Below are 57,671 nucleotides of genomic sequence, written 5' to 3'. Positions count from 1 at the left end.
AACTGGAACCGATTTATAACACTTCGGCACAAAAGATTGTGCACTACGAAGCCCTCTCCCGGTTTAAGGTAAAAAATACGCAACGGTTTATTGAAACACTGATCCGCAATGGATTGCTGCTAACTCATACCTTACTGGTGATTGATTCCATCTACACCAAACAAAAAGCGTTGCCCATCCCTATCAGCATTAACGTTTGTCCTTCTTTGCTGCGAGGGCGTAACTTTTCAATCCTATATAGAGAGCTATCTAATCGGGATTGCCGTTTGCTGACAATCGAAATCACAGAAAATGCATCGATGTATTATACCTCTGAGATTTATGGCAATGTCGCGAAACTAAAAGCACTGGATTGTAAAATCAGTATTGATGACTTTGGCACCGGCAATAATAATGTGGCGCTTATCAGCAAGCTGAATCCGGACTACCTAAAAATCGACCGAGAATTTGTTATTGGCCTAAAATCTGATGATAAAAAGATAGAAACCTTGCGTCAGTTAATTGCTATGGGCAATACGTATCGCTGCACGGTCATTGTTGAAGGCGTAGAAACGGCAGACAGTGCTCACTTACTCACAACATTGGGCGCCTATATTCACCAAGGTTATTATTACCCTCTTCATTGCTAGCTTTTCTTCACTCGGTTAGTTACTTAAAATAGATTTAATACTCTATAAAAACTCGTGGTGGCATAACGGTATGCCGCCAATTTGTGATTGAGCGATGATTGCGATTAAACCCACCAAACTGAAAGATTTTTCAAGTTTGATGCAATTGGATGTGCAAGAAGAGCAAAAAGGATTTTTTACACCGTTTGAAATGGCTTACCAAAAACGTAGTAAGTCAGAGGCGTTGTTTACGATTTATTCTGATGACCTATTAGTAGGCTATCTTGTTATCGATAAAGGTTTCTCCCAACATGCGCCGTTTGCTAAACGATACGAACTGGAGCTTAAATACTTGATGATTGATCAACGTTTCCAGCGTCAAGGGGTTGGGAGTGAGGCATTGCGTAAACTGTTCCTTTATGCGTATACCATTAACCCTAAAAGCACCTCTCTTTGCGCCACTGTTCCACAAAGTCAGCAATACGCTATCAGTTTTTTTGATGCGTGCGGATTCATTAATACAGAGGAAACAACATTGGGTGATAATGAAAAAGAATGGATTCTACGACACCCATTGAGCTAGCTGGTGAAGCATAATCAAAATTGGGCCATTCAGATACAACAAAGGCAAGCTTCTCGCTTGCCTTGTTTAATGCTCAATAGAAAGTGACTTATTCGCCTTTGTAAATACAACCCGCTGTGCACGTTTCTTTGATTTCTACTTTGCTTAGCAGTGGTAAGCTTGGCTTAAGCTGCTGCCAAATCCATTTTGCTAACACTTCGCTAGTCGGGTTCTCTAACCCTTCAATGTCGTTTAGGTAGTAATGGTCTAAGCGATTGTAAATTGGTTTAAATGCAGCTTTGATCTCTGCAAAATCCACTACCCAACCTGTATGTGGATCAACTTCACCTTCTACATAAAGACGAACAAGGAAAGAGTGTCCGTGCAAACGACCACACTTGTGACCTTCTGGTACGTGTGGCAAATGGTGTGCTGCTTCGAACATAAACTCTTTGTATAATTCTGTTTTCATCTTGATTCTCAGGCTTTAAAAAGACAGGCAATACTAAGGAATTCGCTGCCAAGAGACAAGCGTTACCCCATACAAGCGTAGCAAAAACTTCCGCTGGTTCCCGGCCTCTTTGCTATCACTCACACCAAAGCGCCGTATTTCTGTCACGCGCCAAACATTTGATTACACAGCACTCACATCACAATTACATATCCCCAACATGTGTGGGGTCACAATCATTCATTTCGTTGTTCGCAGTACGCATTTGTGCACATTAATATTGTGCAGTTCGTTCCAATTACACTTATAAATTTATGCGCTCAACTATCACTTTTAAGCTCTTACTGGCGTTAATTGCTGTCTTCAGCTGCGTTCTAGCTGCCTCTACGGCTTACCAATACCATCAACAAAAAACCTTAATCAATGATGTTCTTAGTGAACAACTCCATGACAAGGCTAGTAATTATTTCGATAGCCTAAATATGATGATGCTTACGGGCACCATGTCGCAAAAAGAAACCTTACGTCAAAAGGCCCTGGCCCAAGAAGGCATTGAAGCAGTTCGCGTGTTGCGAGCTGACGCTGTGACCAAACTTTACGGACCTGGGCAACAAAACCAGCAGCCTGTCGATGATATTGATCAACGAGCGTTGAATGGTGAACTGGTGATCGAACCAATCTCAGCCGATTGGGGTAAAGGGTTAGTAGTCGCGCTACCAATGAAATCGAGCGAAAATTACCGTGGCACCAACTGCGTTTCTTGCCACGTTGCACCAGCAGGAGAAGTGTTGGGCGCGATTCGCTTGGAATACAACATGAATCATGTCAATTCAATGATCAGTAAACAGGCAATGTTTGCGATGGGAATAATGGCCGTAATCGCATTTGTGGGCTTCATCATAACGATGAGTTTGATTCAGAAAATCATTGTACGACCAATTCAAAGAACGTCGAAATTCATGTCGAATGTGAGCCAAAGCAAAGATCTATCTCAACGACTTATGCATCACCAACAGGATGAAGTGGGCCAACTTTCTACTGCAATCAATTCATTCATGGATACGGTCTCCGAAAGCTTAGAACGTGTGCAAGACACCTCTCACTCACTTGCCGACTCCGCGAGTAAACTAACTGCTGTCGCGCAGTCCACAGATAAAGCGGCCAATAACCAACAGCTAGAGACCAACGAAGTACAAAGTAATATCACCGATATGTTGCAGCAACAAACTGCGGTTGAGGACTCGACTAACAACGCTACTGTTTTGGTCAATCACACCGTTGATGTCGCCACTCATAGTGCAAGCCAAGCACACAACGTCAGTGAAGACATCAAACAACTAGTAAGTAACATTGATACCGTACGGGAAAAAATCAGCTCTCTAAATCAAAGAACCGAAGAAGTGTCGTCCATTCTTGTGGTTATTAAGGGTATTGCAGAACAAACCAATCTGCTCGCGTTGAATGCTGCTATCGAAGCCGCCCGTGCCGGAGAGCAAGGACGCGGTTTTGCGGTCGTCGCGGAAGAAGTGCGTAACCTGGCTTCTAGGACGGCTGAAGCCACTGGTAATATTGAACATATCATTTCTCAATTCCAGCAAGGAAGTGAAGAGTCATTAACTTCTGTTGATACCGTCTGCCAGTTTGCTCATCAACGCTCTGTCGATGTCGAGGCACTATCAGCCACAATGCATAACGTTGTTGACGAAATGCGCCAAGTGCTCAGACATGCAGAAGATATCCAAAACCAGACGCAAACCACATCTGATGTAAGTCAGCATATTCAATCTAAAATAGATGTGATCACACTGCATGCTAACGACACATCGCAATCAGCATCGCACACGCGTGATATTAGTGTTGATTTAGAGCATCTATCCGAACGTTTAGAGCAATTACTAAACCAATTCACACTTTCAGAGCACAAAAGAGTGAATAAATAGAGAGATTCTCCCCATCAAAACGAATATAAAGGTTGATGCGAGCGAATTGACAGGTAATATGTCTCGTTGAATCTGTAAAATGCTACCCAACTCAGCGCTTAGCTTGTTTTTTGAACAAAAATGTTATTAGACAAGTACTTTAAGTAAGCGTTGAGTTGAATTTTTACCTCAATGGAGAATATTGAAAACATGACTTACGCGCCTGTATCAGACGTATTGAAAGGTCAGCTAGCAGTAGACAGCGAAGTGACTGTTCGTGGCTGGATCCGTTCACGTCGTGATTCCAAAGCTGGAATCTCTTTCCTTGCCATATATGACGGCTCTTGTTTCGACCCGATTCAGGCCGTGGTCCCAAATAATCTTAATAATTACGAAGACGAAGTGTTAAAGCTAACGACTGGCTGCTCTGTTGAAGTAACTGGTAAGATTGTTGAATCTCCTGCAAAGGGTCAAGACTTCGAACTTGCTGCCACTGACGTTAAAGTGGTTGGTTGGGTTGAAGATGCTGAAACTTACCCAATGGCAAAAACTCGTCACTCAATCGAGTACCTACGTGAAGTTGCGCACCTACGTCCGCGCACAAACGTAATCGGTGCAGTAGCACGTGTACGTAACTGCCTATCTCAAGCAATCCACCGCTTCTACCACGAGCAAGGTTACTTCTGGGTATCTGCGCCGTTGATCACGGCTTCAGATGCTGAAGGCGCTGGTGAAATGTTCCGCGTATCTACGCTAGACATGGAAAACCTTCCTCGCACTGACGCTGGTAAAGTGGACTACAACGAAGACTTCTTCGGTAAAGAGACGTTCCTAACCGTATCTGGTCAGCTAAACGCAGAAGCTTACGCTTGTGCGCTAAGCAAAGTTTACACTTTCGGCCCTACTTTCCGTGCTGAAAACTCAAACACAAGCCGCCACCTAGCAGAATTCTGGATGGTTGAGCCTGAAGTTGCGTTCGCAGAACTGGATGATGTAGCGAAACTGGCTGAAGACATGCTCAAGTACGTGTTTAAAGCAGTGCTTGCAGAGTGTCGCGATGACCTTGAGTTCTTCGCTCAACGCATCGACAAAGAAGCAATCACTCGTCTAGAGCAGTTCGTTTCTTCTGACTTCGCGCAAGTTGACTACACTGACGCAATCCAGATCCTTCTTGATTCAGGTCGTGAGTTCGAATTCCCAGTTGAATGGGGTATCGATATGTCTTCTGAGCACGAGCGTTTCCTTGCTGAAGAACACTTCAAAGCACCTGTAATCGTTAAGAACTACCCGAAAGACATCAAAGCATTCTACATGCGTGCTAACGATGACGGTAAAACAGTTGCAGCGATGGACGTTCTAGCACCGGGCATCGGCGAAATCATCGGTGGTTCTCAGCGTGAAGAGCGCCTAGACATTCTAGATGCACGTATGCGTGAAGTGGGTATCGATCCTGAACACATGAGCTGGTACCGCGACCTACGTAAATACGGTACAGTGCCACACGCAGGCTTCGGTCTAGGCTTTGAGCGCCTAGTATCTTACGTCACTGGTATGGGCAACGTTCGTGACGTGATCCCATTCCCACGTACTCCTCGCTCTGCGAACTTCTAATCACTTTTTAGTGATATCGAATTAAAAAGACCTCCCATGTGGAGGTCTTTTATTTGTACGAATGATTTTCTAGCAACAGGTGACGCACTCTAGTTGTTATTTTCGTCGTCACCCTCATCTGCTCGCGCTGCGTATTTTACTCCAACCACACACAAGCCAAACATCACAAATGGGATAACGGCAGCAGTGTATTCCGTCCAAACCATATGAGAAAAAGATTTCGCCAATATCAAGTGTGCAAAAACCAACAAAAATGCGCTAAAAATAGCAACACCCATCAACCTAAGTTCATGCTTTACCAACTGCTTTTTCATTACGGCTCCTAACCTAAATGGTTGTCTGCCCATGATTGAAACACAGCTTCGGTATCGTCCACTGATACAGTTTGAGCAAAAAACAGGTAAACAGTTGGCTAATGAAGTAATTCTCCGACCGTCTTCACGGCTTGTTCTAATTCATCATTTACAGGTAACGATGTATTAAGCCTCAGGTAGTTCTCATAATTTGGAGCGACAGAAAACAACTGACCAAATGCTACAGTGATGTTCGCTTCCAATAACTTTTGATAAATCGCTTTTCCGCACTTTGTTTTCGGCAGTTCTATCCAAAGAAAATAGCCGCCTTCCGGTTGCGTGTAACGAATCGATTGGGGAAAGTACTTATCAACCAGTTCAATAAACGCCAATTGCCGCTGCTCAAGATTCTTTCGCAGTTTTCTAAGATGGCTATCATAACTATCGTTTTGCAAGTAATGCGCGATACCCTGCTGGATTGGTGCACTGCCTGACAACGTCGAGATAAGTTGCAGCTTTTGAAGTTGCTCATTGAAGCGTTTGTTTACCACCCAGCCCAGCCTATAGCCAGGGCAAAGGCTTTTTGAAAATGATCCACAATGCAACACGCGCTCTTGTGTATCAAAAGCTTTAAGTGAGCTTGGCTTTTTTTCAGAAAAATAAAGCTCTGAATACACATCATCTTCGATCAAGTACACATCGTATTTATCAGCCAGTTCGACGATACGTTGCTTCTGCCCGTCACTTAATAAAGTTCCTGTTGGATTGTGAAAGTTAGTCATTAACCAACATGCGCGAACATCATTGTCGGCAAAAGTCGCTTCAATTTGATCCACTGAATGTCCAGTTAACGGATCCACCGTTATTTCTATCGCCTTTAGACCTAAACGTTCAATCGCTTGAAGTGCGCCATAAAACGTCGGTGATTCAACTACAACAGTATCTCCAGGCTGGGTCACGGCCTGAAGGCTCAAATTCAACGCTTCTAATGCGCCAGAAGTAACGACAATATCATCATGGGTAAACACCATACCTTGTTGGATGTACCGTTGAGCAATCAAACGGCGTAGAGACTCACAGCCCGGCGGCAAGTTATCCAATAACGTCTCTGCCCCCATCTTCCTGCCTGAGCTGGCTAGGTTGCGGTTTAGCGCTTCTAATGGGAACAATGCAGGGTCTGGAAACGCGGAGCCAAACTTCACCGCATTCGGTGAGACCTGATTTTTGAGGTAGTCGTAAAGTTCATCGTTGATGCTGGAGCGATAAACGGAAGTGGCTGGAGAACTCGGTTCGAAGCGGTCCAACTCCGCAGTCACAAAGTATCCAGACTGAGGTTTCGCTGCGACCCAACCTTGTGCTTCGAGCAGCTGATAAGCTTGTAATACCGTACCTGCGCTGACAGAATGGTTTCGGCTTGTTACACGCACTGATGGCAGCTTTTCCCCTGCTCTCCATGTATTTTGCTGAATCTGCGTTTTGAACAGCTCAGCCAGTTGACGGTATCGGTTCATGTTTCCCTCATTTCACTTACAGCCGCACCATAGCATACTTCGCGCCAGCATTCTGATACGGGAGTATTCAATTTAGCAACGTAATTTATCAAGCTTATCAATAGATATTTCAGCCACGAAGTGAGCGTTTATATCCCATACTTTGACTGTTACACACATATTGCCTCACATCTTTGCAATACCTAAAAGCCAAGGTTTTACGTTGGACTGAGTGCGTTAAACTCACTTCGAGCTACGGTCTTTAAATCAGGAGGAAGCGATGAAAGTTTTTACAATGGACGATCTCTCGTATCGCGGAAAACATAAAGGTGTACATAGTTGGGACCATCCTGGCAGTACCACCCCTTATTATTGGCATCCTGATTGGCTGCATATCGCTGAAGATGCTTTGGGTGAACACAAAAAGGCTGACCTTGAAGTCCCTGATGGAGAAACAGCGACAGAAGAGCATGCAAAAGCGGCGATTCTCAAACACTTGAATGACGAGTAGTTTAGGCTCTATCACCGTTCAAGAATAGCATTAGGTAGGCGAATCCATCGTTGTATGCTTTAAACACAAATAAAGCTAAAACCTGCCAAATAGTAAATTCTTCTGAATGAGAAGTACGCATCTTCTATAGCGTTCAAAGGGCAAAATAAGTCGATTGTTATCACATTAATTTTCATTACATCTGTTACATTTAAATAGTAATGGTGATGCACACCTCAACTCATGGATTATGAGAGAAAACAATAATGGCGAAATACAACGAAGAAGATATTAAATACAAAGGTGAATCCAACGGCGTACATTCTTGGAGCTCTCCTTCCGGCCAACCTTATTACTGGCACCCAGATTGGCTACACGTTGCGGAAGATGCGACGGGTACGCATCCGAAGCAAAAACTTGAAGTTGAAAAGACAGAAGTACCAACCGAAAAGCACGCATTAAAAGCGATCTTAAAGCATATGAACGACTGGGCGACTGAAAAACTTTCTTCTAACCCTGACATCGAAACCAATGCGGTTGAGTCGGAAATCAATCTGAAGAAATAACCCCAACCGATATCCATACTTCTAACAGTAAACGCTCCACCTTTGGTGGGGCGTTTTTGTCTCAACAAATCCTCACTAGACAACTATAAACGCGTTAACGCAAAGCACTGAATTGAAACGATTGGGATGTGTGCAAAACTTCTCCAACCATGGCATAAATGCCCTTCAAACTCTGTGCCTACCAAACGTTTTCATGGCAAAAGCTTTAGTTATGTTAGAATTCTGTTTCAAATCGCAACTTTTTTAGGTTTTCTTTTCAGTAACGGTTGTAACCAATATTGCTGAAAGGTATAAATGTTAGCACACCCCTTCGATTAACATGGATGAAGATTATGTTTGAAAAAGTAGTTGCCGCTCCGGCTGACCCTATTCTTGGCCTTACTGAAGAGTTTAAAAAAGATGCTCGCGCAGAAAAAATTAACCTTGGCGTAGGTATTTACAAAAACGAGCAAGGCGAAACTCCCGTTCTTGCGACAGTAAAGAAAGCTGAAGCAGCACTTGTTGAAACTGAAAAAACCAAATCTTACCTAACCATCGAAGGCACAGCAGAGTACGGTATTGCAGTGCAAAAACTGCTTTTCGGCTCTGATGCAGAAATTGTAAACGAAAAACGCGCTAAAACAGCTCAAGCTCCGGGTGGTACTGGTGCACTACGTGTTGCCGGCGAGTTCATTAAACGTCAACTAGGCGATGTAAAGATCTGGATCAGCAACCCAACATGGGCGAACCACAACGGCGTATTTACTGCTGCTGGTATCGAAACGGCACAATACAGCTACTACAATGCTGAAACAAAAGACAAAGACTTCGATGCGATGCTAAATGATCTGCAATCTGCATCTGAAGGCGACATCGTGCTTCTACACGGCTGCTGTCACAACCCTACAGGGATCGATCCTACAGCTGAAGAATGGGAAACATTGGCGAAACTTATCGCAGAGAAGAAATTGCTTCCTCTGTTCGACTTCGCCTACCAAGGCTTTGCTAAAGGTGTGGAAGAAGATGCTGCAGGTCTTCGTACTTTTGCTAAGTACAACAAAGAAATCCTAGTCGCGAGCTCTTTCTCGAAAAACTTTGGCCTATACAATGAACGCGTAGGTGCCTTCACGTTAGTAGCTGAGTCAGAAGAAGTCGCAACAACCGCATTCTCTCAAGTTAAAGCCATTATTCGCTCTATCTACTCTAACCCACCTGCACACGGCAGCGCTGTCGTGACTCACATTCTTGGCAACACCGAAATGCGTGCGGAATGGGAAGCTGAAGTAGCAGAAATGCGTGACCGTATTCAAGAAATGCGTGAACTGTTTGTAGCGACACTAAAAGCAGAGGGTGTGGACGCAGACTTTAGTTTCATCGAGCGTCAAAATGGTATGTTCTCTTTCTCTGGTCTTTCTAAAGAGCAAGTTAACCGCCTTAAAGAAGAGTTCGGTATTTACATTGTCGGTTCTGGCCGAATCAGTGTTGCTGGTATGACGAAGTCAAATATGGGCCCTCTATGTAAAGGCATTGCAGCGGTTTTATAATCGACTGTCGCATACTTTATTAAAAGGAAAGGTCAGCATAAGCTGACCTTTTTTGTTTTAACTTAACGCCAAAAACGAACCCGTCCGATCTAGTAGACAAACTTCAAACTCAGCCCTACTTCATTGACGTAATCTGAGCTTTCACCGCTGTAATCAGTATCTCTAAACTGATAAAAAAGACCAGTGCCGATGACTTTATGCCATTGGTAGTTAAGACCGATCTTAAAATTGTTCTCATCAACGATATCACTACAGTTCAACTCCACTTCAGCTGTCGCAATAAGCTTTTCACTGAGCAAGTAATTCACCCCAACAGTTACAGCTTGAATCAATTCGCTATCGGAAGACAACGTATTATCCGTTTTGTCGTCCGTCGCTTTCGCTTTGATTGCGCCTATTCCATATAGCCCGTAGATATCGAATTGCTCTGTAACTCCATAACGGTAACCACCACCAAACAAAAGGCGGTCAATGCGAAGAGTAAAATCATCCGGATGGAAAAACTGCGCTGAGTAATCAACATTAAACAACCAGTTCTCAGTAAACAAATAGTTACCACCGAGTCCAACTGTGGTCGCATTAGAGTTATCTAACCATTCTTCGTTTGTCGTTCCGGCACCAACATCCAAATGAATGTGTTCGTACCCAAATTTTTCTGCTTGGTCCATGACCGCTGCGCTTGATATCGCCGGCAAAGCAGCTAAAGAAACAAGCAATAAATTTCTCACCATTCGACTTCCTTTCATGAGAATTATCTAAACACTGTATTCCATCGCCTGAGCTACTTGGCTCAAGAAGAATAGCTTAATCTAAAGACGTGATAACGATCTGAAACAGCCAAAGATCTAATCAGTCATCACGAAGAAAACATATCGACGACGTCTTTTTCAATTGAGGTGACCATATAGTAGTAAAAATGAAGCTCCCTTATCGTGCGATATGTCAGAATCTTATGACTGAGCACGAAAATCGCGGTTCAGATAAGACTCTGTTTTAAAACTAAGTTAAGATTACTTTATTATTTGCGAACTAAAAGGCGCCTTCAATGGATGCAGAACTGCTCGAGATTTACAACTTTCTCGCCAAGTATCCCCCGTTCAATGAACTCCCTGAAGAAACACTAAACAAGGTGACAGAGAGTGTCGAAATCTCGTACTACCGAGAAGATACCCCCATCATCCATTTTGGAGACTATATCCAAGATTTATACGTGGTGCGAAGCGGTGTTGTTGAAGTTTATCGACGCAAAGGTGAGCTGTATAACCGCCTTGACGAAGGTGACCTATTTGGCCAGATGGGCATGCTCACCAATAACAAAGTCCGCTTTCCGGTAAAAGCCATTGAGGATACCCTGCTCTACTGTATTCCTGGTGACATTTTCCAAGAAATTTACGATAACTTTGATTCCTTTGCGGATTTTGTTGAAGTTGAAAATAGCGCTCGTTTACGCCAAGCCATTTCAGAAAACAAAGACGCCAATGACCTGACGACGTCAAAAGTGAAAACCTTGCTGACTGGCGATGCTCATACGATTGATCGTGGTCAGACAATCCAGCAAGCCGCGCAGCAAATGGCGAATGACAACGTATCGGCTTTACTTATCGTCGACCCAGATTTCGTTCGTGACGAAGACGATCCACAGTCCCCAGTACTTGGTATCATTACTGACCGTGACTTGTGTACCCGTGTGTTAGCTGAAGGTTTGTCCCCACAGGACGATGTGTCCAGTGTGATGACCACGGAGGTCATGTCTCTTGACCACAACGCTTACATCTATGAAGCAATGTTAACGATGCTGCGTTACAACGTACATCACCTACCAGTGGTAAAAAACCAATTACCAATCGGTATTATCGAAACAACCGACATTGTTCGTTATGAATCTCAGAATTCGTTGTTGTTGGTGAGTAGTATTTTCCAACAACAGACTATCGAAGATTTAGCAGTTGTTGCCGAAGAAGTGAAAAGCAGCTTCGTGCGTCTGGTCAATGAAGATGCCAACTCTCACATGGTGGGTAGCGCGATGTCGGTCATTGGCCGAAGCTTCAAACAGCGTCTGCTAGAAATGGCAGAAGAAGAGCTTGGTCCACCGCCAATTCCTTATTGTTTCCTTGCACTTGGCTCAATGGGGCGAGATGAGCAACTGTTGGTGACTGACCAAGATAACGCCATCATTCTAGATGAGACTTATCAAGAAGAGAAACATGGTAAATACTTCGAAGCCCTAGCAAAATACGTCAGCGATGGGTTAGATGCCTGTGGCTACAAATATTGCACAGGTGATATTATGGCAACCAACCCACTATGGCGCATGACTCGTTCAGAGTGGGAAGAGTGTTTTGCTGACTGGATTGATAACCCGAACCCGAAAGCACTACTCAACGCCTCCATCTTTTTCGACTTGGATGGCGTCTATGGCCGCTTAAAATGGGCAGAACAGTTAACTAGCTTTATTGTTCGTCGCGCTCGAAAGAACAACCGCTTCTTAGCGTGTTTGGCTCGTAACGCACTAAACAGAACACCACCTCTGGGCTTCTTTAAAGACTTCGTGATGGAAAAAGATGGCAGACACAACAACTCCATCAACCTCAAACGTCGCGGTACTGCTCCTCTGGTCGACTTAATTCGCGTTCACTCTCTGGCGGTTGGTTCACGAGCACAGAACTCGTTTGAGCGTCTTGACGACATTATTGATGCTGGCATTTTGCCAAAAGGTCGAGCACAAGACTTAAAAGACGCGTTAGAATTTATTTCCATGGTACGTATTCGTCACCAAGCGACGGATGTGGAACTAGGCATTGAGCCTGATAACAATATCGAACCGGAAAACCTCTCTGAGTTTGAACGTCGCAACCTAAAGGATGCATTCCAGATCCTAAGCAATGGTCAAAATTTCCTTAAGTTCCGCTACCAAGCGAACAAGAGCTTTAAGTGAGGTTTAGCATGATTAAAAAGCTCTTTCAGAAGCCAACCATTCAGTGGCCAACGAAGTTTGAACAAAAGCTGGAGATGGCGAAGGATGAGAATTTAATTGCGTTTTATAGCAACAAGCCGCCTGCTCCAGAAACACCGTTATCTGAGGTGGAGTTCGTGGCGTTAGATTTCGAAACGACGGGTTTGAATCCTGAAAAACATGACATCATTACTATTGGTTTGGTGCCGTTTAACCTGAAGCGAATTTTCCTACGTAACTCGCGTCATTGGAAGGTACGTCCACAGCGTGCACTCGATGAAGATTCAGTCATTATACACGGTATTACTCACAGCGAATTGATCGATGCACCTGACTTAGGCGATATCTTAAGCGAGCTGCTACCATGCTTAAGCGGGAAAATCATTGTTGTTCATTACCGTCGTATCGAGAGAGAGTTTCTGGATAAAGCGCTCAAAAGCCGTTTAGGGGAAGGTATTGAGTTTCCTGTTTTAGATACGCTGCACCTTGAAGAAACGATTCAACAGAAACGTTCAGGCTCTCTCTGGGAGCGTTTAAAAGGGAAAAAACCAGAATCGGTTCGGCTAGCGCAATCTCGACGCCGTTATGGGCTGCCAGACTATACGCCTCACCATGCATTAACCGATGCAATTGCTACCGCAGAGCTACTGCAAGCGCAAATCGCCCATCATTACAGTGAAGAGCAACCCATCAGTGAGTTCTGGCTGTAATATACTTCACGCTTAATAGCGATCAAAAAAGGAGCCAGATGGCTCCTTTTTTTTGCTTAGCTTGAGACAAGATTACAGCTTAAAGCGTTGAATCTCTTGTTCAAGTTCGTGTGATAGCTCAGACAGGTGAGCAGCTTGTTCTGCTGCTTGATGAGCTTCGACTGACAACTCGTTAGACACGTCACGAATACCTTCAGTGTTACGAGTGATCTCAGTGGTTACCGATGCTTGCTCTTCTGCTGCTGAAGCAATCTGCGTTGCCATATCACTGATACGCTCAACAGCAGTGTGGATTTGCGTCAAGCTCGCTGCAGCCGCATTGGCATCATCAACACTGGTATCAGCTAGACGACGACTGTCACCCATAATACCGACCGCTTTGGCCGTTGTGCCTTGTAGCATCTCGATAGTTTCTTGAATCTCTTGCGTTGAAGCATGAGTACGCTGGCTCAATACGCGGACTTCATCGGCAACCACAGCAAAACCACGGCCTTGCTCACCTGCACGTGCCGCTTCGATCGCCGCGTTCAGTGCAAGTAAGTTCGTTTGCTCTGCAATGCCTTGAATCGTTGATAGAATCGTATTGATGCTATTTCCGTGTGCTTCTAGCTCTTGAATCACATCAGTAGCAACTTGAACTTCTTGCGCTAAGTTCTGAATAGAGCCTTGCGTTTGAGTTACTTGGCTAGAACCATGTGAACAAGCTTGAACCGCTTCTTCTGAGTTACTTGCCGTGCTATCAGCATTACCTGCAATTTCTTGTGTCGCTGCTGCCATTTCGTTCACAGCCGTCGCCACCATGTTGATTTCATCTTGCTGGTAAGAGATACGCTGACTACGCTCCTCAGCTTGCTGTGCTGTCGTGCGTGCTTGCTCTGAAAGCGCAGAAGATACGTGGCTAAGCTTAGTAACCATTGTGTGCATGTTGCCAACAAAACGGTTGAAGTTTTCCGCCAGTTTACCTACTTCATCATCACTGCGTGGTTCTAGGCGTTGCGTTAAGTCACCTTCACCAGATGCAATTTCTTCCAGTGCATTTGATACGCGGTTCAAGTCACGGAACAAGAAACCAACTAGCCAAGAAACTGCAAGAATAACCACAATCGTGATCGCCACAGCAGTAAACAATAGATCTCGTAGCAATACCGCATGACCTGCTTCTTCTGTTGCGCGATCCATTTCAATCGCAAATATCCAATGCGTACCAGGAACTTTATTGAAGTAGTAAAGCTTATCTTTTCCTTTGATTACCGTATCTTCGATACGACCTTCATCGGCGGCGCGCTCAATTGCCTCTTCTGAAAAATCTTTTAGAACACTGGTGATAGGCTTAAGCGTCAAGCTTTTATCTGGATGCGCTAAGAAGGTGCCTTCATTCATGTCGATTAGCATCGCATGCGCGTTTTCACCTGCATCTAAGTTAATCACATCGCTGATAAGCTGATCGATCAGTACGTCCGCACCAACAACACCAACAAACTGACCATTTTTCATTACTGGCTCAGCAATGGTCACAAGTAGTGCATTCGTGATTGCGTCTTGATATGCGGCTGTGATGATTTGCTTACCCGCTGCATCAGCATCCTTGTACCAAGGACGTGTGCGTGGGTCATAATCAGCACGGTTACGCTCCGGATGAGAGCGGTACATGTCACCGTTTGGTGTACCAAGGAAGATGTCATCGAAGCCACCAGCCTTGCGAGCTTGTTGTAGGAAAGGAACAACGTCTTGCTCGGTCGAGTAGTCGTTGAACGCAGTGGCAATATCTTTACGGATATTGACCCAATCAGAAATTCCCTCTGACGCAGTAGTACTAAGACTTTGCGCACGTGAATAGACACCTGAACGAGTCTGATCAAATAATTGACCAGCCGACAACCAAGTAAGTGCTGTTGCCATCACAACAACAGCAGAAAGGCTTGCGCCTATAAGCTTTTGTTTTAATGATAATTTCATATTTATAGTTTTTTGAGTTGGGAGAACAGTTAAGGTGCATGAATATTACACACTTTTTTACGACTATTCACTAATTTTTAAAAAACAAAATAGCACATTAACTCTTTGTAAAATATGAACTTTCATGTGTCATTTTTTTGTCTCAAGCGTCATAAAAACCGCACAAAAAAAGCCAGCAAATTGCTGGCCTTTTGATTAATTGTTAGTCAAACGGTTTTATAAAATGCCGAATTACTGACGCTCAGTTCGCATACCCATCAATAAGCTCACACACATTGCAAGCAGAATGAAGGTAAATGGCAGTGCTGTAGAAATGGCACCGGCCTGAAGAGCTTGAACCGCCTCGGAGCCACCAATCCATAGCAGAGCGACCGCAATTGCACCTTCCATGAATGCCCAGAAAACACGTTGAAGTACAGGAGCGTCGACTTTACCGCCCGCTGTGATGCTGTCGATAACAAGTGAACCAGAGTCAGAAGACGTGATAAAGAACACAAGTACCAACACAACAGCGATGATAGAAAGCATGCTACCAAATGGAAGAACATCAAACATTTGGAACATAGCAAGTGATACGTCAGTCAAGCCATTTGTGCCCAGCTCACCTACTTTATCAACAACTTGCTCGATCGCCAGGCCACCAAATACAGACATCCAAACAACGGTAACCGCCGTTGGAACCAGTAGAACTGCTGTGATGAACTCGCGAACGGTACGACCACGAGAAACACGCGCGATGAACATGCCTACGAATGGTGACCATGAAATCCACCAAGCCCAGTAGAATACTGTCCAGCCTTGGAACCAAGCTTCGTCCGTACGACCAAACGGGTTACTTAGCGGAATAATATTCTCTACATATGCCATAAGTGTGGTTGGAATCGAGCCTAAACTCGCCGCCCAACCGATAAGACCAACAAGAATCAGTAGCAAGAACGCCACAACCATGTTGATGTTACTAATGACTTTAACGCCACCATCAATACCACGTACCACTGAAACAACAGCAAGCAAAGTTACAACGGTAATGACGACGATTTGTAGGCCAAGGCCTGGCTCAACACCAAATACGTGATGAATACCACTTGCTGCTTGCTGCGCACCTAGACCTAGGGATGTAGCAAGACCAAATAAAGTCGCAAGCACAGCCAGAATGTCCACAATGTGGCCAGCCCAACCCCATGCACGATCACCCAGAAGTGGGTAGAAGATCGAACGCATAGATAGCGGTAAACCTTTGTTGTAGGCAAAGAATGCTAAAGAAAGTGCTACAACACCGTAAATTGCCCATGGGTGAAGGCCCCAGTGGAACATCGTTGCACCCAGTGCCAATCTCGCGGCTTCTGGTGTATTTGCCTCAACACCAAGTGGCGTTTCATACCAACCGGTGAAGTAAGCGACAGGTTCTGCAACACTCCAGAACATTAAACCGATACCCATACCAGCTGCAAATAGCATTGCAAGCCATGACATAAACGAGTAATCGGCAACAGCGTCTTTACCACCTAGTCGAATCTTACCCATTGGTGAGACGATAAGCGCCAAACAGAAAATAACGAAAATGTTACCTGCAATAATGAACAACCAATCGAATGAACCAATAATTTTCCATTTCAGCCCATCAAGTGCCGTCTTTGCGGTATGTGCATCTAGAACTAATGCAGCGACAAGAAACAGCGCAATTAAACCTGCACTAATACCAAAAACTGGGTTATGAACATCAAAACCCCATTTTTGAACGTTGTCCTGACCTACCGTATAGTCGGTACTATCGATACTGTACTTATCTATACCCTTTGTCATCGTTCCTCTCTATTTTTGTAGTGTTTTTACGTACCAAACAAAAAAATCTTTCGAACACGATACGTTTTGCATTCCGTGAAGGCGCAAGATCCTATCATTTGACACGTTTTTGTCTATCTTTTTGCTATTAAAAAATCCAATAACTTACTTTTCACTGTGTGGTTACGGACTTTGATAGAACAAATCACTACCACAATAGTTAGACCACAAACATTTATTGCTATAATAATTTTAGCTCTTCTTATTTTGTCGAAAAGGCGCGACAAAATGGTATTGAGGACACGGCGTAAGATTGTAGAGGTAATTTTTGATTTCCCCCCTTTAAATAAGGGCGCATTTAAGTTAGTGTCGCCTCGATAAATGTTCCCTACAGACTGGATGAATAAATTGGAAAAGTACGAAGAAGTATTGGTCTCGATTCGTCAGATCATCCGCGCTATTGATTTACATTCTAAAAAGCTGAGCAAAGAGTCTGGATTGACTGCTCCACAGTTGATTTTGATGCGCGCTATCAATGACTTAGATAACGTGACGATTAAACAGTTGTCTAGCCACACTAACATGAGCCAAGCGACCGCAACGACCATTCTAGATAGACTAGAACGAGGCCAGTTTGTTGAGCGTCAGCGCAGTGTTCAAGACAAGCGTAAAGTGCATGCTGTACTTACGAGCAAGGGCCAAGAAGCCTTAAAACAAGCACCAACGCCGCTGCAAGAGCACTTCATTAATCGATTCCAAAAATTGGAAGAATGGGAGCAATCCCTTCTACTATCTTCCGTTCAACGCATCTCGACGATGATGAATGCAGAGGACATCGATGTTGCTCCAATGCTAGAGCTTGGTAGCATTACCAAAGCCGATTAGTTTCGCTCCCACGTGCTCGCTTTTTGCGGGCACTACTCTCCTACTCAGTCAACCCAGTTTCAAACGCATATTTTGCTAACTCTGCCGTCGAATGTAAGTCTAACTTGTGCTTAATGTTATGGCGATGCGTCTCTACCGTTCGATAACTAATATTGAGTAAAGTGGCGATTTTCTTGCTGCTGTTTCCTTGAGCAACTAATTTAAGTACCGCTTCTTCCCTGCGGCTGAGAGGATTCGTTTTTTGCGTGGCAGGCACCACTTCTTGGGTAAAGAGTGTTTGTGTGACGGATTCACAGAAATACGTCGAGCCTTGGTTCACCGTTTTTATTGCTTGCACCATTTTCTCGGCCGAGATTTCCTTGAGCATATATCCTACAGCACCAGCTTGCATGACCTTCATGATGTACTCGCGATTATCGTGCATGGTCAACATAAGTATTTTGCTCTCTGGGCGCGCTTCTTTAATTACACCAGTCGCTTCAATACCGTTCATTATTGGCATGCTGATATCCATCAATATGACGTCCGGTTGCAAGTGCTTTGCGACCTCTATCGCTTCCAAGCCATTACTTGCTGTACCCACCACTTCGATGTCAGGCTCTAACTCCAAACGAGCCATGAAGCCATCCAATACTACTTGATGATCATCGACAATCACTACACTAATCGGTTTATCCATAAACTATTTCATCCAAATTAAGCAGCACAGTAATCTCTGTTCCCAAGCCAAGCTCACTCATTAGCTCAAATTCACCACCGATGAACTCTACACGCTCTTGCATGTTCCTTAACCCAATCCCTTGTTGGTGCACTGCATGGTTAACCACAAATCCAAGCCCATCGTCACGTATGAGTAATTGCAGCATATTGCCCATTTTTTGCAAAGTAACCGTTACTTTTTTCGCTCGCGCATGTTTTTCAATGTTATTCAAAGACTCCTGAGCGACGCGATATAGCGTCGTTGCGACTTCCGAAGTCAGTTTATGCTGCTGAGTATCGAAATTGCTCTCGATATCAATCCCAGAATGGGAATGAAAATCCTGTAGCAAGGTCGTCAGTGCTGCTTCTAAACCGATATCATCGAGGGCGCTTGGACGGAGCTGATGAGAAATATGCCGCACCTCATTTATCGCGGTGACGAGCGATCGTTGTGATTTATCTAAGTGGGATTTGAGTTTTTCGTCTTCCAGTCTATGACTCATTAAGTCTAAATGACATTTACTGGAGACTAACAACTGATTGATTCCATCATGCAGTTCTCGCGCTAAATGCTTTTTCTCATCTTCTTGGAACATCACGGTTTTATGTGCCAATTCTTTCAGGTTCTTATCAGCGAGGCGATGCTCGTGCAGATTGATCGCCAAAGTGAGAACAATGATTACAGCAACGGTCACCGCTAAGATCACGACGACTGAGAAAAATGTCGTTTCGATATTTTTGTTCACTGCCGCGCGCATATTGGCGACTTCTCGGCTGACATCCTCAATATACAGCCCAGTCCCTATCATCCACTCCCACTTATCGAGCCATGCAGCGTAACTAAGCTTAGGGACGACTTCACCCGTAGATGGCTTTTGCCACAGGTACTGATGAAATCCACCACCTGATTGCGCTTGATACAATAAAGCTTCGATTAAGCGATCGCCATTTTCGTCTTCAAGATAGAGTAAGTTTTCCCCGACAAGCTCCGGAAGAACTGGGTGTACAAGGTTGGTACCATATTTATCATAAGCAAAAAAATAGCCGTCCGACCCATAACTCAAACGATTTAAAATCGCTTTCACACGCGTTTTGGCAACACTCTCTTCTAAAGTCGGATCGTTGTAGATGTAAGAAATGGAGTCAAAAGCGACGTCGACCGTATCTTTCAGCGCCGCTTCTTTTGATTGGATCAGGTTTTGATGAAAGATCTCAACCTCCCTTTTGCCAAGGGTCTTGGTTTGATAGATAGAGATCCAGCTGATACTCGCTGACACCAATACCACGGGTATCAGTGTCAGCAGAATTAACTTTGCTTTGAGAGGCATCCCTTCCCTCCATGAAACGCTGCCTTTACAGCTTACTATCTTAGCAGTACAAACGAATCGATTGTGTCTGCATAGACATAATTAACAGCTTAACAACTTGTCTCAAAAGGTAAAAACTCTCAGTTCACAAAATCTCTTTATTATCGAGTGATTAACTCATACCGTAAAAACCAGGGAAAAACAGCAAAGACGCCAACACAACAATCTGAATCGCGATGAATGGCATCACACCTTTGTAGATATCACGCGTAGTAACCCCTGCTGGAGCGACACCTTTTAGATAAAACAAACTAAAGCCAAATGGCGGTGTGAGGAACGACGTCTGCAAGTTCATCGCAATAAGAATCGCAAACCACGTCATATTAATGCCCATCAATTCAGCGACTGGCGCAATAATTGGCACGATGATAAAACAGATTTCAACGAAGTCGATAAAGAAACCTAAAATCAGAATCACCACCATGGTAATAATAAGGAATCCCCACTTTTCACCCGGCAGTTCTAACATCCACTCTTCAACTAAATAATCACCACCAGTGTAGGTAAATGCCATTGAGAAGGCGGTCGCACCAAGTAAGATCGCAAAGACCATTGCGGTTACTTTAACTGTCTCTTTTGATGCATCATAAATCATCGACCAACTAAACTGCTTATACAATAGCGATAAAATAATCGCACCTGCACCACCCAGTGCCGCTGACTCTGTTGGTGTTGCAATCCCTGCAAATATGGAGCCCAATACCACGATGATCAATGCTAAAGGTGGCAATACAGCTTTCAGTGCGGTGAGCACTTCTTGTTTACGACTGATCGACTCATCGCGCTCTATCGCCTGTGCGGCTTGAGGGTTCAACTTCGCGTAGATGAGAATGTAGATCACATAGGCGCCAACAAGTGTAATACCGGGCCAGATCGCAGCTTGAAATAGGTCCCCTACCGGTACGCCAAGTACATCACCCAACAAGATCAACACGATAGAAGGTGGGATAATTTGGCCCAACGTGCCAGACGCACAAATAGTCCCACACGCTAAACCTTTGTCGTAATTGTACTTGAGCATCACAGGAAGAGATATTAAGCCCATCGCAACAACTGATGCGCCTACCACACCCGTTGAAGCTGCAAGCAATGCGCCAACTAACACGGTAGAAATAGCGATACCACCGCGAACGCCACCGAACAAACGCCCCATTGATTCTAGTAGCTGTTCAGCAAGCTTCGTTTTCTGTAGCACTAGCCCCATAAAAACGAACAGCGGTACGGCCATTAGCACCGTATTTTCCATAATGGACTGAATTCGATATGGCATAAAAGCAAACATCTCGATACCTTCAGCCCAAACACCAAAAATCAGGGCGATACCACCAAAAGTAAAGGCAACGGGAAATCCCAATAGAAGCGCAAAGAGCGCAACAAAAAACATCACTATACCGATCATAATGACTTCCTTTTACGACTTACCGTTATTACCGGCATAGATGAGATGAGGGTTGACAATTTTGTTGATTGAATGAAGTAACAATCCAATACCACTCACCGCCATAAAAAAAAATGACAGCGGAATCATCGCTTTGATAATCCAACGATATGGTAAGCCACCTGGGTCACCAGACGTCTCGCCTAACGCGTAACTTTCCTTGGCGAAATCAATACCAAACCAAGCTACCAGTAGGCAAAAAGGGAATAAGAAAAATAGTGTGCCTATGATGTCGATGATGGATTGTGCTTTGTAAGATAAACGTTCATAAAAAATGTCGACGCGAACATGGCCACCGGACTTAATTGCGTAAGGCACACCAAGCAAGAACACGGCAGAGAATAGATGCCATTCCATTTCTTGGAATGCGATAGACACATCATTAAACACGTAACGCATGACAACGTCGTACACAACGTTTGCTAACAACAAAATAAACAGGATGCTGGATAACCATCCGAGAAAATCGCTAAAGCGGTTAAATAATCGCTCAATATAAATAAGACTTCTCATTCCGAACTCCGTGGAACGTTTAGATGCGCTCCGCTATGGTGCGGAGCATTCATTATGAAGTTTTCTTGGGCTTCGATAGCAGGCTAAACCTCTTGGCATCGCCTGCTTCATAACGTTATTGTTGAGCTTGACTGTTTAAGTACGCTCGGTGCGAAATATCTGACCATGGTCGAACTTGATTCATATAGTTCGCTTGCGACTCTTGAATCTCTTTCGCCAAAGCATCTTTTTCTGCATGTTCTTTCAACAAACGATCGTTTGCTTCTCGCAACGCAGTTACTACTTCAGGTGGGAAATCTTTTACTTCAACATTTGGGTATTCAGACTTAATAGATGCCCAGTTTTTGCCGCTTTCGTGTTTCGATTGCGTGTACATATCGTAAGCGGCCGTTTTCATGGCTACTTGCAAAATCGCTTTTAGATCATCAGGTAGACGATTCCAGGTACGCTTGTTAACGAGGAACTGAAGCTCAGTCGCTGGCTCATGCCAACCTGTGTAGTAGTAAGGCGCGATTTTGTGGAAGCCCATACGTAGATCCAGCGATGGACCAACCCATTCCAAGGCATCAATTGTGCGACGCTCTAGAGAGGTATATAGCTCACCAGGGGCGATATTCGTTGGCTTGGCACCTAACTCAGCCAAAATCTCACCAGCAAACCCTGGGATACGCATTTTCAAACCCTGTAAGTCCTCGACGGACTTGATCTCTTTTTGGAACCACCCCCCCATCTGAGTATCGGTATTACCCCCAGGGAAAGACATCAAGTTATGTGGAGAGTACACTTTTTCCATCAGCTCCATACCACCGCCGTAGTAAAACCATGCATACTGCTCAGTTGGCAACATACCGAAGGGCATAGAAGTGAAGTAAAGTGTGTTTGGAACCTTACCCTTCCAGTAATAAGACGCTGAGTGACCCATGTCATACTGACCCGACTTAACCATATCAAACACCCCAAAAGGCGCTTTATGCTTGTTTGCGGAATCAATGCGGATTTGCAAACGTCCGTTGGACATCTCTTCCGCCATTTTGGCCATGTTTTTTGTGGTATCACCAAAAATTGGGAAATTAGGCCCCCAAGTTTCAGCAAGCTTTAAACGATAGACTTTTTCAGCAGCGTTTACAGAAGTCGCCGCGAGTGCCATCGCGGCAGCGACAGCGGTTGTTTTGAGCACTCGTTTTAAAGATTTTTGGATTAGACTCATCGTTCACGTCCTTTATCACCAAGGTTATTGTTGTCATCCATTTCATTAGGATTGGCTGTATTCGGTATAAAAGATGTAACAATGTTTTCTAATGCGAAATGGGCATGAACACGGAAGCGAGTGATTCATCAATAAGGCATTAGCCTAAGGTATTACGTACAAGTACGTAGGACAACCGTCATGACAAAAGACTGTTAATAGCAAAATCAATAAATTATATTTTTATCTATGAATAAAAATAAAAGACAATACGTACGTATTTTTCTGCCAAAAAATTTACATAGTATTTAAGAAAATGTGACAAACCACTTATTGGCAGTGTTAAAGTGAGTACTTAATGCATTATTTCCAATACCAAGATAAAAAAATACCTCGGCATCGGCCGAGGTATTCAATCTAGAACGGTAGCGGTAATTAAACTGCTTTGTAGATAACTTTGTTACCTGCTAACTGCTCTTTTTGAACTAGGTTTTCTTCAAGAAGCTTCTTTAGTGCGCCAGTAGCCCATGATGCCGCTTTAGTATCTTCTTGACCTGCAGCTAGACCGATGCCTTTAGGGTTAATACCTTCAGCATTCGCAATAACGATGTCTAATACTTGTTGTTGCTTAGGAGTAAGGGCAACATCAACTGTTTTCACTGCAGCTACTTTTTTATCAGCTACTACTTTCTCAGCAACAGAAGGTGCTACTGCTTTTTCCGCAACAGGCTTCACTGCTTTAGGTGCTGCAGCTAAGTTTGCTACTGTCGCTTTAATGCGTTTTTGCAGTTTCATCTGCACTTTACGCTTATGAGCAAGTCTCATTGAATATTTCTCCAGTTCACTGCATCTCAGCAGGGATGAAAATTTGAAGCGCGTTTTATACCAAAATTCACAAGCAATTTGTAGGTTTTAGCGGCGAAACGCGATGAAAAATGCGCTCAAAGCATAGAACGTCTACTATTTAATCAGATATTTTATGAACGGATTTATTGAATACTGGGTATAAAAACAGAGGTTTGTTTTATTTTAAATGCAAGTCAATGCACATAAAGCTGCCCACTCATTTTTGAACAAGTATTCGATGAGGTTATAAGCATGGAAACGCTGCACCTAACAAATTCACATTTCAAACCCGACTCCCCTATCAACAGAATACTTTTGTTACTCGTTGCACTCATCACTTTGTTTTTGGTTGCCATTTCTCCGGGATGGAAGCAAGCCATGTTGTCGGTCATTTTGATGTCTGCAATCGTTGGTTTCGCCATCTTGATGATTAAGAAAAGCCAAGTCACTTTTACGCTGACAGCTTCTCACTTTCAGCAACACCTTTTTAAAGGGGGTTGGGTCGTCAGATGGCGAAATATTGAGTCAATCGGTATTTGTAGCTACCAACAGGAAGGGTGGCACCAACCGCTACCTTGGATCGGTATTCGTCTAAAACACTACTCACCCTACTTAAATTCAATCTGCCCTCGTATAGCGACAGAAATTCTCCTCAGCCAGCGAGCACTGCTTTACTTAGGCGCAAAACAAAATCAGTGTGAAGATAAGTTTGAGGATATGGTGCTTGACCCTAAACCGTATATAAACAGAGATGGGATTGAGTACAAAGGTTTGTTAGCGATGCTCGCCAACCGGATGAAGTATCAGAGAGGCTTTTATGGCTATGATCTATTTATATCAGCAAGTGATCTAGATCGTGAGGCTGAGGATTTTGTGGGACTGACTCGGCGATACTTAGCTGCCGCCGAGCCAGAATAATGCTTAGTACACGCACTTTTAGTAAAGCGGCATCTCGTCAGCAACGAACGGGTTAGTTTTACGCTCATGACCGAAAGTCGATTGAGGGCCGTGACCAGGGACAAACGTGACATCATTGCCTAAAGGCCACAATTTCTCTTTGATAGAACTAATCAACGTATTGAAATCACCTTGTGGGAAGTCAGTTCGACCAATGCTACCGTTAAACAAAACGTCACCCACAAACGCTAAACGCGCTTCTTCACTGTAAAGCACAACGTGACCAGGTGTATGACCAGGTGTGTGGAATACATTCAGCACTTGATTACCGAAAGTGACAGTGTCACCCTCATTTAGCCATTGGTGCGGTTCAAACGCTTCTGTCAGCGGGAAACCAAACATTTGGCTCTGACCTTCCAAACCTTGCAACCAGAAGTTATCTGCCTTGTGAGGACCAACAATCTCTGTACCGCCAAGCAGTGCAGACAGCGGCTCCGTGCCACCTACGTGGTCCAAGTGACCGTGTGTTAGCACTAGGTTTACCACGTCAACACCCAGTTCTTTGATAAGCATAGCGAGCTGCTTTTCATCGCCGCCTGGGTCAACCACAATGCCTTTCATGGTTTCGTCACACCAGACAATAGAACAGTTTTGAGAGAAAGATGTTACTGGAACAACTTGGTATTTCAGAGCCATAGATAACCTATACCGAATAAATTTGCGTGAAAACTGCCGCAACTATGACACTAAGGCCTAGCGACTTCAAGCTTTGAACTGTGGGTAATCGACGACGTTCTGAGACTAGAAACCTTGTCTCAACTGGCACTACCAAGAACGAACAGCACCCGTATCGATATGAACAAAGTTACTGCCTGGATAATAACCCACGCCACCGGCTTTTAGGCTTAATGCAGCATCACGAACTGTTGAAAGCTTCACACCGTCTAAACGGAAATCAATGGCCTTTCCTTCCATGTGCATGCTCTTTTTCGCTACACGAGAAGACCCGTTGCGCAGCGAGGCATTAGTGGCAGGAGAACGGTAACCTGAAATGACGATCACCTCTGCTTCTGTACCAATTAACTTTTGAATTTGGCTTATTTGATCGAACAAGCGTCGATCCATGGGATGAACCTCATTTCGTCGATGGTCTCGACAAAACTCATTCAGCCTTTGAAGTTCATCATTAATGTATCGTTTTCCATCGAAATAGCATGTTTCGAGGATCTCTCCAGTATTAAGGTTGTTCATCGCCAGCGCACGTGGCTCGTCAGGGAGTGAAGCCCAAGAAAATGATGGCAGGGCAGACGCCAACACCACACCACCAGCGGTCATTTTAAGGAAATCTCGGCGGGAAAAGTTACGACTTACCATTTCAAAATACAGTGCTCAACAACTAGACAAGTCGTGGACATTAACCAAACACATTTGTCACGTCAAATGCATAAAACGCTCCATCTTGATTTTCAGATGCAGTAATTATTGCTTAATTATTGAACGAAAAGAGAATTCTTCGTTTTGTAAATTTTCCTTAAAGATTTCAACTGCGGTGATCGTACTTATAGATATCATCACGGTAGTAAAGCGTTCCCTCTTCCAACCATGCTGTTTGATAAATGATGTGTACTTGAATGCGCTCTCCCAAAGGAACTGACGTGTTAGACCGACGAGAACTTTCTCGCTTTTTCGCTAAACGTTCTTCCAACCCCTGAGTTTTGAACAGAAGTTCTGCTAACTGGTCTGCATGTTCTACACGAACACATCCTGAGCTGAATGCGCGTCTGTCCTGTTCAAACAAGTTCTTACTTGGCGTGTCATGCAAATAAATAGCTTGTGGGTTAGGCATATTGAACTTGTACAATCCCAGTGCATTTTGTAAGCCCGACGCCTGTCGCATACGATAAGGAAATGTTCTCGGATTCACCGTTGCCCAATTGATGGTTGTAGGGTCAATAATTTCGTTCGAAGTCCAAGACCGAATGATTTGAATGTTATGGTTAATCAAATACATCGGATTACGTTTTACTTTAGGAATAATGTCTTTAACCATGATAGTCCAAGGCACGTTCCAAGTTGGGTTGAGAATAACTGAATCCAGTGCTACCGACATGATGGGCGTTTTTCTTGATGCTCTCCCTACCACGACTTTAGACTCAAACAAGGGTTGACCGTCATGCCAATACGTGACTTCGTATCCAGGCACGTTAACAAAGACAACATTATCCCTTTCTTTCGACCAAATTCTTGAACGCTCAGAATTCAACGCCAACAGATGCAATCGCTCTTGAGGAGAAAAGTTGATCCATCGAATGGTATTCGGGCCGATAACGCCATCTTCTTTCAAACCATGAATACGCTGGAACTCTTTTATCGCAAGCTCTAATTGTTCGTCATATTCTTCAGTGACTAAATCCAAGTAAGAAACATCTACGCCTACGATCTCCATTCGCTCAATCAATAGGGGTCTGTTTTCTAATATATCGCCAACACGTGCTAGCCCAGTTTGTTGATAGGCAGGATATTGGTACTGAGAATGTTCCGATAGCGAAGAATAGGCGGAGTAGAAAGCATCATCTGTTTGTAATGGAGACCGGAGACTTGCCAAAAACTGACCAAGTTTGCCAACCGTAATCTCATTACTCAAAATCGATAAAGTATCGATGCTAGGAGCGGGTAACGTAACATGGGCTTTGTCTGTAAATAGCCAATTAATCCCTTCTTCGGGGAGTTGCTCAAGATAACTAAGGTACATCAAGAGTGAGTCTGTCATCACTAAATCGAAGTCGAGATTATCTCCCTGCCACCTTACTTGGTTTATCCGGTGAAGTTGATTTTCGAATTCATCGGTGACATCCGCAAGAGCAACCAAGTTTACTTGAAAAAGAAACTGCTCAATATCACTTTCATTTTCCCAGTTCAAACGGTAATTGGTGCTTTGATACAGTTGATCAATCACCTCTGGATAATGGATCATTTTTTCTACAGACAGCTTTTGTACCGCTCCCTCTTGCTCGACTTGCGCTGAAGCTTCGAGAGAAACGACGGTGGAAAAGCTGCAAAACGGCACCAGAAGTGCCGTCATGATTAAAACCCTAGCAAACACTGAAATGATCCTTGCGCTACTTGCCATAATAAAAAGTATGGCAAATATCTCACAGCTTGCAGGTTTAAAATTAAGAATCTGATGCCGAAAACAACAACAAAACTCTCTATAAGTAATTACTCAATGATCTTTCTAGATAATTCTCGACCAATGGTTGTCCCATTGCACTCCGCTTGCGAAGGTACTTTTTGACTCCTCTGGTCTTTGCTCTACCACTTTTCCCGCCCCAGAGCTGACTCGGAACTCATCGCCATAGACCACAACACCAGAGGCGTCTGGTAACGCACTTAGCTCTACCAATTTGCCCGTAGATTTAGACCATATACCATAACAACTGCCCGGAGGCGAAGTGGCTAAGATCCATTCATCGGTTGCTGCAATACTCGCAACGTAGTGATTGAAACGCGCCCACTCTTCAGGCTCAGCTTGAAGATCTTGCATTTCACCACCACGCGTGTGCATGGCGATCAAGGCTGGATACTCGTCCGGCTCACCACGATATTGCTGACCACAAAGCACGGTTTCCGCACCATCATGAGCTAAATGGCGAATACTCAACTTATGATCCGGTAAAGACACTTGATCCAATAGCTCCCCTTCCTGTGAAAGGTAACTCAGACTCGGTCTCATGCTATCAAGATTGAGAGGTTCACGGCCGTTGGTGTGTACGCCACCGACGCCAATCGCTAATGCGCCATCAGGCATCATGATCACTTCATGAGGACCAAGACCAAAACCCGTTAACTCATCGATCTTTTGATATTGCTTCTGCACATCATAAATACCAATGATCCCACGGCTTGTCCCCCTTTCCCCTTCTGTGGCAAATAGCAATGCGCCGTCATGGGAGTAAACGCCATGCCCATAGAAATGACGATTTGACTTTGCTAGTTGCAGTTTGATCATCTGCTCTGAGCGATAATCAAACACCATGAAGAAAGTACCTGGTCGACGACCAAAAACTACGGCGTGGCCTTGTCGGTTTGTTGCCACACCGTGACCACGTTCAGGAATCGGCAATGAAGATAGCGGCATACCATGCTCATCCGCAACCACCGCTGCATATTTATCTCGGCCAATGATAGAGCAGCCGATCAACGCAGGCTCACGTGAGCTTGTTGAAGAACAACCAAATGGCATCATAGGTGTAGCCGCCCCGAATAGAGCGGCTTTCAGCAAGGTTCGGCGGGTTTGATCAGTCACCATCGGTTGCATTAAATCCTATAACTACGCCAAGCTCGAGCGCCACTTCTTCGTGAATCAGGTACTTCAATTGCTCTAGCTTATTGTATTGAGAGAGCACCATGCGATAGCCTTCTTTTGTTTGTAGTGCAGCAAACAAGCTCTTATCTTCTGGCCAAGTTTCTAACGCCATTTCAAACTGATGAACGACACGGTCTGCGAGATCTGCATGGCCTTGCTCTCTTAATAACGCATCTAGACCATTTCCGTTAGCAAAGTACAACGCTTCCATCCCTTGAAGGTTGGCTTTTAAGTTTGAAAGCGAGGTCTCGGAACGCCACGATTCTGAGAAATACGGGCGAGGCTTACCAATCTTCGCTAGCGGTCGGCTCAACTTCTTCATGCTGTATTCAAGCTGATTCGAGAGCAGTGAAATGTACTCAGATTCCCATTCCGTCATCTCTAGCGATTTCCAAGGGTTCTCTGCCCAAGAATCCGCGATGATCTGCGCTTTGTTATCGAGGTTTTCTGCAATCGCTACGCCTGTTGCACAGGTATTGCTGTTGCTAGATAAGGTCGACGCTTTATCGTAAAGCAGCCATTCCAGAGCCCCTAAACCTTGCACGGTGACACTTTGGGTGGAGATATCTTCTGCACTCCAAGCTTGATCAGATTTCGTCAGTACAGACATTTTACGACCAGTCGTGTTCTTTTTATCTGGCCAAAACTGAACATTCCAGCTTTGCTCCAATGCCGTAGCAGGGCCACGTTCTTGACCTTGTAATGCCATCCAGGCAAGCATAGTTTGATGCCACTGCTGTTTTACTTGTGCATCATCTTTCGACTCTGATGCGCAGTAATCCGCGAAGCGCTGTTCAAGTTCTGTGGTTTGCGCTAAAAACGTCTGAGCTGATTGAAACTCGACCTCGTACACGCTTTGAGAAATATGGCTTGTACTCTCAGGCTTGGCAGAGCTCGAACCGATGGTCGATTGGCAACCAACCAAACTTAACGTTGCGGCAATCGCACTCACTAACAGTGTCTTTTTCATGGTTAGGTCCTTATAGAGAGTTCAGAAACGCAATGAGAGCATCACGTTCTTTTTTGTTCAGAGCTAAAACATTTTGTTTCGCCGTTTCAGCTTCGCCGCCGTGCCACAACACCGCTTCCATCAGGTTACGAGCGCGGCCATCATGTAGAAAGTAAGTGTGTCCGTTTACTTCTTCGGTATAACCAATGCCCCATAGCGGTGCCGTTCGCCATTCACGGCCGTTTGCTAAGTATTCCGGACGGTTATCGGCTAAGCCTTTACCCATGTCATGCAAAAGCATGTCTGTGTATGGGTGGATAAGCTGCTCAGAAAGCGCTGGTAACTCTGGTCGTTTCGCCGTTTTAACACTGGTCTTGTGGCAGCTTTCACAGCCAGACGCAGCAAAGATTTGCTGACCAAGTTTCACGTTAGGATCATTGACGTTACGGCGAATAGGTACGGCTAAGTGTTGGCTGTAAAACTCTACGAAGTCGAGAATATTTTCACTCACTTCAGGTTTGCCGCCATTTGGCATGTCGTCACAAATGCTTTGTTTCGAGGTACAGTTTTCATTTGGGAATAAATGGCTCGTAAGACCCACATCACCATTAAATGCTGCTGCATTTTGCTGCATTAGCGTCGGTTGTCCTGCTTTCCAGCCAAAGCGACCAATCGAGAAGTCGTCCTTCTCAATATCCCACACCTTATTTACTTTGCCTGAGATACCGTCTTTGTCGGCATCTTGTTCATCAGCCCAAGCAAGTAGCGTTTCGTCGGGAATACTCTCTAACAAACCAAGGCCGATCATTGGCGGTGCCACGCGTGCTGAGAACTCGGTATCTGGGTGCATATCGCCGTAACCCAGTTCGGTAATGTTCAAATGAGGTTTTCTTAGTGTCACCGTCGTACCGTCTTTAAATTTCACTGGGACATCGGTGTAAGTGATTTCGATTTTGCCTTCTGGCGTTTGATCTTGCAGGGCGAAATCTTGAAGCTGGCCACCATAAGTCGGCTCAGGTATGCCGCCATCTTTGATGTAAGCTTTCTTTTGTTCTGGCGTCATCGCAGGAATGCTTAAGCGCACTAACATAGACACGGCATGTAAATCATCTTTCTCTGGCGGATGACCACGACCGTCTTTGATGTGACAATTCTGACAACCATTGGTGTTAAAAAGCGGGCCTAAGCCATCACGAGCGTCTGTTGACGCTGGCGCTTGTACCCAAGGGTTGCGGAAAAAGCTGTTACCGACGCTAAAATCGAGGCGTTTGCTCATTGGCAAGTTAGCAGCAGGAAGAGAATAGGCATTCGCGCCGTCTTTTTTAACACTGGTTTTGCCACCGGACTTAACATCGTAAGCCATGGCAGAAGAAGAAAGGATCGCGGCTAGCGCAGAAATTAGGTATGGCTTCATATCATTGCTCTACATAGACAACAAGGGTGATAACAACGAGCTCAAACGGCAAAAGGGCTCACAAAGAGCCCTTATTTATTATGGTTTTCTTATTAAAACTCGTGGTCAGCAGTATCAGGGCTTAGGCTATCGATGCCGACAATGCTTGCCGCGCGCTCAATCGCACCGGTTTGTGCTACCAACGACATGATGGTGTCGTTTACTAGCGCGTTGCCCTGTGCGTTACCCGCTGCAATAAGTTGGTCAAAGTGCTGGTTGTTCTTCTCTGCAGAAGTCACTAGCTCACCAACTTGGCTAAGTGTTGTATCAAACTGTTTTTGAATTTCGCTCGCCGCTTTCTTATCTTTTTGAGCAACAAGATCAGCAATACTTGGACCAGATAACTCTTTGCCGTTTACACCTTTGTATGTACCTGTGTAAACGTTGTAGATGCCTTGCTCATTGTAGTAGTGAGAATTATGCGTGTTGTCTGAGAAACAATCGTGCTCGTCTTCAGTTGAGTTCGCTTCTAGTGCCACCTTCATGCGCTCACCCGCTAGCTCACCTAGAGAAAGAGAACCCATGCCGAATAGCATCTTACGAAGACCATTATCAGCAGATTCGTTTAGTAGCTCTTCACGGTAGTTACCTTTCACTTCAGCAGACCACTGCTTTTCCATCCACTCAAGGTCTTGAACCAGTAGATCAGCGGCTGCTTTTAGGTACTCACCACGACGGTCACAATGACCATTCGTACACTCAGAACCGACAACGAAATCAGTGTAAGCACGTTGACCTGCACCCGCGTTAGTGCCGTTTAGGTCTTGACCCCAAAGCAAGAATTCAATCGCGTGGTAACCTGATGCAACGTTTGCCTCAGAACCGCCTACTTCGTTTAGATCCGCTAGCAATTCTGGAGTGATTTTTGAAACGTCCAGTTTAGAAGCACCGATCTGTAGGCTAGTGTTCGCGATGATGTTGGCAGCCGCGCCCTCGTTACCCAATTCGTATTGGTAATCAGCTGCTACGTAGTCAATCAGACCTTCATCAAGTGGCCATGCGTTCAGCTGACCTTCCCAATCGTCAACAATCGCGTTACCAAAACGGAAAACTTCAGACTGTTGGTAAGGCACGCGAGAATCTAGCCAAGCTTGTTTTACTTCTTCAAGCTTTTTCGCTGATGGTGATTTTAGAAATTCGTCGATTTTTACATCAAGCGCTTTCGCTGTTGTTACTGAATCAGCAAACACAGCATGGGCAACGTCCGCGTAATGTTCGACTACTTGTTGTTTAGTTACTGTGGCAGCAACGGTAGAACCACTGGCAATGAGGAGTGATGCAGCAATAGATTGGACTAAAACTTTTTTTGCATTCATCTGAAGCATCCTTGTTGAGCTTTTCAATTATCGTATTGGTAGTGCTAATTATTCTTATTTGCACTTTGGTCTCGAGATAATACAAATTTACAATTTATTTGCAACTCCAGATACAAAAAAACCTCATAAAAATGAGGTTTTTCACAGACTTTATTATCAGTTTTATCTTTAGGATTAAACCTTTAGGTCATGTTTTCCGTGAGAGACTTTTGCCTTCAGATAATTTTCGTTGCCATCTTTGATATGTGCAGAGGTATTGACAACCTCGCCAATTTCAATTCCGTACTCAGATAACTCACGAATTTTCTTAGGATTGTTCGTCACGAGGCGGATCTTATTCACGCCTAAAGCTTCTAGCATTTGTGCTGCTTCTGTGAAATCACGCAGGTCATCATCAAAGCCCAAATGGTTGTTAGCTTCGTACGTGTTCATGCCCTGGCTTTGTAAGCGGTATGCATCGATCTTATTGTACAAACCAATACCACGACCTTCCTGACGGAGATACAAGATGATACCACCGGACTCGCCCATGCGATTGATCGTCTCTTCTAGTTGCTCACCACAGTCACAGCGTGAAGAGTGGAACACATCGCCTGTCAAACACTCAGAGTGCATACGAACTAAAGGCATGTCCTGAGTTTGGTCCGCTTGTTTAAAGATAATAGCAACATGCTCTTTGTCTGTCTTCAGACCATGGAAAGACAGAATTTCGGCATCAATGTTACTTTTTGCCCCGACTTTAAAATCTACTCTGGCACGTACTTCCGCCATATCTATACTCACTCGATTTATTGCTTGATGCGCTTGATGCGTTTTCGTTATTGCATTCATGGGATTTACTCGTTGCTCTTCAACTATGGGGACTGATACCGCATTTTGCAATATAGAGATCACAATTGAGGGCAGTTATCCACTCAAGATAGCAAAAGAGAAACACTCTCCAACTGAACAATTGTTATATTATAACAATTTAAAAAAACTACAATAAAAAACCCCAGACAAATTTTGTCTGGGGTTTCAAGAAGGTCGTTTGGTCTATCTTTTAATGGGTCTGACTGCGCTTCCAAACGGCGAGTTCAATCCAAACTGCTGCGAGTTCTTGGATTTCCTCGTCGGTCAACACGGCGAGCGTTGAAGTAACTTGAGGCAGGTTCGGTGATTGCAATGCACGAATCTGCGAATAGAAGTCTTTTTTAAGTTGTAATATAACTGAATCCACTGCGTGCACCTATTCGTTCTTTTATTACTTATCCAGCTCGAAATTTTTATTTTCTTTATACTGGAAACTTCATAAATTCGGAAAAATGATAACATTCTGCTTGTTAAGTGCACAATTTATTTTTAATAGTGGAATAACGGTCACATTAATTACGCTTCACCATTCGGATCGAATATAAGACAAAAAAGATCAAAAATAGCACAGGAAAGATCCACAACAGCGCCGTGGAATAATTTAATGGTGGTTGATACAGAACAATATTCCCATAACGAGCAACTAGATAGTCCTTTATTTCTTGATCTGAGCTGCCTTCATTGGCCATCGTATACACTTTCAACCTCAGGTCTTTAGCCGCTTGTGCATTAGACTCGACAAGGTTTTGGTTTTGACACTGCGGGCAGCGTAATGTCTTGGCTAACGAGGTTGCGCGCTGTTGCACTTCAACAGAATGAAACTCAAACAGATCAACATTCTGCTCTAAATCCGCACTTCTCGTGAAAGGGGAAAATAGTGTAAATAGGATTAATGTGAGGAGAAGATTATTAAATCGAAACATTCAAATATCCTGAAAATATATCGTTCCATTTATCTGCCGTTAACTCTCCACGATATTTGATCAATATACGACTATTTTGATCAATCAAGTAAGTTTCTGGTGTTCCTATAACGCCTAGCTCCACAGCGAGCTTTCCATTAGGGTCACTTATTACTTCAATATATGGGTTTCGTTTAGAGCTCAAATATTCACGAGCGGCTTGTTTTTGATCTCTATAATTCAGCCCAATAATAGGCACACCGAGTTCTGCTAACTGCAATAATTCTTCATGCTCTCGTTTGCATACTCCGCACCAAGATGCCCAAACATTCAATAATTTATATCCGTCGCCTTTGAACAACTGCTCAGAAACCATGTCATCAGAGATCAGAGAAGTAGAGCGAAAATTAGGTGTCTCTAAATTTCGTTGTGGGGACAATTCAACATGCGGTCGCTCAGACAAAGCCACCGCAGTTACTACTGCAAACACGGCAACAGCCACAACGAGACCTGCGAGTTTAAGCGTATTTCTCGATCGCATTGATAGCCTCTCTCCTTTTCTTTAGGCCTGTTAATAGCGCACCAAACACAGCTAGTAGCCCGCCAGACCATATCCACCAAATACCTGCGCGGTACTGAACTTTAATCGCATAAGCATGAGTATCGACTTTATCACCCAATGTCACGTAATAATCGCCATGCCATAGTGAACGAATCGCAGGCTCGGTCATATTCATCACTCGCACAGGGTAATGACGCTTTTGCGGGTTGAAATTGAGCATGCGGCCATCTTCCAAGTGTAAGGTGATCTGTCCTTGTTCCGCAGTGTAGTTTGGCCCCACCAGCCATTCGATACCATGATAATCGATAGTGATCCCCGCCCTTTGCTGAGAACTGCCGGATTCGACACGTAAATTGTGTTCATATGAGTAGTGACTGTTGAATACAGCTCCACTCACCGCCAGCGCAAAACCGATATGTGCCATCACGATTGGCATGAGTTTGCGCTTATTGGAACAACGAAACAGCATAACGAGATGCGCCACAATCACCCAAGTAGCCAATATTATGGTTAGCAATACTTCGAAATGCAGTGCGTGCACTAAGAAGATAAACCCGATCCCAGAGACAAGAGATAACGCAATACTGATCGCAATATCAGCGCTTACACTCGGCACTGTGCCTTTTGTCCATTTCAGCAGCGGCATGAAAGCTAAGGCAATCAGAGCCAGTATACTTAATGGGAAGATCAGACTATTAAAATAAGGTGCGCCAACTGAAATGTTTCCTAAACCGAGCAGTTGATAAACCATCGGATAAAAAGTGCCAAGAAAAACGATGGCAGTCGCAATAACCAGCAGCCCTTTGGCGATATAAGCAGTGTAAGCTCGGCTCGCTAGAGATTGAAGTTTGAAGCGAGGGAGTTGTTCTCCTTGCAAAATCAATACGCCAAAAGTGATGATGATAAGCAAGCTCAATACACCAAGCAGCACTAAACCCTTAGTTGGGTCCACCGCAAAAGCATGCACTGAAGTCAGCACGCCAGAGCGCACCACGAATGTCCCTAAAATGCTTAGGCTGAACGTAGCAAACGCCAGTGCATAGGTGCTCCAAATTGCGCCTCTGTTACGTGTTGCGACAACACCGCTGTGCAACAAAGCAGTACCCGTAAGCCAAGGGAGTAGAGAAGCGTTCTCCACAGGGTCCCAAAACCACCATCCGCCCCACCCTAACTCATTGTACGCCCACCATGATCCGACCAAGATACCCAACGTGAGCGTTCCCCATGCAAAAAACGCTGCGCTTCGAGCAACCACATACCAATCGCTCATCGGTTGTTTACCCAATAGCGCTGCTAATGCAAAAGCTAATATTGCTGCGTAACCGACATAACCGAGATAAAGCAATGGTGGATGAATGATAAGCCCAACATCTTGCAACATTGGGTTTAGATCTCGTCCTTCCGACGCCAATACTTGGGCATACTCGAACGGGTTAGAGGTCATTAACGTGAACCAAGCAAATGTCGCAATAAGAACGTTCATGATTCCTAAACAGTCACAAGTATATTGGGCGTTGAGCGGTGACTTAAATGCAATAAACGACGCCCATAAACTCAAGGTGACGACCCAAAACAACATGGAGCCTTGGTGCCCGCCCCAAGCGGCAGCAATTTTGAACGCTACGGGAAGTTGACTGTTGGAATGCGTAACAACATATTCCAACGCGAAGTTGTCTTGCACGAAGCAGACGATCAGAAGTGCTAAACAAATGAAGGAAGCTAAGCTAATGATGTGGGACATCGCGACTTGATGCGGCAATGTCGCCTTCTTACTCATAGCACGACGTAGCCAATGCAGCAACGATGCACAAGTCGATGTTACAGCCACCAATATCAGTAAGAAGAACCCTAGCTCAGCTTCCATTTATCCCCCTTACACTATGGTCATTTGACCGGCATAGAGAATGAAAGTACGCAGCATAAGTACGCCAACCAAGCTCAACGTCGTGACCACAAAAACGTAACTGCCTCTGTGGCGCACTTCAGAAGGCGTCAACCAATTGAGAGTCAAAGGCGTTATCATGCCGATGAACACTACCCCAACCCAGAACCATTGAGCCCAGAATCCACTCGAAATAGCATTCCAAGCCGCGACTTCGTTCTGACCACCGCTGAAGATCAGTCCAGTAAAGAATGTCACTAAGACAAACAACTCAAACAACACTACTGGGCGTTCAAATCCGTGCACCCAAGACACACTTGGGCTGCTGGTCGACTCTTTAAACACCAAAATGCCGAACATCAAGCATGCTGCTGCACCCGAGGACAAACTAGAGAACAGGAACAAGATTGGCAGTACTGGATTGTTTAGCATTGGGTAAGTCTTCAATGCAGACAATAGAAAGCCAGTGTACGCTGCAAGCACGATGGCTAAGAAGCCCAAGAACAATTCAATTGCGTTGTTGGCTTTTCCCGCCTTAATCAAAATACCATCGGCAAAATCCAGCAGCTTGCTTGGTAACTTCCCTTCACCGAAGCTGATGATTTGATGGCGGAAGATAACGCCGATCCAAACAAACAGCACTAGCATGTACACTTGGAACAAGATCACGCCCATCGACATCACCGACGTTGGGTTGTAGTAGATCATGATCTTCCAAAACTCTAAAGGCTTGGTTAAATGGAAAATCAAAATTACCAACCCAGCAATGATGCCAAATGGCGCAAGCCAAGCCATCGCTTTCATGATGCCGTTGTTTGCGGGATCACCTTCAATCACTTTGCGTTTTAAATAGATAGAAATCATCACCGCACCTGCTGACATCCCAGCAAGGAATAAGTAAATCGCGATGATCCAATCCCAGACTAGTGAGTCAAAGTGGAATGCACTTTCGAAGCCGTTCATGATGACACCTCCCCTTTGCTATGCGGAATTTTGTACAGTTTAGGTTGCGTACCTAAATGCGATTTATCGCGATAGACAACATGGCTTTCGATAGCTTTGCTCACCTCGCTAGTTGGGTCATTCAAATCACCAAAGATGAGTGCTTTTGTTGGGCAAGATTCCACGCAAGCTGGCTGCTTACCTTGCGCTAGGTTGGTATCACGGCAGAAGTTACATTTATCCGCAGAGTGATCGGCTGGATTAAAGAAGCGCACTTGGTAAGGGCAAGCGGCAAGGCAATAACCACATCCGACACATTTCTCTTTGTGCACATCCACGATGCCGGTCGCTTCATCTTTGTGTGCAGCGCCTGTTGGACAAACGTACACACATGGTGGGTTATCACAGTGCTGACAGGATTCGCGAGTAAACTGGTATTCCACATCTGGAAATTCGCCAATCGGTTCACTGCGATGAATTTTAAGTCGCGTTACGCCTTCAGGGACTTTATTTACTTCGCGACAAGCATCGGTACAAGCGGTACAGCCAATACAGGCATTTTCATCATGAATCATACCCATGCGTTTCGCTTGTTCACTGTTGCTGGCATAGAGAGAGGAGCTAACAACGGAAGTGCCTGCAACGCCTGTAGTTAAAATCAACGCGCCGCTGCCGGCTAAAAAGTTTCTTCTCGAACATTTCATGCTATCTCTCCTCTTCTTTGGCAAGTTCAGGTTCGACGGCAAATTCAGAGTGACAATCCACACACTGCTTGATCAGTTGTTTTCTGTCGTACGACAACGCTTTGGTTTTCGCTGCGTGTACATCGTGGCAATTTGAACAAGTGAGGTTTTTGGCGTGCACATCGTGCGTCCAGTGGCTTTCTCTCAGCTGTGTCGGTGCGTGGCAATCCACACATTGGCTGTTGGCTTTAAGAATCATGCTTGGATCAAGGAACACTTTGTCGTGTACCTCTTTCGATTGCGAGGCAGAAAACTTAATTACATCAGGCGAGCCTTCACGGTGTTCAGGGCCGATGTTGCTATGGCAGTTAGTGCAATTGAGCTGCTTACCTTGACTCAATAACGCTTGCGAATCATGCGATAGGTTCAGAGTCTCTTTTGCATCCTTATGACATTGCAGACACTTGTAGTCTCGGTCACGGATCAACTCGACTTGATGACGCTCAGCTTGAGCACCTTCAATCGGCTCTGAAGAAGTCGCATGGGCGGCGATGGAGAAACCATAGATGGCAAAGACGAAGAGAAGTTTCAGCATTGTCTCTATGGTCAATTTTATATTGCCCATATTGTTCTTTCCTTAGCTCGATAATAATTGATAACTATTCTCAATTATTTATTTGAGCGACAATTAATTTCCTCTGAAGATATTTTTTAGATCTTCAAATGACATCAATTCTTATTTCGGAAAGCCACAACGCTAAACCTATATTTATAATACCTCTATTATTCATAAGGGGTAGAAACGCCTGCTCAAAAAGCGAACTAAATCACCCTATTTTTAAAAAGGTTAAAAACCCAAAGCATTGCAGAACAACGACTTAACAACTACCACTTTAGGGGTATATAAATTCAAACATGACTGAGATCACTGGTGTAAATTGATCTAAAACAAGACAAGATTCACTCACTATTTCATCTATCTAATTAAGCCATATTATTAATCGTAGATCTCCAGTTCTTATTTGGAATAGCTTCTCACAACGCTGCTAATAAAAACGAATATGGAGATAACACCGTGAGCATAAAACACTGGATGAGCGCACCTATCGCGGTTGCGACCTTATTCGCCAGCCAATTATTTTTGGTCGGCGCTTCGTTGGCGGCAGAAGAAAAAGGCCTCATCGATCCTCGAAATGACGCCTTTGAACAGAACCATCCCGACCAATACCACTCTTGGAAAGCAACATCCGAAAGTGAGCACATTGAAGATGCTCTAAGTGAAGACCCAAACATGGTGATCTTATGGGCTGGCTACGGCTTCGCAAAAGACTACAACAAAGCGCGCGGTCACTTTTACGCACTTGATGATGTTCGTCAAACCTTACGTACCGGCGCACCAACCGACGAGAAGTCCGGGCCTATGCCAATGGCCTGTTGGAGCTGTAAAAGCCCTGACGTTGCTCGCGTGATTGATGAACGTGGTGAAGACGGTTATTTCGAAGGTAAATGGGCACGCTTAGGCTCAGAAATCGTCAACCCTATCGGTTGTTCCGATTGCCACAACACAGGCTCTGAAGCCTTCAAGAAAGGCGAACCTGCGCTAGCACTGACTCGCCCATACGTCGAGCGTGCTTTTGATACTATTGGTAAAAACTTTGATGAACAGTCTCGCCTAGATAAGCAAGCATCGGTCTGCGCTCAATGTCACGTTGAATACTACTTCACCGGCCCAACTAAAGCGGTTAAATTCCCATGGGATATGGGCACCACCGTTAATGACATGGAGAAATACTACGACGCATCGAATTTCAAAGATTGGACGCATGCCGTATCTAAAGCGCCGATGCTAAAAGCGCAACATCCAGGTTTCGAAACTTGGAGAGCGGGTATTCATGGTAAAAACAAAGTGGTGTGTGTGGACTGCCACATGCCTAAAGTGACCAAGGAAGACGGTACGGTGTACACAGACCACAAAGTGGGTAACCCATTTGATCGTTTTGAAGACACCTGTGCGCAATGCCATACCCAAACTAAAGAGCAGCTACAAGGCATCGTCTCGACTCGCAAAGCGCAAGTACTGAACATGAAGCTAACCGCCGAGAAGCAAATCGTAGCGGCACACTTTGAAGCAGGCGCAGCGTGGAAAGCAGGTGCAACAGAAGCAGAGATGGAACCTATCCTACAAGATATTCGCCATGCACAATGGCGTTGGGACTACGCGATTGCTTCTCACGGTGTCCACATGCATGCTCCTGAGATAGCACTTGAAGTACTAGGTACTGCAGTTGATCGCGCTGCTGACGCCCGTACCAAATTGGTTCGTTTATTGGCAACCAAAGGCATTACTGACCCTGTTCAAATTCCAGATATCTCGACCAAAGCGAAAGCACAACAAGCACTGGGCATGGATATGGATAAGATGAACGCAGACAAGAAACACTTCCTAGAAACGGTGGCACCAGAATGGGATAAAGCAGCAGCTGAACGCGAAGCCACGTATTAGTCTCACTGGCAGAGGTTAATTTATAGATACAACAAGGGGGCGTACTGAACGCCCCTTTTTTTTTGTTTCTTTGTTATCTTTATTTCTTCATCCTCGATTCTATCGAGAGACAAAATCGAATGTACTAGCGACGAGGAAGCCTCGGCCTCGGTTGAATATTTGGACGTGCCTTAGGCATCTGCACATTTGGACGAGCAACTGGGCGTTGGATCTTCGTTTCCGCTAATGCTTTTCTTTGTTGAACCTTTTCTTTTACCGCTTTGTCTTGTAAAGCCGCTGGCTCAATACGCTCCGGACGATTCTCCCATTTGGTTTGAATCTCTTGCTTTTGCTCGTCAGGCAATGATTGCCAATGATCGTCGAGTTGGCTTTTCATGTTATCGATATTGGCGGACATATCATCGTCCTTCCAATCCTCGACTTTGTCTTTGATGGATTGCTGTTGGTCTTCATCTAAACCATTCCACCACTCTTCCAGTTTCTCTTTGTATTCATCGTCGTTGTCGCAACAACCCGGATAGTAATAAATCCAGTAGTCGTCATGATCGTACCACCACGGATCGTAATAACCTGAAGAATAATAAACCGAAGAGGAAGAACCAGAATGATCGGAAGAGCTACAACCCGCCAATACAGAGCCGCACAGCAAAACCAATATGCTTAGTGCCTTATTTTTCATTCGTTGCCCACCTTTCCCTCTACTGCTTATTAAATTGTACGCTTACAACAGCTCTTTTGCTTTGTTAATAGAGTTAATGATTTGCACCCTATCTAAATTTGGATCATCAGAATCTAATAATAGTACCCAGGCATCAATCGCTTCCTGAAAGCGGAATGACAGAAAATGGTCATTTGCGATCAAAGACAAAGCCGCTTCATTATGCGGTTCTATCTGTAGAGCTTGTTCCAGAAGCAGGCTGACTTCTTGCGTCATAGATTGTTGGTGGATGTAGTATAAAGTGGTCGCCTTTGCAGCAAGTTGCGTGGCACTGACAGGTTCAGTCAGTTGGATCGCGTAGTCAAAACAAATCAACGCACCGTCAAATTCACCCTCTAGTAGGTAGCCCTGCCCGAGTTGGAACCACAATTCAGCGTTGTTTGGATCCTCTCGCAACTGGTCTTGAATCTCTTGCATGATGTCACGAGCAGTCATCATACGTGACATTTCTGCCTGCATTGGTTGAGGCGGAGTTTGACGCAGCAATAAGAAGCTTGCACTGGTTATGACAAGCACTAACAGACAAAAGCCGAACCATTGCGCAGGTTTAACTTTTGATGCACTCAGTGATAAGAGGACAATGAACAAGCCCATCAAGGAGATGGCAACAAAAAACCAAATAGACATAAAGCAACCTATGAATAAAGATAACGCCAGTGTACTGGTTTCCGACTTTCATTGCGTTGATACAGATACAAAAAAGCCGAGCAACTAAGGCTCGGCTTTTCATATCAGGATAACGATGTAAGATTACTCTTCGTTACCTTCCTCTGCATCATCAGCAGCAGGAGCTTCTGAAGCGTCTTGCTGCGTATTTTCGTCTGTTGACTCTAACGCTTCTGCATCTTCATCATCAACTTCTTCAATACGTTGCAAACCAACAACTGATTCATCTTCCGCAGTACGGATAAGCGTTACACCTTGTGTGTTACGACCAACCTGGCTAACTTCACCCACACGAGTACGTACTAACGTGCCAGCGTCGGTGATCATCATCATTTCATCACCTTCAACAACCTGGATAGCACCAACTACCGGGCCATTTCGCTCAGAAACTTTGATAGAAACTACACCTTGAGTGCCACGACCTTTTGTCGGGTACTCGCTAAGTGCTGTGCGTTTACCATAACCGTTTTCTGTAACCGTTAGGATGTCGCCTTCGTGCGAAGGAACAATAAGTGATACAACTTGGTCATTTTCAGCCAGTTTCATACCACGAACACCAGAGGCGGTACGCCCCATAGGACGAACACCTTTAAACTTGATCTCTGGCTGACCATTCTCATCAAGAACTGGTTTACCATTTTCATCAAGTACTGGAATCTCTTCTGCTTCTTTAAAGCGAACCACTTTACCCGCTTTAGAGAATAGCATGATTTCGTTTTCGCCGTTAGTGATATCTACACCAATTAACGAATCATCTTCACGTAAGTTTACTGCAATCAGGCCATTTGAACGAACATTTGCAAACTGGTTCAACGGCGTTTTCTTAACCGTACCGTCACCTGTTGCCATGAAGATGAATTTGTCTTCAGAGAATTCATCAACACGTAGAATCGCGGTAATGCGCTCACCTTCTTCGAGTGGAAGGATGTTTACGATTGGCTTACCACGCGCAGTACGGCTCGCTAGAGGCAATTGGTAAACTTTCAGGCGGTATGTCTTGCCACGAGTAGAGAAACACAAGATGTTATCGTGGGTATTCGCCACTAGAAGACGCTCGATATGGTCTTCATCTTTCATCTTAGTTGCACTCTTACCTTTACCACCACGGCGCTGTGACTCGTAGTCGCTCAGTACTTGGTACTTAACGTAACCACCGTGAGATAGAGTAACTACAACGTCTTCACGTGCGATCAGCTCTTCCATGTCAATATCATGGCTCGCAGCTGTGATTTCTGTACGACGAGCGTCACCAAAGCCGTCACGAACCGCTTCAAGTTCCTCACGGATAACTTCCATCAAACGCTCAGTGCTCGCAAGGATATGCATGAGTTCAGCGATTTCTTCTAGAAGTGTTTTGTATTCGCCAAGAATCTTCTCGTGTTCTAGACCTGTTAGTTTATGTAAACGTAGATCTAGGATAGCTTGTGCTTGTTGCTCAGTCAGGAAGTACTGACCATCACGAATACCGTATTCAGGCTCTAGCCATTCAGGGCGCGCAGCATCTGTACCAGCACGCTCTAGCATTGCTGAAACGTTGCCTAAATCCCAACCACGAGCGATAAGACCCGCTTTTGCTTCAGCCGGTGTAGGTGCCTTACGGATAAGCTCAATGATTTCATCAATGTTAGCAAGCGCTAGAGCTAAACCTTCAAGGATATGAGCACGTTCACGCGCTTTACGCAGTTCGAAGATAGTACGACGTGTCACAACTTCACGACGGTGATCAACGAAGCACTTCAACATATCTTTTAGGTTGAATAGCTGTGGCTGGCCATTGTTTAGGGCCACCATGTTGATACCGAAAGTGGTTTGCAGCTGAGTCTGAGCGTAAAGGTTGTTTAGAACTACTTCGCCCACAGCATCGCGCTTACACTCAATAACAATGCGCATACCGTCTTTATCTGACTCGTCGCGCAGTGCACTGATGCCTTCTACTTTCTTATCTTTAACTAGCTCAGCGATCTTTTCGATCAAGCGAGCTTTGTTCACCTGGTAAGGAATTTCAGTGACGATAATGGTCTCTTTACCATTCTTCTCCACTTCGATGTCCGCTTTCGAACGCATGTAGATTTTGCCACGACCTGTTTTGTACGCGTCTACAATGCCTTTACGACCGCTGATAAGCGCCGCCGTTGGGAAATCAGGACCAGGAATGTAATCCATTAGTTCATCAATAGTGATTTCTTCATTATTGATGTATGCAAGACAGCCATCAATCACTTCGCCAAGGTTATGAGGCGGGATGTTGGTTGCCATACCTACTGCGATACCAGAAGCACCGTTAACCAATAGGTTTGGAATTTTAGTTGGAAGAACCGCTGGGATCTGCTCAGTACCGTCGTAGTTTGGTACGTAGTCTACGGTTTCTTTGTCTAGGTCAGCCAATAGTTCATGGGCAATTTTTGCCATTCGAACTTCGGTGTAACGCATTGCCGCAGCAGAGTCGCCATCGATCGAGCCAAAGTTACCTTGACCATCGACCAGCATGTAACGAAGCGAGAACGGCTGAGCCATACGTACGATTGTGTCGTACACAGCACTATCACCGTGTGGGTGATATTTACCGATTACGTCGCCGACAACACGGGCTGATTTTTTATATGGTTTGTTCCAATCGTTGCCTAGTACGTTCATCGCGAATAAAACGCGGCGGTGTACTGGTTTTAGGCCATCACGCACATCTGGAAGAGCACGACCCACGATGACTGACATCGCATAGTCTAGGTATGAACCTCTAAGCTCATCTTCAATGTTTACGGGCGTGATCTCTTTAGCTAAATCGCTCATAGAGCCATTATCCCTCTATTATCTGATCGTAATTACGATACGTGTAAGGTGCAAAAATATAACACACAATTCATCACTTCGGCATCACTTTCCCTCTCCTTTTATCAGGTTGTGAGCTTGGTTATGAATCAAGTGTCGAGAATTTGCACACTCATCCCATATCTTTCTGATTAGTGGTTATATTTCGGTCAATATTGAGCAAAATCGGACCCTTTACGCGGAAAAGCGAGGTAAATTCCTTTAACCACACAACGCGAAAATGCAGGTTTTAGAGTTATTGTCACTGGCACCAGTTCAAGGATGAAGCAAAACAATAGTTAGCGCTTTACAAATTACAGGCACCTGTCTCGATTGCCGCGCCAGTGAACTCTGTCATTGTCCCTTAACTAAGCACATCGAGGTTGTTTGGGTGTAAAACGTTGGAGTATACTGGCGCCCTCTAAAGGACTCAGATTGAATGCAATAAAACCAATTATGACTAAAGCACAAAACGTCGACCCAAGTGAAATTAAGAAATTCGAGGACATGGCTTCTCGATGGTGGGATTTAGAAGGCGAGTTTAAGCCGCTTCATCAAATTAACCCACTTCGTTTGAACTATGTACTTGAAAAAGCAAATGGCTTGTTTGGCAAGCGAACACTTGATGTCGGCTGTGGTGGTGGCATTCTTGCTGAAAGCATGGCAAAAGAAGGCGCTATTGTGACGGGGCTTGATATGGGTAAAGAACCATTAGAAGTCGCGCGACTACATGCATTAGAAACAGGCACTCAACTGACCTACATTCAGAGCACAATAGAAGACCACGCTATAGAAAACGCAGGAACTTACGATGTCGTGACTTGTATGGAGATGCTTGAACACGTTCCAGATCCTCTCTCCGTTATCCGCTCTTGTGCTGCGCTAGTCAAACCCGGTGGTCACGTGTTTTTCTCAACTTTGAACCGAAACATTAAGTCGTACTTATTTGCTATTGTCGGTGCTGAGAAGCTTCTTAAGATTGTTCCTGAAGGCACTCATGAGCACGATAAGTTTATCAAGCCAGCCGAAATGATGAAGATGATAGACCAAACTGACCTGACGGAAATGGGCATTACTGGGCTTCATTACAACCCTCTAAATGACAGCTACAAACTCGGTCGTAATGTAGATGTAAACTACATCGTTCATACTAAAAAATACTGAACGCTGTTGCGTTAAAAAATGTGTTTTGTGATTGACATTTTTTAAAGAAAATGAATCGGAAGCGGTAGCACAAAGTTGCCGCTTTTTTTGTCTTTTTATGGCTAAAATTCGTGCTCTAGATTCCATTTTGACCAAGCCATTTTTCGTAGATAAAAACGGCCAAAGATCAAGGAAAATATTTTTGCATGCGGTTATTTCTAAACCGATCTCGAAACCGTACTTTTAACCATTCAAGTCTGCCCTTTTCTCATCGGTTAGTGTTCACTTACTGATTTTTTTCATTTTGTCAGTTATCCACAAGTCATCCCCGAACTGTACCTTGATAAATCAGTGTAATAGCACTATCTTGTAACCCGCAAACAAATGAACCCCTATATGTTGTGTTTAAGCGACAATATATAGATAGACTTTGATCACAAAGCCGCCGCAAGCTTTACTCATATTGCACATAAACAAACAAAAATACGGCTTTTATCAGTTTTCTTAGGGAAATAAAGCAGAATGAACCAACAACTTACCGTCACCAAGCGTGATGGCCGTAAAGAAAGTATCGATCTGGATAAAATCCACCGCGTTATCACTTGGGCTGCAGAAGGTCTAGATAATGTTTCGGTTTCTCAAGTAGAACTTCGCGCTCACATCCAGTTTTACGACGGCATCACAACGACAGATATTCACGAGACAATCATCAAGTCTGCGGCAGACCTGATCTCTGAAGAGACTCCGGATTACCAATACCTAGCTGCTCGCCTAGCGGTATTCCATCTGCGTAAAAAAGCGTATGGCCAATACGAGCCACCAACGCTTTATGATCACGTGTCTCGCCTCGTCGATATGGGTAAGTACGATCAACATATTCTAGAAGACTACACAAAAGCAGAACTCGACGAACTTGATGCGTACCTCGACCATAAACGCGACCTAAACTTCTCATACGCGGCAGTTAAGCAGCTAGAGGGTAAGTACTTCGTACAGAACCGTGTTACGGGCCAAATTTACGAAAGTGCTCAGTTCTTATACATCCTTGTAGCAGCGTGCTTATTTGCGAAATATCCAAAAGCGACACGTCTTGATTACATCAAACGTTTCTACGATGCGACATCGACATTTAAGATTTCTCTACCTACGCCAATTATGTCTGGCGTGCGTACCCCTACTCGCCAGTTCAGCTCATGTGTTCTGATCGAGTGTGGAGACAGTCTTGATTCTATTAACGCAACAGCAAGCTCAATTGTTCGTTATGTATCTCAGCGCGCTGGTATTGGTATCAACGCAGGTCGTATCCGTGCATTAGGCTCAGAGATTCGCGGTGGTGAAGCATTCCACACTGGTTGTATTCCGTTCTACAAGTACTTCCAAACAGCAGTAAAATGTTGTTCACAAGGTGGTGTACGTGGTGGCGCAGCTACTGTGTTCTACCCAATGTGGCACGGTGAAGCACGCTCACTAATGGTACTTAAGAACAACCGTGGTGTTGAAGAAAACCGTGTTCGTCACATGGACTACGGTGTTCAGTTAAACAAACTGATGTACCAACGTTTAGTTGAAGGCGGCAATATTACGCTATTCTCACCATCTGATGTACCTGGTCTGTACGACGCATTCTTCGAAAACCAAGAAGAGTTTGAGCGTCTATACGTGAAGTACGAGAACGATCCTTCAATCAAGAAAGAAACGGTTAAAGCGATTGAAATGTTCACTCTGCTAATGCAAGAGCGTGCATCAACGGGTCGTATCTACATCCAGAACGTGGACCACTGTAATACTCACAGCCCATTTGATTCTGAAGTCGCTCCAGTTCGTCAGTCGAACCTATGTTTAGAAATCGCACTGCCAACGAAACCATTAACTAACGTTGAAGATGACTCAGGCGAGATCGCACTGTGTACGCTTTCTGCATTCAACTTAGGTGCTATCAAGTCTCTAGATGATTTCGAAGAGCTATCCGATCTTGTTGTTCGTGCGTTAGATGCACTGCTTGATTACCAAGATTACCCTCTACCAGCGGCATACAAATCGACTATGAACCGTCGTACGCTAGGTGTTGGTGTGATTAACTTTGCTTACTACTTAGCGAAGAATGGCGTGAAATACTCTGACAGTAGCGCGAACGGCCTAACTCACCGTACGTTCGAAGCAATGCAGTACTACCTATTGAAAGCATCTGTAGCACTGGCGAAAGAACAAGGTAAGTGTCCTTCATTCGACGAGACGAACTACGCGAAAGGCTTACTGCCGATTGATACGTATAAGAAAGATATCGACCTAATTTGTGACGAAGCGCTGCACTACGACTGGGACAGCCTACGTAAAGAAATTATGGAGCACGGCCTACGTAACTCAACACTGACTGCGCTAATGCCTTCTGAGACTTCTTCTCAGATTTCAAACGCAACTAACGGTATTGAGCCACCACGTGGTTACGTTTCAGTAAAAGCTTCGAAAGACGGTATCCTGAAGCAAGTTGTACCAGAGTTCACAGAACTTAAAGACAGCTATGAACTGCTTTGGAATATCGGTTCGAACGACGGTTATCTACACCTTGTGGGTATTATGCAGAAGTTTGTTGACCAAGCTATCTCTGCTAATACTAACTACGACCCGTCACGTTACGAGACTGGCAAGGTTCCAATGAAGAAACTACTTCAAGACCTGCTAACAGCGTATAAGTTTGGTGTGAAAACGCTTTACTACCACAACACTCGTGATGGCGCGAAAGATGAACAGAAAGACGCTGTTCAACCACAAGATGACGATTGTGCTGGCGGCGGTTGTAAGATTTAATCTTCCCGTACCTAGCGAACCCGTAAAGACAGACTATCGATAACCTCCCCCTTACGGGGAGGTTTAAAAGGAATTGAGGCATTATGGCTTACAGTACTTTTAACCAAAAAAAGAATGACCAATTGAAGGAACCAATGTTCCTAGGTCAATCAGTAAACGTTGCACGTTACGACCAACAAAAGTTTGAGATTTTCGAAAAACTTATCGAGAAACAACTTTCTTTCTTCTGGCGTCCAGAAGAAGTAGACGTATCTAGCGACCGTATCGATTACAACAAACTGCCAGATCACGAGAAGCACATCTTCATCTCTAACTTGAAGTACCAAACGCTTCTTGACTCTATCCAAGGCCGCAGCCCTAACGTGGCACTGCTGCCGCTTGTGTCTCTACCAGAACTAGAGACTTGGATTGAGACTTGGTCTTTCTCTGAAACGATTCACTCTCGTTCTTACACACACATTATTCGTAACATCGTGAACGATCCTGCTGTAGTGTTTGATGATATCGTTGAGAACGAGCACATTCTGAAGCGTGCAAAAGACATCGCGCACTACTACGACGATTTGATTCAAGCGACGAATGATTACCATCGCTACGGTGAAGGTGAGCATGTCCTTAACGGTGAAACGGTTAAGGTTAGTCTGTACGATCTTAAGAAGAAGCTGTACATCTGTTTGATGTCTGTTAACGCATTAGAAGCTATTCGTTTTTACGTCAGTTTCGCATGTTCTTTCGCTTTCGCAGAACGCGAACTAATGGAAGGTAACGCGAAAATCATCAAGCTGATCGCTCGTGACGAAGCACTTCACTTAAACGGCACGCAGCACATGATCAACCTGCTACGTAACGGTCAAGATGACTTCACTTTCATGCAAATCGCAGAAGAGGCAAAACAGGACTGTTTTGACCTATTCAAAGAAGCGGCTGAGCAAGAAAAAGAGTGGGCAGAGTATCTATTCAAAGATGGCTCTATGATCGGTCTAAACAAAGACATCCTAAGCCAATACGTTGAATACATCACAAATATTCGTATGCAAGCGGTAGGTCTACCAGCAGCGTATCCAGAAGCAACAACTAACCCAATTCCATGGATTAACGCTTGGTTGTCTTCAGATAACGTTCAAGTTGCGCCTCAAGAAGCAGAAATCTCTTCTTACCTTGTGGGTCAAATTGACAATGAAGTTCGCGCAGATGACTTCGAAGGATTCGAGCTGTAATGGCAACACTCAAAATCAACAAACTGATCAGCATTGAATCCAACCCTTCCAATACGATTTTGGAAACAATGGAGCAAGCTGGCCTATTACCAGAATACAACTGCCGTGATGGGCACTGCGGCGCCTGTCGCTGCAAATTGGAGTCTGGTGAAGTGGAGTATGTTGGTTTTGCCATGGCTTACACACAAAGTGATGAAATATTACCTTGTATCTGTAAAGCAAAATCAGATTTGTCACTTAGCGGCGTTAACTACGCGATGAAAGAAAAGCAGCGCGCATAACGTTGACTCGACGGTATAAAATGCAAAAGCCAAGGTAATCACCTTGGCTTTTTTGTCTCTGTGTTTTGTCTCTCAGACTACTGTATAGAGCTTTGGTTATAAAGCACTGCTCGGGAGGTGCATCTCTTTAACTTTCTCTAAAAATGCATAATGCGCAAACATCGGTTTACGTTCTAGGTAGCGACGCAACAAGTCTAGTGCTGCCGTGCTGATCACTTTAACTTGATCATTGCGCTGATACTTTTTCGAGAGTTTATATAATGCTCCCCACTCGCCTGACGGTGTCGATAAAGCGACGGAAAAAACACCCTCTTCAATATGGCCAGTAACGAGTGATAAATCCGTCCCACACTTATCTCGCGTAGCGCCAGCCAGAGCAAACGTCTCTGCTAATGGATCTCCGCTGTTGGCCATCGCTTGAGTCAGGCTCGGTAGTATCCAACCATGCCCTAGTTGCTTTTCAGCGTTTTCATCACCGTTTAGCCAGTACGTTAAGTATCCTCCGCTACTTTTTTCGGAGGTCGACACTGTTAGTCCTTTATCGACCAACAACTGGCCGACATTTTCAACCATAGGTAAATCAATACTAACGGTATTACTCTCAAGGTGTTTATTAATTATCTGTACGAGTTTCAAACGCTGTTCAAGCTGATCTGAAGGACCAAAAAGTTTCACTTCAATAAAAGGCAAGTAAGAGCGATACCCTAGCTCATAGCCTTGAGGAAGTTTTAGCTGATCTAGCTTATCTGAAATACCGGATTCAGATAGACCAAACGTGTAGATTCGGCTACAACATGAACCTTGCACATCGGGAAACACTCTTCTCAGATCGGGAAGAATTTGCGTCTCTGCCATGAGCTTAAATTCACTTGGTACACCCGGTGTGAAATAAAAAATGGCATCATTAATCAGCATTTTGAAACCGCAAGCAGTGCCTATCGGGTTGTCCAATATCTCTGCCGTTTCTGGCAGCATTGCTTGCTTTAAATTACTGTCCGGCATAGGGATGCCACGTCGAGCATACAAACTTTCTAGATGCTGCAACCACTCTTTGAATAGCACCAGTTTACAATCGGCGGCTCTCGCGGCGGCGGCAGCACTCATGTCATCCGTTGTAGGGCCTAAACCACCATTAACAATAACCACATCGTTGTTAAAGCTGAGCATTAAAAACTCTTCAACCAAACTCGATAGGCTATCGCCAACCGTTGAGCGCTTTGTTAAGCCAAATCCATGTTGATAAAACAGGCTAGACAACCATGCCGCATTAGTATCAACAATATCACCGTGGAGGACTTCCTCACCAGTACTAAGCATTGCTATTTTCACAACTGACTCCTGAACGTAAGCACAATCCTATTTTCGTTATAGCGCTTATTTTTCTTTTTATTTGGACAAATCTCGCCGAGGTTTGTTGGGACTAAATAAGGGTCAAGTGTTTAAATGATTGATGTTTTGAGGGATAATTACGAGCCCGAACATACACCATTAACTCGGAGACCTTTGTGTCAAAATCATCCATGTTCAAGACGACTCTAACAGGCCTTTGCTTGGCTTCGTCAGCGCTTGCGCACGCAAGTCACTATGACCTAAGCCGTCATACAGAGTTTTCTTACACACCTGATTGCTTGTCAGGTTACTGCGAAACGACGACTCTGTACACCTTCGAGGCTCAAAATCGCGGTGTTATGTATGAACAGAATAATGATGATTCGCTAAACCTTGACGCAGGGCTTCAGCCTAAACATCTCATCATCCCTCAAGATAAAGACTGGGATTATCTGATGGGTCAAACCTACACCATTCTAGGTCTCAGTATCGCGACCGTAGGCATGATGACTTTTCTTCCAGAAAGTATCACCAAATGGGACGAAGAAGACCGGGACATGAGTAAGTTGGGGCAAAAGTGGAAAGATAATGTCTCTGACGGCCCCGTTTGGGATCGCGATGAACATGTCCTCAACTACATCATGCACCCATATTTTGGCGGCGTTTACTACACGGCAGCACGTCACGCTGGCTATAATGAATTTCAGTCGTTTTTGTACTCCGCAACTATGTCGACGTTCTTTTGGGAGTATGGCGTGGAGGCGTTCGCAGAAGTACCATCTTGGCAGGATATTTTTATCACACCATTCTTTGGTGCTGTTGTTGGTGAAATGATGTTAACGGCTGAGCAAGACATTATTGCAAACGGCGGCGAAGTTATGGGCTCTGAAACCGCAGGTGATGTTTCGCTCTTCTTCTTAAACCCTGTTGGACATATTCATTATTGGGTAACTGATGCATGGGGCGGTAGTGCAGAACTACAATTCAATTCATCACCTTGGTTTGGAAACCAAGATGTTGCAAAATTCGCCATGGACGCAGGCGCAAACTATGACAGTCAATTTTATGGTGTCGAGTTAAAAGTAACCTTCTAATCCTAAGTTGATACTCGGTAAAAAGCAGCCTTACGATGGCTGCTTTTTTTGTGCTCTGAACATTGTTTTAATTATTTGCATCACGAATTAGTGTTAAAAATTGACTTTCATCAAACATTACCTGCCCTTAGCACCTACACTAAATAAAAGGATTTATTCCAATAACTTAAGTAGCACGTTTATTCGTACTGCGTCCAAACCTTGATTCCAGGAGGGGACATTATGAACACCGTATTTATTGTTAATTTTGTCGGACAAGCGTCACCCGCCACGATTAAAGAGCTCGCTGCAATCACACACGAAAACGGCGGGAAATGGCTGATCAGCAAAGTAAACTTTATCGAAGACCAAGTTGCAGGTGTCATCAAAGTAGAGCTTCCAAGAGAAAATGTCGACATCGTTAAACAAGCGTTCTCTTCTTGTCAGACTCTTGTTGTTAGGTTCGTCGACTCTGAGCCTCACTCATATCGTGAAGACACTATCTTCCAACTTCGTTTAGATGCCAACGATAGAGCGGGTATTGTGAATGAAATTACTCACGTTCTCGATAATCAAGGTATCTCAATTTTAGATATGGATTGTCAGCGTGTATTCATTGCTGGAGGCGGAGGGGTAAGCTCTAGCTTATTCAGCGCTAAAATGGCGATAAAACTACCTAGCGAGCTAGAAATTGAAGACATAGCCAATGAGTTAGAATCTCTGAGTGAAGACACTCGTGTAATTGTAGAAAGCTAACTGCATACCTTTAACGCTTCCCCAATAAAAAGAGCAGCAATTCAGCTGCTCTTTGTCGTTCTAATACTCAATACGTTTTATTTCACTGACCACTGAGACAGTGAACGTTTGAAATCAGAGTAGTCAAATTCATTCAGTTTTTGAATGTCACCATTCGAGCGTTCACAGTAGACCGACGGCATACGTAGACCGTTAAACCAGTTCAGTTTCACCATGGTGTAACCGGCACTATCTAGAATATGCAGACGCTGTCCTATCTCTAGAGGCTGTTCGAAGTTCGCCACGCAGAACTGGTCACCAGCCAAACAAGAGCACGAGCCGATCACATACTCATGTTCACCATTTTCAGATGCTTCAAGAATTGACGCTGGCTCATTGTAGATCAACGTATCTAAGCGGTGAGCTTCTGTGGCTGAATCGACAATCGCCGTCTTCTTTACGTTCTCTACAATATCAACCACTGTTACAACGAGATCAGTTGTCTTAGTAATTATCGCTTCACCCGGCTCTAAATACATTTGTACGCCGTGTTTCTCTGAGAACGCTTTAAGTGCTAACCCTAACTTCTCGATATCGTACCCCGGCCATGTGAAGAACACGCCGCCGCCCATGCTTACCCAGTCCAGCTTATCTAGGTACTCGCCAAACTGATCTGAAATAGCATCGAGTAAGCCGATAAACGCATCCACGTCTTTGTTCTCACAGTTCATGTGGAACATTACGCCATCAATACCATCAAAAATTTCCGGTTTGATGTGATCAGCCTGAACACCAAGACGAGAGAATTGACGCGCTGGGTTTGCTAAGTCTTGCCCTGCATAGCTCACACCTGGGTTTAGGCGCAAGCCAATCGATGCTTTGCCTTCGACAATATGACGATAAGCCGCTAGCTGTGACTGAGAGTTAAAGATCATCTTGTCACAGATGTCCGCCACATCGCGAACGTCATCTTCGCTGTAACCCACACTGTATGCGTGTGTCTCACCACCGAACGTTTCGTAGCCAAGCTTCACTTCAAACGGGCCAGAACTTGTTGTTCCGTCTAGGTAAGGCTTGATGATGTCGAATACACCCCATGTTGAGAAGCACTTCAGTGCTAATACAAGCTTCACACCAGAGATGTCTTTTAGCTGTTTTGCTTTCTCTAGGTTCTCAATCAGCTTGTCTTCATTGATCATGAAGTATGGCGTTTTTAGTTCGTTTTGTTGCATTTTGATACCTTACGTCCCTTCGCCTTAGCAAAGGCACTATAAAATCGAACAAAGCCGACGCAAGTGCATCGGCTTAAACGTACAAATAAGAGTCGCTAAATTCTTACTTCAATTTATGGATAACAGGTTGTCCTGGCTCCAGTTCTTGAACATGCCAATCTAGACCAATAGATGGCATGGTTTCTAGGAATGGGTCTGGATCTAGTTGTTCCATGTTGAACACGCCTTTGTCTGCCCACTTGCCACGGAAGAACTGCAAAGCCGCAGTGATCGCTGGTACGCCAGTGGTGTATGAGATAGCTTGGTGTTCAACATCTTCGTATGCGACTTCGTGATCAGCGTTGTTGTAAATAAATACACTGCGCTCTTTACCATCTTTCTTACCTTGAACCCAAGTACCGATACACGTTAGGCCAGTGTAGCCTGGTGCGAGTGATGTTGGATCTGGTAGTAGTGCTTTTAGCACGTGCAAAGGTTGAACAACCGTACCGTCGTGAAGCGTTAGTGGATCTGGGCTGAGTAGACCGATGTCGCGCATCACATTGAAGTAGTTTAGGTAACGGTCACCAAAGCCCATCCAGAATTCGATGCGTTTCGCCGGGATGAACTCTTGCATAGATCGAACTTCGTCGTGCGCCATTGAGTACACTTTGTGTGAACCACAATTCGGGAATTCAAACTCAAGCATACGTGAGTGACAAGGTACTTGTTTCCACTCGCCGTTTTCCCAGTAGAACGAATCGCCTTGAATCTCAAGCATGTTCGTTTCTGGATCAAAGTTAGTTGCGAACTTCTTACCGTGGTCGCCTGCGTTTACATCCATTACGTCGATAGTATCGATTTCATCGAACAGATGCTTCACTGCGTATGCGGCAAACACCGATACTACGCCCGGATCGAAACCAGCACCAAGAATACCTGTAATGCCGGCTTCTTCAAACTTCTCACGGTAACCCCACTGCCAATCGTAAGCTTGAGGTACTTGTTGGCCTTCAGAGCACAAATCAACCGCAACAGATGTATCAAGGTATGACACTTTAGCTTGGTAACATGCTTCCATAATAGACATGTTCACCCAAGGAGGACCTGCGTTGATCACTAAGTCAGGTTGTACTTCTTTAATTAAAGCAACTAAAGAATCTACGTCGTCCGCGTTTACCGCTCGCGCTTCTAATTTCTTAGTTGAATCTTTCAGATTGTTTTTCTTCTGAATCGATTCGATGATTTTCTCACACTTACCTACGGTACGTGATGCGATTGTGATATCACCCAGAACGTCGTTGTTTTGTGCTGCTTTATGTGCAACTACCCAGCCAACGCCGCCTGCACCAATCTGTAGAATTGCCATAGTTTTCCGTTACCTTTGTTAAACTAGCTCTGCCGCTAGCGTATTGATTTTTGAGAGCAAAGATTCAAAGTCCGCCGTCGTCAGACACGGGTTCAAAATCGTAAATTTCAATGCAGTTTTATCGTCGACAATGGTTTCACCCAATACCGCAATACCGCGTGTTAACGCTTCTAAGCGCAACGTTTTGTTCAGTTCATCAAGATCCGCTGATTCATTTGTCGCGCGGAACAGAACCGTAGATAGTGATGGTTCAGCCAACAACTCAAAGTGTTTGGTTTCTCGAATCATGTCCGCCACTTCAAGCGTCTGCTCAAGCAAATGATCATACATATCGCCTAGGGCTTTTGGCCCTACGCTTTGCATCGTCATAAACACTTTGAGCGCATCAAAACGCTTAGTTGTCGCAATAGACTTATCCACCAAGTTCGGTAGTTCGTCGTGTTCGCGGTTCAAATAGTCTGCATGGTGAAGCAGGAATTTAAAGTTAGACTTGTCATTTACCAATAGCGCACCACAACTGATGGTTTGGTAAAACAGCTTATGGAAGTCTACGCTGATGGAATGTGCACGCTCACAACCTTTCAGACGCGCTTTTTGGCTACTTAGAATCAGAGCTCCACCGTATGCACCGTCGACGTGCATCCACATGTCATGTTTCGCTGCCATATCGGCGATAAAGTCTAAGTCATCAATAGCACCGTGGTCCGTTGTGCCCGCTGTGCCAACAATGGCAAATGGGATCAAACCTTCTGCTTTGGCCTGATTGAGAACTTCGTCTAATTTAGTGACATCCATCGTTCCATCGGCATTAGCATCGACAGTCATGACCGCTTTTTCACCCAGCCCCATCCAAGACGCTGATTTTTGAACCGTGAAGTGGGATTTTTTTGAACATACAATACGTAGCTTGTCTGCGTATTCAGGAAGGCCAAGCTTTTGAATTGAGTGTGCACTGAGTTTGTCAGCAATCCAGTCACGCGCTAACATCAAGCCCATTTGGTTACTTTGCGTGCCGCCGCTCGTGAAGATACCGTCCGCTTTTTCACCTAACTCATATTTATCGCATAGCCAGTTCACAACTTTCTGTTCAACATAAGTCGCTGATGAAGCTTGATCCCATGAGTCCATCGACTGGTTCAAAGCCGCAATCATTGCCTCTGCCGC

The 57,671-nt window shown here is 44.5% G+C and carries 52 protein-coding genes (2 of these 52 running past the window's edge); 18 read left to right on the top strand and 34 right to left on the bottom strand.

What is annotated here, in order from left to right:
* Window positions 1-629, top strand: partial view of an EAL domain-containing protein gene (locus tag L3V37_RS12240; RefSeq protein ID WP_138940463.1) — the 3' end only. Its footprint begins 1,087 nt before the window's first position; the window shows 629 of its 1,716 coding nt (coding positions 1,088-1,716); its start codon lies off the left edge, out of view; it ends in the stop codon at window positions 627-629.
* Window positions 630-723: 94 nt separating this feature from the next.
* Window positions 724-1,191, top strand: coding sequence for a GNAT family N-acetyltransferase (locus tag L3V37_RS12235; RefSeq protein ID WP_130545087.1), 468 nt, complete (start codon window positions 724-726; stop codon window positions 1,189-1,191).
* Window positions 1,192-1,279: 88 nt separating this feature from the next.
* Here the strand turns inward: L3V37_RS12235 and queD are convergent, their stop codons facing one another.
* Entirely contained in the window at window positions 1,280-1,642 is a 363-nt protein-coding gene (gene queD / locus L3V37_RS12230) for a 6-carboxytetrahydropterin synthase QueD (protein ID WP_005376896.1), read from the bottom strand.
* Window positions 1,643-1,935: 293 nt separating this feature from the next.
* On the opposite strand from queD, the gene L3V37_RS12225 reads away from it, so the two are divergent.
* Together L3V37_RS12225 and asnS are read left to right on the top strand one after the other, a co-directional pair.
* Window positions 1,936-3,561 carry a methyl-accepting chemotaxis protein gene (locus L3V37_RS12225; protein ID WP_237306403.1) on the top strand — a complete coding sequence of 542 codons (1,626 nt, stop codon included), beginning with the start codon at window positions 1,936-1,938 and terminating at the stop codon, window positions 3,559-3,561.
* Window positions 3,562-3,750: 189 nt separating this feature from the next.
* The gene (gene asnS / locus L3V37_RS12220) at window positions 3,751-5,151 is read left to right on the top strand and encodes an asparagine--tRNA ligase (protein ID WP_017636101.1); all 1,401 of its coding nucleotides are present in this window, start codon (window positions 3,751-3,753) and stop codon (window positions 5,149-5,151) included.
* Window positions 5,152-5,240: 89 nt separating this feature from the next.
* On the opposite strand, the gene L3V37_RS12215 is transcribed toward asnS, so the two are convergent.
* On the bottom strand, window positions 5,241-5,465 hold the full coding sequence (locus L3V37_RS12215) for a hypothetical protein (RefSeq protein WP_237306402.1): 225 nt from the start codon (window positions 5,463-5,465) through the stop codon (window positions 5,241-5,243).
* 98 nt (window positions 5,466-5,563) lie between these two features.
* Complete coding sequence (locus tag L3V37_RS12210) at window positions 5,564-6,955, bottom strand: PLP-dependent aminotransferase family protein (protein ID WP_237306401.1); 1,392 nt, start codon at window positions 6,953-6,955, stop codon at window positions 5,564-5,566.
* 259 nt (window positions 6,956-7,214) lie between these two features.
* Between L3V37_RS12210 and L3V37_RS12205 the strand changes: the two genes are divergently transcribed.
* The 3 genes from L3V37_RS12205 to L3V37_RS12195 all read left to right on the top strand — a co-directional run bounded on the left by L3V37_RS12205 (window position 7,215) and on the right by L3V37_RS12195 (window position 9,513).
* Window positions 7,215-7,445, top strand: a complete 231-nt coding sequence (locus L3V37_RS12205) for a hypothetical protein (protein ID WP_017636104.1) — start codon at window positions 7,215-7,217, stop codon at window positions 7,443-7,445.
* A 245-nt stretch (window positions 7,446-7,690) separates the two neighbouring features.
* Window positions 7,691-7,990 (top strand): hypothetical protein, encoded by a 300-nt coding sequence (locus tag L3V37_RS12200; protein ID WP_005376885.1) that lies wholly within the window; start codon window positions 7,691-7,693, stop codon window positions 7,988-7,990.
* Between the two features lie 332 nt (window positions 7,991-8,322).
* Window positions 8,323-9,513, top strand: a complete 1,191-nt coding sequence (locus tag L3V37_RS12195; RefSeq protein WP_237306400.1) for an amino acid aminotransferase — start codon at window positions 8,323-8,325, stop codon at window positions 9,511-9,513.
* Between the two features lie 89 nt (window positions 9,514-9,602).
* On the opposite strand, the gene L3V37_RS12190 is transcribed toward L3V37_RS12195, so the two are convergent.
* Window positions 9,603-10,244, bottom strand: a complete 642-nt coding sequence (locus L3V37_RS12190; protein WP_237306399.1) for an outer membrane beta-barrel protein — start codon at window positions 10,242-10,244, stop codon at window positions 9,603-9,605.
* Between the two features lie 314 nt (window positions 10,245-10,558).
* On the opposite strand from L3V37_RS12190, the gene L3V37_RS12185 reads away from it, so the two are divergent.
* Both L3V37_RS12185 and L3V37_RS12180 read left to right on the top strand, forming a co-directional pair.
* Window positions 10,559-12,448 carry a DUF294 nucleotidyltransferase-like domain-containing protein gene (locus tag L3V37_RS12185; protein WP_033905640.1) on the top strand — a complete coding sequence of 630 codons (1,890 nt, stop codon included), beginning with the start codon at window positions 10,559-10,561 and terminating at the stop codon, window positions 12,446-12,448.
* Between the two features lie 8 nt (window positions 12,449-12,456).
* Window positions 12,457-13,176 carry a 3'-5' exonuclease gene (locus L3V37_RS12180; protein ID WP_005376881.1) on the top strand — a complete coding sequence of 240 codons (720 nt, stop codon included), beginning with the start codon at window positions 12,457-12,459 and terminating at the stop codon, window positions 13,174-13,176.
* 72 nt (window positions 13,177-13,248) lie between these two features.
* On the opposite strand, the gene L3V37_RS12175 is transcribed toward L3V37_RS12180, so the two are convergent.
* Complete coding sequence (locus L3V37_RS12175; protein ID WP_130545090.1) at window positions 13,249-15,132, bottom strand: methyl-accepting chemotaxis protein; 1,884 nt, start codon at window positions 15,130-15,132, stop codon at window positions 13,249-13,251.
* 231 nt (window positions 15,133-15,363) lie between these two features.
* A complete protein-coding gene (locus tag L3V37_RS12170; protein ID WP_005394723.1) occupies window positions 15,364-16,935 on the bottom strand; it encodes a BCCT family transporter in 1,572 nt (523 codons plus the stop codon).
* A gap of 387 nt (window positions 16,936-17,322) precedes the next feature.
* On the opposite strand from L3V37_RS12170, the gene L3V37_RS12165 reads away from it, so the two are divergent.
* Window positions 17,323-17,799 (top strand): MarR family winged helix-turn-helix transcriptional regulator, encoded by a 477-nt coding sequence (locus tag L3V37_RS12165; RefSeq protein ID WP_005376877.1) that lies wholly within the window; start codon window positions 17,323-17,325, stop codon window positions 17,797-17,799.
* Between the two features lie 40 nt (window positions 17,800-17,839).
* Here L3V37_RS12165 and L3V37_RS12160 read toward each other — a convergent pair whose 3' ends face one another.
* From L3V37_RS12160 to L3V37_RS12135, 6 genes are all read right to left on the bottom strand, one after another.
* Complete coding sequence (locus L3V37_RS12160) at window positions 17,840-18,478, bottom strand: response regulator transcription factor (RefSeq protein ID WP_005376875.1); 639 nt, start codon at window positions 18,476-18,478, stop codon at window positions 17,840-17,842.
* Complete coding sequence (locus tag L3V37_RS12155) at window positions 18,471-19,826, bottom strand: cache domain-containing protein (RefSeq protein ID WP_053306569.1); 1,356 nt, start codon at window positions 19,824-19,826, stop codon at window positions 18,471-18,473. Before L3V37_RS12155 ends, L3V37_RS12160 begins: the two co-directional genes overlap by 8 nt.
* A 151-nt stretch (window positions 19,827-19,977) precedes the next feature.
* Window positions 19,978-21,264, bottom strand: a complete 1,287-nt coding sequence (locus tag L3V37_RS12150; protein ID WP_005376871.1) for a TRAP transporter large permease subunit — start codon at window positions 21,262-21,264, stop codon at window positions 19,978-19,980.
* A 12-nt stretch (window positions 21,265-21,276) separates the two neighbouring features.
* Window positions 21,277-21,816 carry a TRAP transporter small permease subunit gene (locus tag L3V37_RS12145; protein ID WP_005376869.1) on the bottom strand — a complete coding sequence of 180 codons (540 nt, stop codon included), beginning with the start codon at window positions 21,814-21,816 and terminating at the stop codon, window positions 21,277-21,279.
* 115 nt (window positions 21,817-21,931) lie between these two features.
* Window positions 21,932-23,023, bottom strand: coding sequence for a TRAP transporter substrate-binding protein (locus tag L3V37_RS12140; protein ID WP_158156641.1), 1,092 nt, complete (start codon window positions 23,021-23,023; stop codon window positions 21,932-21,934).
* Between the two features lie 414 nt (window positions 23,024-23,437).
* Complete coding sequence (locus tag L3V37_RS12135; protein WP_237306398.1) at window positions 23,438-23,827, bottom strand: MarR family transcriptional regulator; 390 nt, start codon at window positions 23,825-23,827, stop codon at window positions 23,438-23,440.
* Between the two features lie 273 nt (window positions 23,828-24,100).
* Here L3V37_RS12135 and L3V37_RS12130 point away from each other — a divergent pair, with 273 nt between their 5' ends.
* Window positions 24,101-24,766 (top strand): DUF2982 domain-containing protein, encoded by a 666-nt coding sequence (locus L3V37_RS12130; protein WP_005376857.1) that lies wholly within the window; start codon window positions 24,101-24,103, stop codon window positions 24,764-24,766.
* An 18-nt stretch (window positions 24,767-24,784) separates the two neighbouring features.
* Here L3V37_RS12130 and L3V37_RS12125 read toward each other — a convergent pair whose 3' ends face one another.
* From L3V37_RS12125 to nrfB, 15 genes are all read right to left on the bottom strand, one after another.
* Window positions 24,785-25,441 (bottom strand): MBL fold metallo-hydrolase, encoded by a 657-nt coding sequence (locus L3V37_RS12125; RefSeq protein ID WP_005376855.1) that lies wholly within the window; start codon window positions 25,439-25,441, stop codon window positions 24,785-24,787.
* Window positions 25,442-25,570: 129 nt separating this feature from the next.
* Complete coding sequence (locus L3V37_RS12120; RefSeq protein WP_031778936.1) at window positions 25,571-26,119, bottom strand: DUF882 domain-containing protein; 549 nt, start codon at window positions 26,117-26,119, stop codon at window positions 25,571-25,573.
* A gap of 166 nt (window positions 26,120-26,285) precedes the next feature.
* Window positions 26,286-27,827, bottom strand: a complete 1,542-nt coding sequence (locus tag L3V37_RS12115) for a murein L,D-transpeptidase (RefSeq protein ID WP_064354124.1) — start codon at window positions 27,825-27,827, stop codon at window positions 26,286-26,288.
* Between the two features lie 153 nt (window positions 27,828-27,980).
* Window positions 27,981-29,063 carry a DUF1513 domain-containing protein gene (locus L3V37_RS12110; RefSeq protein ID WP_047103244.1) on the bottom strand — a complete coding sequence of 361 codons (1,083 nt, stop codon included), beginning with the start codon at window positions 29,061-29,063 and terminating at the stop codon, window positions 27,981-27,983.
* The gene (locus tag L3V37_RS12105; protein ID WP_237306397.1) at window positions 29,044-30,081 is read right to left on the bottom strand and encodes an imelysin family protein; all 1,038 of its coding nucleotides are present in this window, start codon (window positions 30,079-30,081) and stop codon (window positions 29,044-29,046) included. Before L3V37_RS12105 ends, L3V37_RS12110 begins: the two co-directional genes overlap by 20 nt.
* A gap of 10 nt (window positions 30,082-30,091) precedes the next feature.
* On the bottom strand, window positions 30,092-31,474 hold the full coding sequence (locus L3V37_RS12100) for a di-heme oxidoredictase family protein (RefSeq protein ID WP_213911109.1): 1,383 nt from the start codon (window positions 31,472-31,474) through the stop codon (window positions 30,092-30,094).
* 92 nt (window positions 31,475-31,566) lie between these two features.
* Window positions 31,567-32,829, bottom strand: coding sequence for an imelysin family protein (locus L3V37_RS12095; protein ID WP_047103250.1), 1,263 nt, complete (start codon window positions 32,827-32,829; stop codon window positions 31,567-31,569).
* 174 nt (window positions 32,830-33,003) lie between these two features.
* The gene (ribA, locus tag L3V37_RS12090; RefSeq protein WP_005376846.1) at window positions 33,004-33,660 is read right to left on the bottom strand and encodes a GTP cyclohydrolase II; all 657 of its coding nucleotides are present in this window, start codon (window positions 33,658-33,660) and stop codon (window positions 33,004-33,006) included.
* A gap of 211 nt (window positions 33,661-33,871) precedes the next feature.
* Window positions 33,872-34,048, bottom strand: coding sequence for a hypothetical protein (locus L3V37_RS12085; protein ID WP_033905773.1), 177 nt, complete (start codon window positions 34,046-34,048; stop codon window positions 33,872-33,874).
* 145 nt (window positions 34,049-34,193) lie between these two features.
* Window positions 34,194-34,604, bottom strand: a complete 411-nt coding sequence (gene nrfF / locus L3V37_RS12080) for a heme lyase NrfEFG subunit NrfF (protein WP_033905650.1) — start codon at window positions 34,602-34,604, stop codon at window positions 34,194-34,196.
* The gene (locus L3V37_RS12075; RefSeq protein ID WP_033905651.1) at window positions 34,591-35,124 is read right to left on the bottom strand and encodes a DsbE family thiol:disulfide interchange protein; all 534 of its coding nucleotides are present in this window, start codon (window positions 35,122-35,124) and stop codon (window positions 34,591-34,593) included. The genes nrfF and L3V37_RS12075 overlap by 14 nt, the downstream gene beginning before the upstream one ends.
* Complete coding sequence (locus L3V37_RS12070; RefSeq protein ID WP_237306396.1) at window positions 35,102-37,009, bottom strand: heme lyase CcmF/NrfE family subunit; 1,908 nt, start codon at window positions 37,007-37,009, stop codon at window positions 35,102-35,104. The genes L3V37_RS12075 and L3V37_RS12070 overlap by 23 nt, the downstream gene beginning before the upstream one ends.
* Window positions 37,010-37,018: 9 nt before the next feature.
* On the bottom strand, window positions 37,019-37,990 hold the full coding sequence (gene nrfD / locus L3V37_RS12065) for a cytochrome c nitrite reductase subunit NrfD (RefSeq protein WP_237306395.1): 972 nt from the start codon (window positions 37,988-37,990) through the stop codon (window positions 37,019-37,021).
* The gene (gene nrfC / locus L3V37_RS12060) at window positions 37,987-38,673 is read right to left on the bottom strand and encodes a cytochrome c nitrite reductase Fe-S protein (protein WP_237306394.1); all 687 of its coding nucleotides are present in this window, start codon (window positions 38,671-38,673) and stop codon (window positions 37,987-37,989) included. The genes nrfD and nrfC overlap by 4 nt, the downstream gene beginning before the upstream one ends.
* A gap of 1 nt (window position 38,674) precedes the next feature.
* Window positions 38,675-39,277 (bottom strand): cytochrome c nitrite reductase pentaheme subunit, encoded by a 603-nt coding sequence (gene nrfB, locus L3V37_RS12055; RefSeq protein WP_237306393.1) that lies wholly within the window; start codon window positions 39,275-39,277, stop codon window positions 38,675-38,677.
* A gap of 468 nt (window positions 39,278-39,745) precedes the next feature.
* Between nrfB and nrfA the strand changes: the two genes are divergently transcribed.
* Entirely contained in the window at window positions 39,746-41,155 is a 1,410-nt protein-coding gene (gene nrfA, locus L3V37_RS12050) for an ammonia-forming nitrite reductase cytochrome c552 subunit (RefSeq protein WP_267135811.1), read from the top strand.
* Window positions 41,156-41,279: 124 nt separating this feature from the next.
* On the opposite strand, the gene L3V37_RS12045 is transcribed toward nrfA, so the two are convergent.
* The 3 genes from L3V37_RS12045 to gyrA form a co-directional block, all read right to left on the bottom strand.
* Complete coding sequence (locus tag L3V37_RS12045; RefSeq protein WP_237306391.1) at window positions 41,280-41,834, bottom strand: hypothetical protein; 555 nt, start codon at window positions 41,832-41,834, stop codon at window positions 41,280-41,282.
* A gap of 42 nt (window positions 41,835-41,876) precedes the next feature.
* Window positions 41,877-42,500 (bottom strand): tetratricopeptide repeat protein, encoded by a 624-nt coding sequence (locus L3V37_RS12040; protein WP_237306390.1) that lies wholly within the window; start codon window positions 42,498-42,500, stop codon window positions 41,877-41,879.
* A 123-nt stretch (window positions 42,501-42,623) separates the two neighbouring features.
* A complete protein-coding gene (gene gyrA, locus L3V37_RS12035) occupies window positions 42,624-45,326 on the bottom strand; it encodes a DNA topoisomerase (ATP-hydrolyzing) subunit A (protein WP_222712498.1) in 2,703 nt (900 codons plus the stop codon).
* Window positions 45,327-45,800: 474 nt separating this feature from the next.
* Here gyrA and ubiG point away from each other — a divergent pair, with 474 nt between their 5' ends.
* The 4 genes from ubiG to yfaE all read left to right on the top strand — a co-directional run bounded on the left by ubiG (window position 45,801) and on the right by yfaE (window position 50,790).
* A complete protein-coding gene (gene ubiG / locus L3V37_RS12030) occupies window positions 45,801-46,508 on the top strand; it encodes a bifunctional 2-polyprenyl-6-hydroxyphenol methylase/3-demethylubiquinol 3-O-methyltransferase UbiG (RefSeq protein WP_017636129.1) in 708 nt (235 codons plus the stop codon).
* A 501-nt stretch (window positions 46,509-47,009) separates the two neighbouring features.
* Window positions 47,010-49,292, top strand: a complete 2,283-nt coding sequence (gene nrdA / locus L3V37_RS12025; protein ID WP_237306389.1) for a class 1a ribonucleoside-diphosphate reductase subunit alpha — start codon at window positions 47,010-47,012, stop codon at window positions 49,290-49,292.
* 83 nt (window positions 49,293-49,375) lie between these two features.
* Window positions 49,376-50,509 (top strand): class Ia ribonucleoside-diphosphate reductase subunit beta, encoded by a 1,134-nt coding sequence (nrdB, locus tag L3V37_RS12020; RefSeq protein ID WP_005376818.1) that lies wholly within the window; start codon window positions 49,376-49,378, stop codon window positions 50,507-50,509.
* Window positions 50,509-50,790: a class I ribonucleotide reductase maintenance protein YfaE gene (gene yfaE, locus L3V37_RS12015; protein WP_005376817.1), complete on the top strand. Its 282-nt coding sequence runs from the start codon at window positions 50,509-50,511 to the stop codon at window positions 50,788-50,790. The genes nrdB and yfaE overlap by 1 nt, the downstream gene beginning before the upstream one ends.
* Before the next feature lie 96 nt (window positions 50,791-50,886).
* Here the strand turns inward: yfaE and L3V37_RS12010 are convergent, their stop codons facing one another.
* Window positions 50,887-52,119, bottom strand: coding sequence for a CinA family nicotinamide mononucleotide deamidase-related protein (locus tag L3V37_RS12010; protein WP_213894021.1), 1,233 nt, complete (start codon window positions 52,117-52,119; stop codon window positions 50,887-50,889).
* Window positions 52,120-52,310: 191 nt separating this feature from the next.
* On the opposite strand from L3V37_RS12010, the gene L3V37_RS12005 reads away from it, so the two are divergent.
* Window positions 52,311-53,213: a DUF3943 domain-containing protein gene (locus tag L3V37_RS12005; RefSeq protein ID WP_005376815.1), complete on the top strand. Its 903-nt coding sequence runs from the start codon at window positions 52,311-52,313 to the stop codon at window positions 53,211-53,213.
* A gap of 222 nt (window positions 53,214-53,435) precedes the next feature.
* The gene (locus tag L3V37_RS12000) at window positions 53,436-53,948 is read left to right on the top strand and encodes a glycine cleavage system protein R (protein WP_017636131.1); all 513 of its coding nucleotides are present in this window, start codon (window positions 53,436-53,438) and stop codon (window positions 53,946-53,948) included.
* A gap of 77 nt (window positions 53,949-54,025) precedes the next feature.
* Here L3V37_RS12000 and nspC read toward each other — a convergent pair whose 3' ends face one another.
* The 3 genes from nspC to L3V37_RS11985 form a co-directional block, all read right to left on the bottom strand.
* Window positions 54,026-55,159 (bottom strand): carboxynorspermidine decarboxylase, encoded by a 1,134-nt coding sequence (nspC, locus tag L3V37_RS11995; protein WP_025767273.1) that lies wholly within the window; start codon window positions 55,157-55,159, stop codon window positions 54,026-54,028.
* A 103-nt stretch (window positions 55,160-55,262) separates the two neighbouring features.
* On the bottom strand, window positions 55,263-56,507 hold the full coding sequence (locus L3V37_RS11990; protein WP_012841628.1) for a carboxynorspermidine synthase: 1,245 nt from the start codon (window positions 56,505-56,507) through the stop codon (window positions 55,263-55,265).
* A gap of 18 nt (window positions 56,508-56,525) precedes the next feature.
* Window positions 56,526-57,671, bottom strand: partial view of a pyridoxal phosphate-dependent class III aminotransferase gene (locus L3V37_RS11985; protein WP_225477560.1) — the end only. The gene runs 1,731 nt beyond the window's last position; the window shows 1,146 of its 2,877 coding nt (coding positions 1,732-2,877); its start codon lies off the right edge, out of view; the stop codon is at window positions 56,526-56,528.

This window comes from Vibrio sp. D54 (assembly GCF_021728075.1).
GTDB lineage: Bacteria > Pseudomonadota > Gammaproteobacteria > Enterobacterales > Vibrionaceae > Vibrio > Vibrio alginolyticus.
This window is presented reverse-complemented; position numbering and strand designations above follow the sequence as displayed.

Excerpts from the sequence above, each read along its gene's own strand:
- nrfD (WP_237306395.1), bottom strand. The coding sequence starts at position 37,990 with ATGAACGGCTTCGAAAGTGCATTCCACTTTGACTCACTAGTCTGGGAT.
- L3V37_RS12105 (WP_237306397.1), bottom strand. The coding sequence starts at position 30,081 with ATGAAAAAGACACTGTTAGTGAGTGCGATTGCCGCAACGTTAAGTTTG.
- nspC (WP_025767273.1), bottom strand. The coding sequence starts at position 55,159 with ATGCAACAAAACGAACTAAAAACGCCATACTTCATGATCAATGAAGAC.
- L3V37_RS12005 (WP_005376815.1), top strand. The coding sequence starts at position 52,311 with ATGTTCAAGACGACTCTAACAGGCCTTTGCTTGGCTTCGTCAGCGCTT.
- ubiG (WP_017636129.1), top strand. The coding sequence starts at position 45,801 with ATGACTAAAGCACAAAACGTCGACCCAAGTGAAATTAAGAAATTCGAG.
- L3V37_RS12210 (WP_237306401.1), bottom strand. The coding sequence starts at position 6,955 with ATGAACCGATACCGTCAACTGGCTGAGCTGTTCAAAACGCAGATTCAG.
- L3V37_RS12200 (WP_005376885.1), top strand. The coding sequence starts at position 7,691 with ATGGCGAAATACAACGAAGAAGATATTAAATACAAAGGTGAATCCAAC.
- L3V37_RS12140 (WP_158156641.1), bottom strand. The coding sequence starts at position 23,023 with ATGAGTCTAATCCAAAAATCTTTAAAACGAGTGCTCAAAACAACCGCT.
- L3V37_RS12135 (WP_237306398.1), bottom strand. The coding sequence starts at position 23,827 with ATGAGACTTGCTCATAAGCGTAAAGTGCAGATGAAACTGCAAAAACGC.
- nrfF (WP_033905650.1), bottom strand. The coding sequence starts at position 34,604 with ATGTTTCGATTTAATAATCTTCTCCTCACATTAATCCTATTTACACTA.
- yfaE (WP_005376817.1), top strand. The coding sequence starts at position 50,509 with ATGGCAACACTCAAAATCAACAAACTGATCAGCATTGAATCCAACCCT.
- L3V37_RS12070 (WP_237306396.1), bottom strand. The coding sequence starts at position 37,009 with ATGGAAGCTGAGCTAGGGTTCTTCTTACTGATATTGGTGGCTGTAACA.
- L3V37_RS12215 (WP_237306402.1), bottom strand. The coding sequence starts at position 5,465 with ATGAAAAAGCAGTTGGTAAAGCATGAACTTAGGTTGATGGGTGTTGCT.
- L3V37_RS12205 (WP_017636104.1), top strand. The coding sequence starts at position 7,215 with ATGAAAGTTTTTACAATGGACGATCTCTCGTATCGCGGAAAACATAAA.
- L3V37_RS12145 (WP_005376869.1), bottom strand. The coding sequence starts at position 21,816 with ATGAGAAGTCTTATTTATATTGAGCGATTATTTAACCGCTTTAGCGAT.
- L3V37_RS12185 (WP_033905640.1), top strand. The coding sequence starts at position 10,559 with ATGGATGCAGAACTGCTCGAGATTTACAACTTTCTCGCCAAGTATCCC.
- L3V37_RS12170 (WP_005394723.1), bottom strand. The coding sequence starts at position 16,935 with ATGACAAAGGGTATAGATAAGTACAGTATCGATAGTACCGACTATACG.
- L3V37_RS12130 (WP_005376857.1), top strand. The coding sequence starts at position 24,101 with ATGGAAACGCTGCACCTAACAAATTCACATTTCAAACCCGACTCCCCT.
- L3V37_RS12115 (WP_064354124.1), bottom strand. The coding sequence starts at position 27,827 with ATGACGGCACTTCTGGTGCCGTTTTGCAGCTTTTCCACCGTCGTTTCT.
- L3V37_RS12175 (WP_130545090.1), bottom strand. The coding sequence starts at position 15,132 with ATGAAATTATCATTAAAACAAAAGCTTATAGGCGCAAGCCTTTCTGCT.
- L3V37_RS11990 (WP_012841628.1), bottom strand. The coding sequence starts at position 56,507 with ATGGCAATTCTACAGATTGGTGCAGGCGGCGTTGGCTGGGTAGTTGCA.
- L3V37_RS12095 (WP_047103250.1), bottom strand. The coding sequence starts at position 32,829 with ATGAATGCAAAAAAAGTTTTAGTCCAATCTATTGCTGCATCACTCCTC.
- L3V37_RS12120 (WP_031778936.1), bottom strand. The coding sequence starts at position 26,119 with ATGGTAAGTCGTAACTTTTCCCGCCGAGATTTCCTTAAAATGACCGCT.
- L3V37_RS12235 (WP_130545087.1), top strand. The coding sequence starts at position 724 with ATGATTGCGATTAAACCCACCAAACTGAAAGATTTTTCAAGTTTGATG.
- L3V37_RS12045 (WP_237306391.1), bottom strand. The coding sequence starts at position 41,834 with ATGAAAAATAAGGCACTAAGCATATTGGTTTTGCTGTGCGGCTCTGTA.
- L3V37_RS12190 (WP_237306399.1), bottom strand. The coding sequence starts at position 10,244 with ATGGTGAGAAATTTATTGCTTGTTTCTTTAGCTGCTTTGCCGGCGATA.
- L3V37_RS12150 (WP_005376871.1), bottom strand. The coding sequence starts at position 21,264 with ATGATCGGTATAGTGATGTTTTTTGTTGCGCTCTTTGCGCTTCTATTG.
- L3V37_RS12100 (WP_213911109.1), bottom strand. The coding sequence starts at position 31,474 with ATGAAGCCATACCTAATTTCTGCGCTAGCCGCGATCCTTTCTTCTTCT.
- nrdA (WP_237306389.1), top strand. The coding sequence starts at position 47,010 with ATGAACCAACAACTTACCGTCACCAAGCGTGATGGCCGTAAAGAAAGT.
- nrdB (WP_005376818.1), top strand. The coding sequence starts at position 49,376 with ATGGCTTACAGTACTTTTAACCAAAAAAAGAATGACCAATTGAAGGAA.
- nrfC (WP_237306394.1), bottom strand. The coding sequence starts at position 38,673 with ATGAAATGTTCGAGAAGAAACTTTTTAGCCGGCAGCGGCGCGTTGATT.
- L3V37_RS12180 (WP_005376881.1), top strand. The coding sequence starts at position 12,457 with ATGATTAAAAAGCTCTTTCAGAAGCCAACCATTCAGTGGCCAACGAAG.
- L3V37_RS12075 (WP_033905651.1), bottom strand. The coding sequence starts at position 35,124 with ATGCGATCGAGAAATACGCTTAAACTCGCAGGTCTCGTTGTGGCTGTT.
- L3V37_RS12160 (WP_005376875.1), bottom strand. The coding sequence starts at position 18,478 with ATGGATAAACCGATTAGTGTAGTGATTGTCGATGATCATCAAGTAGTA.
- L3V37_RS12110 (WP_047103244.1), bottom strand. The coding sequence starts at position 29,063 with ATGCAACCGATGGTGACTGATCAAACCCGCCGAACCTTGCTGAAAGCC.
- L3V37_RS12000 (WP_017636131.1), top strand. The coding sequence starts at position 53,436 with ATGAACACCGTATTTATTGTTAATTTTGTCGGACAAGCGTCACCCGCC.
- L3V37_RS12040 (WP_237306390.1), bottom strand. The coding sequence starts at position 42,500 with ATGTCTATTTGGTTTTTTGTTGCCATCTCCTTGATGGGCTTGTTCATT.
- L3V37_RS12155 (WP_053306569.1), bottom strand. The coding sequence starts at position 19,826 with ATGCCTCTCAAAGCAAAGTTAATTCTGCTGACACTGATACCCGTGGTA.
- L3V37_RS12225 (WP_237306403.1), top strand. The coding sequence starts at position 1,936 with ATGCGCTCAACTATCACTTTTAAGCTCTTACTGGCGTTAATTGCTGTC.
- queD (WP_005376896.1), bottom strand. The coding sequence starts at position 1,642 with ATGAAAACAGAATTATACAAAGAGTTTATGTTCGAAGCAGCACACCAT.
- nrfB (WP_237306393.1), bottom strand. The coding sequence starts at position 39,277 with ATGGGCAATATAAAATTGACCATAGAGACAATGCTGAAACTTCTCTTC.
- gyrA (WP_222712498.1), bottom strand. The coding sequence starts at position 45,326 with ATGAGCGATTTAGCTAAAGAGATCACGCCCGTAAACATTGAAGATGAG.
- ribA (WP_005376846.1), bottom strand. The coding sequence starts at position 33,660 with ATGAATGCAATAACGAAAACGCATCAAGCGCATCAAGCAATAAATCGA.
- L3V37_RS12195 (WP_237306400.1), top strand. The coding sequence starts at position 8,323 with ATGTTTGAAAAAGTAGTTGCCGCTCCGGCTGACCCTATTCTTGGCCTT.
- nrfA (WP_267135811.1), top strand. The coding sequence starts at position 39,746 with ATGAGCGCACCTATCGCGGTTGCGACCTTATTCGCCAGCCAATTATTT.
- asnS (WP_017636101.1), top strand. The coding sequence starts at position 3,751 with ATGACTTACGCGCCTGTATCAGACGTATTGAAAGGTCAGCTAGCAGTA.
- L3V37_RS12125 (WP_005376855.1), bottom strand. The coding sequence starts at position 25,441 with ATGGCTCTGAAATACCAAGTTGTTCCAGTAACATCTTTCTCTCAAAAC.